This window comes from Faecalibacterium sp. OF03-6AC, from assembly GCF_003478175.1.
Taxonomy (GTDB): domain Bacteria; phylum Bacillota; class Clostridia; order Oscillospirales; family Ruminococcaceae; genus Faecalibacterium; species Faecalibacterium taiwanense.
Map to the genome: position 1 here is coordinate 1 of NZ_QUEN01000002.1, position 53,791 is coordinate 53,791.

The window sequence follows — 53,791 nt, forward strand, 5'->3', positions numbered from 1 at the left end:
GCGTGAAAATAGGTAGTCGCCGACTTGAACAAAAAACGCTTCAGAAGAAATTCTGAAGCGTTTTTCTTTTGCCGGAAAGCTTTGTCAAATCTTTTTCTCTGGGTTTATATAGAGATGTTGGTATCAAAAAATATCAGAGCATCGGCGGCGTGATATCACCACCGCTCTCCCCATAATGTCTCTTTGCAAAAATCACCATACGGTCTGCCGCTTCACCTTGTCCATCTGCGGCCTCCTGCTTCACAATTTCAACGCAGAACTCAACATTGTTGCCATTGTATCGATAATAACACAGAAAATTTGCCACCAATGCATTCGCAGCGTTTTTCCATGCCTGCGGATCAACAGCATTCTCCGGCATGGAAAAGACAGCCGTTCCGAAATTGTAATACATCCCCTTCCCCCGGGTCAATCTGCATTCACGCAGGTTTCAACCCCTTTCGCGCGCATTGTGAAAAATAATTCTCCGTTTTTTAGGCAGGATGTATAGGAATCAAAAAAATGCGGGGCAGCTGCATGATGTGCGCAATCGCGCACCCCAGTTCAGCAGAAAATTTACAATAAAAAAGCAGCTCTGCCAAGGCAGAGCTGCAAAGTTTGCGATACGGGATAAATCAGCGCTTGCTGAACTGAGGTGCACGACGGGCAGCCTTCAGACCATACTTCTTACGTTCCTTCATACGAGGATCGCGGGTCAGGAAGCCTTCCTTCTTCAGAGCAGCACGGTTCTCCTCGTTCTGCTGCAGCAGAGCGCGGCTCAGGCCGTGGCGGATAGCGCCAGCCTGACCGGAAACACCGCCGCCGGAAACGCGGACGACGACATCGTACTTGCCCTCCAGGCCCAGCAGGACCAGCGGAGAACGGACGATCAGCTTCAGGGTCTCCAGACCAAAGTAGTTGTCGATATCACGATCGTTGATGGTGATCTTGCCAGTGCCGGTGTAAACACGAACGCGGGCAACGGAATCCTTACGACGACCAGTGCCGTAGAAATAAGGTTTGGTTTCGTACATGTTCGATTGCCTCCTTCTTAGAACTCGATCTTCTCGGGCTTCTGAGCTGCGTGAGCGTGCTCGGCACCCTGGTAGCAGTGCAGGCGGGTCAGAGCCTTAGCACCGATGGTGTTGGAAGGGATCATGCCCTTGACAGCGTAGGTCATGGCCAGATCGCTGTGCTCAGCCATCAGCTTGCTGTACTGGACCTTCTTCAGGCCGCCAATGTACTTGCTGTGGGTGATGTGGAACTTCTGCTCAGCCTTCTTGCCGGTCAGAACAGCCTGATCGCAATTGATGACAACAACGAAATCGCCGCAGTCCACGTTGGGGGTATAATCGACCTTCTGCTTGCCGCGCAGCAGAACAGCGGCCTCAGCAGCGACGTGGCCCAGGCTCTTGCCGGCAGCGTCGAGCAGGTACCACTTGCGCTCGACTTCAGCGGGCTTCACGAGAGTAGTGCTCATATCTATTTCCTCCTGATAAGCTTTTTGTACGTTTCAGGCGCCTTTCTGGGGCGCGAGTGTCAGTATACATCATAAAAAGGTGCCTGTCAACAGCATTTTTTGATTTTTTCATTGTAATTTTTTCAATCTTTCAAAATCTCTTGTTTTCTCTTGAATTCTCATGATTTCTAAAAACGCATTTTCTGCAAAATTTTCTGCCCACGGCCGCACATTTTCTGCCGCTGCCCGCTACAATTTTGTCTGCCGGTGTGGTATACTATAAAGGATATGGCAGCTTTTGCTGCGCACTGATACAAGGAGAATTTTTTACATGCCAAACGACATCGAACGCAACGCCTCTGCCCAGCGCCGCACCTCCAAGCTTCTGGCCGCTATGGGCATCTTTGTTGCTCTGGGCATCATTGCTTACATTATTTTAACGCTGCTGGTCAACCGCAGCGTGCCCGCAAACCCGGACACCCACTACACCGGCACAAACGGCGTTTCCGTCTACTATGACAGTTCCATCTGGAAGGTATGCCAGATGACCGAGGACAGCACCCTTGGCACCGTGCTGGAACTCGCCACGGCAGACTCTGCCGACGGTGAGGACTACCAAGCCGTGCTGCTGCAGCGCGGCACTGCCGACAGCTACGCGGACTTTATCGATGCGTCCGAGAAGGATCTCAAGCAGGCCTATGGTGTCATCAAGCCCCGCAAGGTGAACCTGACCGTGGACGGTGCCGAGGTGGAGGCCGTGCGCTGCGACATTCAGGCGTATTATGCGGTGCTGGCCACCATTACCTACCCCAGCGGTGACGTGGTATATGTTTCCGGCCTGACAAAGCTTGCCTCCATCAACGACATCGTGAACCTTGTGGAAAGTGTGACCCTGTTATGAGCAGTTCCCGTGCAATGCAGCGTCTGTGCGGCCTGATGCGCAAGGCTGTGCAGGACTATGAAATGATCGCTCCCGGCGATAAAGTGATGGTGGGCGTTTCCGGCGGCAAGGACAGCGTGGCCCTTACCATCGGCCTTGCCGAGCTGCGCAAGTACATCGGCTTTGATTTTACGGTGCAGGCCGTCACGCTGGACCCGCAGTTCGGCGGCAGGCCCATGGATTATACCGTATTGCAGGAGCTGTTTGCCCAGTACGATATCCCCTATGAGATCCGCCGCACCGAGATCGGCCCTGTGGTGTTCGACTACCGCAAGGAGAAGAACCCCTGCGCCCTGTGCGCCAAGCTGCGGCGCGGTGCACTGCACACGGCGGCGCAGGAACTGGGCTGCAACAAGGTGGCGCTGGGCCACCATCTGGACGATGCCGTGGAGACCTTTTACATGAATCTCTGGCGGGAGGGCCGCATCGGCTGCTTCTCACCGGTCACTTATCTTTCGCGCCGGGACCTCACCCTCATCCGGCCCATGCTGCTGGCCACCGAGCAGGAGGTCATTTCCGCAGTGCACGCCGAGGGGCTGCCCATCGTCAAGAGCGCCTGCCCTGCCGACGGCGTGACCGTGCGCGAACAAACCAAGGAGTTCGTCAAGGAGCGCTGCCGCACCGACCACGCTTTCCGCCAGAAAACCCTGCACGCCCTGCAGGAGAGCGGCATCGATGGCTGGCGGCCCGTCCACACCGGGCGCGGCAGCTTTGCAATTACAAACGAGGAAGAATGAATCATGAAGACTCAACCTTTTGAAAAACACGTCTGGGCCGAGATCGACCTTGATGCCCTGCGGCATAACTTCCGGGCCGTCAAAGCCCGGGCCGGTGACCTGCCGCTGTGCGCGGTGGTCAAGGCCGACAGCTATGGCCACGGCGCTGTGCAGTGTGCCCGCGTTTTTGCGCAGGAGGGTGCAGCATGGCTGGCAGTGAGCTGCCTGACCGAGGCCGTGCAGCTGCGTCAGGACGGGCAGACTCTGCCTATCCTTATTTTGGGCCATGTTCAGCCGGAGTACGCCCAGACCCTCATCCACGAGGATATCACCGTAGCGTGCTACTCCACCGAACAGGCGCAGAACCTTTCCGCTGCTGCCGTAAAGGCAGGCGGCAGAGTAAAAATCCACCTCAAGGCAGATACCGGCATGGGCCGCATCGGCTTTGCCCTGCGCACCGATTTTGATGCTGCCATCCGCGAAATGCTGGCTGTGTGTGAGCTGCCGGGCCTTGAGATGACCGGCCTGTTCCAGCACTTCTCGGTGGCCGACGACACCGCCGAAGAGAACGTTGCCTACACCGCGGAGCAGCACGCACTGTTCGTCAGAGCGTTCCATGCGCTCAAGGCAGCAGGCCGCGAGCCACAGACCGTCCACTGTGACAACTCTGCGGGCGTGATGCTGCACCCGGACTGGCCCGAGGGATTGGCCCGGGAGCGCTGCATGGCGCGGCCCGGCATCATCCTCTACGGCTACGACCCCAGCGACGAGGTGCGCTTCGGGCAGTTCCGGCCGGTGATGACCCTCAAGACCGTGGTGAGCATGGTCAAGGAAATGCAGCCCGGCCAGAGCGCCAGCTATGGCCGCCGCTTCACCGCCGAAAAGCCCACGCTGGTGGCCACCCTGTGCACCGGTTATGCGGACGGTTATCCCCGCCAGCTGAGCAGTGGCAAGGGCATCGTGGAGATCCACGGAAAAGCCTGCCCGGTGCTGGGCCGCGTGTGCATGGACCAGATGATGGTGGACGTGACCGGCACCCCGGACATCCACGAGGGCGACGAAGCCATCCTGTGGGGCGGCAGCGTCAGTGATACTGCCGAGACCATCGCCCGCAAGACCGACACCATTTCCTACGAGGTGCTGTGCGGCGTGTCCCGCCGCGTGCCCCGCGTCTACCTCGAGCACGGAAAGATCGTGGATGTCGAGGATTGGATACTGGAAGCTTAAATTTCTCCCGGAGGAACTACATGGCAAGAGACAATATCCGCAATTTCTGCATCATTGCACACATCGACCACGGCAAATCCACCCTGTCGGACCGTATTCTGGAGCTGACCAAGAGTGTGGACGAGCGCACCATGGAAGACCAGATTTTGGACAACATGGACATTGAGCGCGAGCGCGGCATCACCATCAAGGCCCGCGCTGTCACCATGAACTATACCGCCAAGGACGGCAAGACCTACGAGTTCAACCTCATCGATACCCCGGGCCACGTGGACTTTGCCTACGAGGTCAGCCGCAGTCTGGCCGCCTGCGAGGGTGCCATCCTTGTGGTGGATGCCACCCAGGGCGTGGAAGCTCAGACGCTGGCCAACACCTACATGGCGCTGGAGCATGATCTGGAATTGGTGCCCATCCTGAACAAGATCGACCTGCCCAGCGCCCACCCGGACGAGGTGGCACAGGAGGTGGAGGACGTGATCGGCCTGCCCTGTCTGGATGCGCCCCGCGTCTCTGCCAAGACCGGCCTGAATGTGGATCAGGTGCTGGAGCGTGTCGTCACCGACATTCCTGCTCCCACCGGCGACCCGGATGCCCCGTTGAAGGCGCTGATCTTCGACAGCATCTACGACAGCTACAAGGGCGTCATCGTCTATATCCGTGTGTTTGAGGGCACCGTGAAGCCCGGTGATACCATCCGCATGATGGCCACCGGCGCGGAGTTCACGCTGGTAGAAGTGGGCCACATGGGTGCTACCAACCTTTCTCCCTGTGCCCAGCTGCAGGCTGGTGAGGTCGGCTATCTGACCGCCAGCATCAAGACCGTGCAGGACACCCGCGTGGGCGACACTGTCACGCTGGCCAATAATCCCACCGCCGAAGCACTGCCCGGCTACCGTCAGGTCAAGCCCATGGTGTTCTGCGGCATCTACCCCGCCGACGGTGCCAAGTACCCCGACCTGAAGGATGCACTGGAAAAGCTGCAGCTGAACGATGCCTCCCTCACCTTTGAGCTGGAGACCAGCGCCGCGCTGGGCTTCGGTTTCCGCTGCGGCTTCCTTGGCCTGCTGCACATGGAGATCATCACCGAGCGGTTGGAACGCGAGTTCGATCTGGATATCATCACCACCACGCCCAGCGTGCGCTACCGCCTTACCCTGACCGACGGCACTGTGGAGATGATCGACAATCCTTCCAGCTACCCCGACCCCTCCAATATCGTCAAGCAGGAAGAGCCTTTTGTGGATGTTCACCTGTACACCCCCAACGACTATGTGGGCGGCCTGATGGATCTGTGCCAGAACAAGCGCGGCGTGCTGATCGACATGAAGTATCTGGACGATGTGCGGGTGGATCTGCACTATGCTCTGCCGCTGGGCGAGATCGTGTACGACTTCTTTGATGCCATCAAGAGCCGCAGCCGGGGCTACGCCAGCTACGATTATGAGTTTAAGGAGTACCGCGAGAGCGACCTTGTCAAGCTGGACTTCCTGCTCAATGGCGACCCTGTGGACGCGCTGTCCATGATCGTGTTCCGCGATAACGCCTATGCCAAGGGCCGCCGCATCTGCGAAAAGCTGCGGGATAACATCCCCCGCAACCTGTTCGAGATCCCGGTACAGGCTGCCATCGGCGGCAAGATCATTGCCCGTGAGACGGTCAAAGCCATGCGCAAGGACGTGCTTGCCAAATGCTACGGCGGCGACATCTCCCGCAAAAAGAAGCTGCTGGAAAAGCAGAAGGAAGGCAAAAAGAAGATGCGTCAGCTGGGCAGCGTTTCCCTGCCCAGTGAAGCCTTTACCGCTGTGCTCAAGCTGGACAGCGACGACGATTAAACTTTATAGATCAAAGAGAACCCGCGCTCTGGTATGCTGCAATGCACCCAGCGCGCGGGTTCTATCTGTTTTTTTTTACAATCTCAGTTTACAACAAAAAATGAGATAGGCACCCCCTTTCGAGAAAACCTATCTCATTTTTTTGTTGGGACTATTTTGCAACAGTCCCTTTACGTTGGAGCGTTAGGGGGCCGCTTACAGTCTCTTGACTGCTCTTTTCCGATTTGCTTCTGCCCGGATTATACATGATTTCAGTGCAAAAGGCATCGAAACCTGCGCGAAACGTTCTTGAATCTGCGTGAACGAATCATCTGGGCAGCAAAAAAAGCCCCGGAAAGGCTGTCTGGGTGCCTTCCGGGGCTGCTGTGAAAGATGACTGCATCAGTAATACTTTTCAGTCAAAAAGTACGACTGATACACTGCTTCGAGGGCTTTCTCACTCACTTTTCTGCTTCAGGCGGGCGTATTCGGCATCGGCCTGAATGGCTGCAGAGGTGAAGCTGTTGTTGTTCCACCAGCTGATCAGCGCAGCCACGGTGGTGATGCCGGCGGTCACCAGCTGTTCCACAGTCTGGCTCTCAATGGGCAGAATAGGTTTGCCCAGAGCGCTCAGCACCTGATTGGTCAGGGCAAGCAGCAGCACAGCGGTGCGGGCGATGGTGGCGGCAGAAATTTTACCAAAGTTCATATCAGTTCCTCACTTTCTCATTTTGTTCAAGGTCAGCGATGCGGTGGTTGGCCACCTTCATCTGTTCTTCTAAAATCGGTACGCGGCGGGCAAAATTGTTATGCTCGCGCACCTCGCGGGTCAGCTCTTCGAGCTTGGTGTCGGTCACGGCCTGACTGCGGCTGTTGGCGATCAGCACGCCGATCAGGGTCACGGCTCCGGCAATGACAGCGGATAAGATCGTTTCCATTCCGTTCACCGCCTTTACCCGGTCCACCGGCTTTTTGCTTTGCGCACATCCACATGGACAAAGCCTTTTGCGGGGTAACGGCCGATGCCGCCGGTGCCGGGCAGCAGGGTCTCGGCGTAGGCGGCAAGCTGCTCTACCGGCACGCCGGGCACCCGGATATCCGCGGCACGGCCATACTGATGCTGGCTGTAAACCGCCCCGCCCACAGCCCTGTTGTGTGCAGCGGTGCGGTAGCCGCTGGTAATGACCACCGGAGCACCAAAGTGGTCACGGATGGCCTGCAGCACCTGCACTAGTTCGCTGTCCACAAACAAAGGGTCGGTGCCGTCTTTGCAGGCAAATTCCTTTGCGCGGAAGCTGCGGCTTAGCAGCGTTTCGCCATCCCTTGTGCGGGAGTAAACGTTAAGCATGGCCGTCCTCCTGCAGCAGCGCTGCCACGGCGCCCCGCAGCCGGGCGGGCACATCCTCCAGCGTTTTGATGCCCTTGCGGATCAGGGCCGCATAGATCCTTGCCATTACACACCACCTCCTTCGTACAGTTCACACAGGGCCAGCTGCAGGTCGGTCAGCTGGCGGGTCAGGCTGGCGATCGTTTCGGGCAGACGGGCTGCTTCCTCGGCCTGCTGGCGCTCTTTTTCCCGCGCGGCCAATTCTTCTTCCGTATAGCGGATGTACCGCTGCACCGGCACCTGTTCGGTCCATGCGGCCTGCGCAGTCACGCCCGGCACATCGATGACCTTCCGCACATCCCTGCCGCCGCCGGGATACTCCGTTACGGTCTCGTAGTGGCTCACTTCCTCCACGCCTTCCACGGCGGGGTGCTCCACCGGCTCGGTGCCGCCCACCAGATGCCCAAGCGTCAGGTCAGGGGTCTCAATGGCTGCACCGTTCTCGTCAATGATCTTCATGGTTCAAAACCTCCTTTCTCATGCCACGCGGTGCCAGATGTAAACATAGTAGGCGGCGGGCTGCACGGTATCGCTTGCACCGTAGATCGGGTTCGAGCGGGAAGCGTCAAAAGTGCGGTTATATGTAGATAAGCGACGCACGTCGCCACTTAAATACGACAAACTGCTATCGTAATGCGTGGCTCCAAAAGCTCCATTACTTTGGGGGGTTGACACGGACAATACACCGCCATTGGCTGTACCCGTGATGTTCGGCAGTCCGGCCTTCACGGTGGTGCCCGCTTTGTGGCTGCTGCTGGCACCCATCAGCACGCGCTCCGATGCGATCTGCTCCCATGTGCCGCCAAACAGGGCGGCAGGGCTGGTGGGGTCGGTGCTCTGGTAGATGCTGCCCACCGGGTAGGCAGCGGAGCTGGGTGCGGCCAGCAGAGCATCGACATCTTCCTTTGTATAATAGGAAGAAAAATCGGCACCGAGGGTGCGCAGGGCGTTTGCCTTTTCGGCAGCGGTCCATTTCCCGGCGGCTGCGGCGGTGGTCAGAGCCTTCTTCACGCCATAAGGCAGCAGGGCTGCGGTCAGCGGCAGAAGCGAATCCGTCATGCTGTCCAGCTGTTTGCGGGCAGCTGGTGCGGTGGTCAGGGTTCCGTCGCTGCGCACGTTGATGCCGCAGGCAGGGTCCACCCGCACTGCGCCGGGGGCCGAAGCCGTGGGCACCGTGCTGCTGCGCAGGTAGGGCGACAGATCCGGCATGGCGGCAGTATCGGTCAACACGGCCCCGGTGTTGGGGTCCACGCTCAGCACCCGAAGCAGCCGGCCGGAGACCGGAACTGCCGGGCAGGGAAGCGCCCCCACATCCTGCGCCGTCAGTTTTACGATGCCGCTTTTGCCGTTCACGCTCACTACCTGACCGCCGGTAGGCACCAGCTCCTCTGCCCGTGCGGCAGCAGCCTCGGCACGGGCTGCACAGCGGGATGCAGCGGCACTGTCGGCGCTGGTGCGCTGTGCCGCGGTCTGGGCCTGTGCCGCATTGGATGCCGTGCTTGCAGCACTGGCTGCGGCACGCTGCGCGGCGGTGGAAGCGGTACTGGCACTTTCCAGCACACGCGCCACGAACTGCTCATACTGCGAGGGCGGCAGCTCTTCCGCGCCGCCGTCGATGGGCAGGATGGCGTAGGTGTCGTAGCTGCCGGGCCGGGTGTAGGCGGCGTAGCCGCTGGCATCGATGGCTGCCAGCATCCACTGTCCGCCGGTGCTTCCGGTCAGGCGGCGGTCCACGGTGACGCAGTGCTGCGTGTCCAGTGAGACCGGTGCCAGCAGGGTGCCGTCACTGCGGCGCAGGTAGAGCGCAACGGTGCACCCGGCCCATGCTTCCGGCAGTGTGAAGCACAGCTCGTCCACACCGGCAGCGTTCTGTGCACCGAGGTGCAGGCGGTGCGGCTGGGACAGAAATTCGGTGCCGCCGCACTGCCTTTGAATGATCTTGATGTTCACTTGAAAACCTTCCTTTCTGTTTTTTGTTTGATTGTACAGCCGCTGCCCGGCAGCTGCCAGTGTGGTCTTTTGCTGCACAAATTTCTGCGCTTCGGCATTTTGCCGGAAGGCGCTTTTCATGGGTAATTCGCACAGTTCTTTGTGGGTGAAAAATGGGATGAAAAAGAGGTGGTTTTGTACGGAAAACCAGCGATTTTTGGCCGCATGCCGCATGGGAAAACGAAACCCAAAAGTGCAGTTTCCGGTGCAAAAAATCCAAAATAAATGTTAAAAATTCGTGAACAAAACACCCCAGAAAACAGGTCAAAAATCGGAAGGAAATAACCGAAAAAACAATATTTTGGAGAAAACAATGTTAAAATTGCACAAAAAATAACGTCAAAAAACTAACAAAGTGTGAGGAGGTGATTTGACAAATGGCCATTGGGCTGGTAAAATAAGACCCGCTCAACGGAACCAACAGACGTTGCAGCGTTTAAAATTTATCTGGATGAAGTAAAAAGCCGTCTTATATACGGCGCGGCGCGGGCAGATGGGGTCTGGGCCGGGAGGGTAACTGCACCCTCCGCAGCGGAGTCCAAATTGTATACGATGCTCGATTTTACCAAAAAGAGGGCATCGTATTTGATTGTGGGGCCAGATGGCTTCTGCCCGCCCCGCAGTCCGGGCGGCCGGGGCATGAAAAACATGTCCGCAGCCGCAGCCAATTTTGAAAAGAGAGGAGTTGTCTCGTATCGCTTCCGTAAAATTGAAGAAAGCATTGTCGGACTGCAAGCATGCAGTCTCTCCCCGTGTGCTGGCGTTTTGTGTCATGGTCGTGTGCCTCGTGGCTACACTCAGTGTGACCGCTGCGAATCTGCGGCTGACCTACGTCACAGACTCCAATGGTGCCCGGCAGGTGATCCTCACCTCCGAGACCGACCCTGCACAGGTCATGAACCTTTCCGGCATCCAGTCCGAAGAGGGCGATCAGGTCTATTACACGGCCTACAGCGGCAATCTTGCCGCCCTGAACATTGAGCGCGCATTCTCCGTCAGTATTACTGCCGACGGTCAGGAGTACCCCGTCAAAATGGTGTTCGGCACCGTGGCGGATGCCCTGAAGCGTGCCGGCATCACCCTGGAGGGTGACGACTACACCGAGCCTGCTCTGGACCAGCTGGTGAGCGCAGGTTCCACCATCACGGTGCACCGCGTGGACTACACCGACCGTGTGGAGACGCAGGCCATCCCCTACGATACCGAGTACGTCTACACCAGCCTGTATTTCCGCAATACCGGCCGTACCACCACCGTGCGCCATGGCGCTGAGGGCCAGCAGACCATCACCACCCGCGACCGCTATGTGGACGGCGAGCTGGAAAACAGCATCGTGGTGGATTCCACCACTACCGTGGAGCCCACCAACCATGTTATCAAGACCTATGGCGCAGGCGCGCCGGTCTCCCCGCTGACCGGCCCGGACGGCACCACCAATGCACCCGCCTCTTACAGCAAGGTGCTCACCGGCAAGGCCACCGGCTACTATTCCAAGACCGGCAAGGGTTCTTCCGGTCTGGGTCTGGGCTACGGCACTGTGGCTGTGGACCCGGATGTGATCCCCTACGGTACCAAGCTGTATATCACTTCCACCGACGGCAAGTTCGTGTACGGCTATGCGGTGGCTACCGATACCGGCATTGCCGTGCAGAAGGGCCAGATCCTTGTGGACCTGTTCTATGAGACCTACGCCGAGAGCGTAATCAATGGAGCTATTCAGGTGAACGTCTACGTGGTGGAGTGAGCAGGCCGAAAAGAACCGGGGAAACCGGAACTGAAAATTTTCAACAGAAACAGAGAGCTTCTGTACACCTTCCCTTTGGGAGGGTGCGCAGAGGCTCTTTTTTATTGTTGGATTGGCAGGATTCACCATAAAATTTGTAAAAATTTGGCGGGTATGTATATAAGGGAAAAATATCAACGAAAAGATTATGGTAAATTTTACAGTAAAATGCGGCGAAACTCTTGAAAAAAAGACCGAAATTCTTTAATATAAAAGGGTAAAAAGCTACAGGTGCGCTTTGTGCATCTGTACGGGGAGGAGCAGTCTATGAAACCGACCGAGGAGAAGATCCAAAGCAATGCATCGGACCTGCCGGTGTATCTGTTCAAACAGGGCAATAACTGTGAAGCATACCGCTACTTTGGCGCACACATGGAAACGCGCGCCGGTGAATCGGGCGTGGTGTTCCGCGTGTGGGCACCCCATGCTGTAGCCATCAGCGTGGTGGGCGACTTTAACAGCTGGAAGCCGGGCAGCCATCCGATGCGCAAGGTGGATGGCGATTCCGTATGGGAATTGTTCATCCCGGGCATGAAGGAATATGATGTTTATAAATACTGCGTGACCACCCGTGCAGGTGATCTGGTCTATAAGGCAGATCCCTATGCGTTCCACGCCGAGACCCGCCCGTCCAACGGCAGCAAGGTCTACGATATCAGTGGTTTTGCGTGGCACGATGATGCATGGCAGGCAGCACAGAAAAAGGCTGATGTGATCAACAGCCCGATGAATATTTACGAGATGCACGCCGGCAGCTGGAAGATGAAGGAGGGCGGCAAGCCCTACAATTATTCCGAGCTGGCAGATGAGCTGATCCCGTATATCACAGAGATGGGCTATACCCATGTGGAACTGCTGCCGGTCATGGAATATCCGTTTGACGGCAGCTGGGGCTATCAGGTCACCGGCTATTTTGCACCCACCAGCCGCTACGGCACCCCCAAGGACCTGATGGCTTTTGTGGATAAGCTCCATGCCGCCGGCATTGGTGTGATCATGGACTGGGTGCCTGCTCACTTCCCGAAGGATCAGTTCGGCCTGTACAACTTTGATGGCGAAGCCTGCTACGAGGACCCGAATCCGAAGCGCGGCGAACATAAGGAGTGGGGCACCATGGTGTTCGACTTCGGCCGCAGCGAGGTGCAGAGCTTCCTGATCTCCAGCGCACTGTATTGGCTGGAGCAGTACCATATCGACGGTCTGCGCGTGGACGCGGTGGCATCCATGCTGTATCTGGACTATAACCGCAAGCAGGGCGAGTGGGAGCCGAACAAGGACGGCGGCAAGGAAAATCTGGAGGCTGTTGCTTTCCTGCGCAAGCTGAACGACACCGTGCTGGGCCGTCACCCCCACAAGTACATGATCGCGGAAGAATCCACTGCATGGCCCATGGTCACAAAGCCTGCTTCGGACGGCGGCCTTGGTTTCAACTTCAAGTGGAACATGGGCTGGATGAACGACATGCTCAGCTACATGAAGACCGACCCGCTCTTCCGTGCCGGCAACCACAACAAGGTCACCTTCAGCTTCTTCTACGCGTTCAGCGAGAACTTTGTGCTGCCCATCAGCCACGATGAGGTGGTGCACGGCAAGGGCAGCCTGATCAACAAGATGCCCGGCGAGTACGAAGCCAAGTTTGCAAACCTGCGTACCTTCTTTGGCTACATGATGGCCCACCCGGGCAAGAAGCTGCTGTTCATGGGTCAGGAGTTCGGCCAGTTCTCCGAGTGGAACGAGGCAAAGCCGCTGGACTGGATGCTGCTGGGCTACGATATGCACACCGAGCTGCAGACCTACGTCAAGACCCTGAACGCCTTCTACAAGGAGCACCCCGCCTTCTGGCAGGTGGATTACAGCTGGGAGGGCTTCCAGTGGATCGTGCCGGATGACTCGCAGCAGAGCGTCATCGCCTTCCTGCGCAAGGACACTTCCGGCAAGCAGATCCTGGTGGTGTGCAACTTCAACCCCGTCCTGCGCGAGGGCTACACGCTGGGCGCACCGGTGGCAGGCTCCTACAAGGAGATCCTGAACAGCGACGATGCAGAGTTCGGCGGTTCCGGCGCAGTCCACAACAAGGCCGTGCGCACCCACAAAAAGCCGATGCACGGGTTTGAGCAGAGCATCACCATCACCCTGCCGCCCATGAGCACCCTGTATTTTGAAGTGCCCGCCAAGCGCACCCGCAAGGCCGCAGCGGACAAGACCGATAAGGCGGGGAAAAAGACCGCGGCCAAAAAGGCAAAGACCGCTGCGGAGGGAGCTGCATCAAAGGTGGTAAAGAAGCCGGGCCGCAAGCCTAAGGCAGAGACCGCCGCTGCAGAGGAAAAGCCGGCCAAAAAGACCGCCCGCAAGGCTAAAACCGAGCCGGAGGCTGCCGCAGAAGCACCCAAGAAGCGCGGCCGCAAGCCCAAGACAGAGGCAGAACCCAAGGCGGAAAAAGCACCCGCAAAACGCACCCGCAAACCGAAGGAGCCAAAGGAATGACCCGACTCTTCGGCCGACCCATACCGCACATGTTGACGCTCATTTCCGAACAACGGAAATGTTAATGTTAAAGGGGAGAATAAAGCTATGGCAAAAGAAATTGTGGCAATGATCCTTGCCGGTGGACGTGGCTCGCGCTTGTACGCGCTGACACAGAAAACGGCAAAACCCGCAGTGTCCTTCGGCGGTAAGTACCGCATCGTGGACTTCCCGCTGTCCAACTGCGTGAACTCCAACATCGACACCGTTGGCATCGCGACCCAGTATCAGCCCCAGAAGCTGAACGAGTACATCGGCAACGGCCAGCCCTGGGATCTGGACCGTCTGCACGGCGGCGTGCACACCCTGCCGCCCTACGAGCAGGCAAAGGGCACCGACTGGTACAAGGGCACTGCAAACGCCATCTACCAGAACATCGGCTTCATCGACAGCTACGATCCCGAGTATGTGATCATCCTGTCCGGCGACCAGATCTGCAAGCAGGACTATGCCGACTTCCTGCGCTTCCACAAGGAAAAGGGCGCAGAGTTCTCTGTGGCTGTTATGGAAGTGGACTGGAAGGAAGCCTCCCGCTTCGGCCTGATGGTGGCTGACGAGAACGACCGCATCACCGAGTTCCAGGAGAAGCCCCCGGTACCCAAGTCCAATCTGGCTTCCATGGGCATCTACATCTTCAACTGGGATGTGCTGAAGAAGTATCTGGAAGAGGACGAAGCAGACCCCAACTCCAAGAACGACTTTGGTATGAACATCATCCCCGCCCTGCTGCGCGACGGCCGCAAGATGTACGCCTACCGCTTTGCCGGTTACTGGCGTGACGTGGGCACCATCGACAGCCTGTGGGAAGCCAACATGGAAGTGCTGGATCCCGAAAACTCCGGCATCGATATCTTCGACGAGAAGTGGAAGATCTACAGCCGCAACCCGGTCCTGCCTCCGCAGAAGATCGGCCCCCGCGCTGTGGTGCAGGATTCCCTCATCACCGAGGGCTGCAAGATCTACGGCAATGTGCATCACTCTGTGCTGAGCGCAGGCGTTGTTGTGGAAGAGGGCGCTACCGTTGAGGACGCAGTCCTGATGGATGGCGTTGTGGTCAAGGCTGGTGCTGTTGTCAAGCGCTGCATCCTGGCGGAGGATGTTGTGGTCGGTGCAGGTGCACGAGTGGGCGGCGATGGCCCCATTGCCCATGTGGGCACCGGCCTGACCGTCGGCGCAGGCGCAACCGTCAAGGAAGGTGCCAAAGTCTTTGAATCCGTCAAGGAGGGTATGGAAGTATGCTGAGCCAGAACACCAATGCGTTGGGTATTATTTTCCCCAACAGTTATGATAATACCGTCCCCGAGCTGGTGACCGAGCGCGCAATGGCTTCGATCCCCTTCGCGGGCCGCTACCGTATGGTGGACTTTGTTCTGTCCAGCATGGCAAACTGCGGTATCTCCAATGTCTCCATCGTGGTGCGCAAGAACTACCACTCCCTGATGGATCATCTGGGCACCGGCCGTGAGTGGGATATGGCCCGCCGTCACGGCGGCCTGAACATCGTGCCGCCTTTCGCTGAGAAGGGCGTGCGCATCTATTCCGGCCGTGTGGAAGCTCTGGGCTCCATCATGAACTTCCTGGAGAACCAGAAGGAAAAGTACGTGGTCATGAGCGATGCCAACGTTGCCCTGAACTACGACTTCAACGCTCTGCTGGCTGCTCATCAGGCAAGCGGTGCCGATGTGACCATCGCTTACCAGAAGACCGAGATCCCCGAGGGCCGCAAGAATGACAACTACACCCTGACCGTTGATGCCGACGGCCGTGTGACCGAGCTGCTGTTCAACGATTACCGCCCCGGCGTGCAGAACCTTGACCTGAACATCTATGTTCTGGAGCGCGAGACCCTGCTCAAGCTGGTCCGGGATGCGACCTCCCGCGGCCTGATCTACTTCGAGCGCGATATTCTGGCCCACAATGTCAACATCCTGAACATCCACGCTCTGGAGTACACCGGCTATGTGGCACATGTCTGTGACATGAAGAGCTACTTCGACGAGAACCTCAAGCTGACCGATGACGAGAATCTGGAAAAGCTGTTCCCCAAGAAGAGCCCGGTCTACACCAAGATCCGCGACGACAACCCCACCCGCTATGTGCCGGGCTGCAAGGTGACCGACTCCATTCTGGCCGACGGCTGCGTGATCGAGGGCACGGTGGAGAACTGTGTGCTGTTCCGCGGCGTCAAGGTCAAGAAGGGTGCCGTCGTCAAGAACTGCGTGCTCATGCAGGACACCGTTGTGGAAGCCAATGCCGAGCTGGACTGCGTTGTTACCGATAAGAACGTGAAGATCACCGCCGGCAAGAAGCTGTCCGGCACCGAGAGCTTCCCGGTGTACGTGCAGAAGAACCACACCGTCTGATTTTACTGAGTTATCCATAGGGGCGGCTTCCTCCCCGGTAGCCCCTCTTGAGAGGGGCGGGGGCATCTGTGTGCCCCCGCCTGCTCTTTTGTAAAAATGGTTCGTGCTGCCTGCAAGGGCGGTGGGGGAGAACGAAAATATCCCACTATATGGAAGGAGCGATCCTATGAGAATCCTGTATGCTGCTTCGGAAGCTGCCCCTTTTGCAAAGTCCGGCGGTCTGGCCGACGTTGCGGGTGCCCTGCCCAAGGCTCTGGTCAAGGACGGCGTGGATGCCCGCGTCATTATGCCCCTGTACGGCGATTTGAAGTTCCGTGATACGCTGGAGTACGTGACCAATTATTCCGTCCCCGTGGGTTGGCGCAGCCAGTACTGCGGCCTGTTCAAGACCGAGTGGAACGGCGTGACCTACTACTTCCTGGACAACGAGTATTACTTCAAGCGCCGCGGCCTGTACGGCTTCTACGATGACGGCGAGCGTTTCGCCTTCTTCTCCCGCGCCGTTTTAGAGACCCTGTTCTACATCGATTTCACCCCCGATATCATCAACTGCAACGACTGGCAGACCGCTCTGGTGCCGGTGTACCTGAACCTGTACTATCGCCATCTGGATAAGTTCAACCGCATCAAGACCATCTTCACCATCCATAATATCGCTTATCAGGGCAAGTACGGCACCGACATTCTGGAGGACACCTGCGGCATCGGCCGCCGCGACCAGCACATCGTGGAGTACGATGGCTGCGCAAACTTCATGAAGGGTGCTTTCGAGACTGCCGATAAGATCACCACTGTCAGCCCCACCTATGCCATGGAGATCCTCGACCCGTGGTTCAGCTATGGTCTGGACGCCCTGCTGCGGGAGAAGCAGTACAAGCTGTGCGGCATCCTGAACGGCATCGATGTGGATTCCAACGATCCCGCTACGGATAAGAACATCCCCTTCAACTACGACATCACCAACTTTGAAGAGGGCAAGGCAAAGTGCAAGGAAGCCCTGCAGGATAAGTTCGGCCTGAACAAGGATGGCAGCCCCGTCTTTGCCATGGTCAGCCGCATGGTCGGCATGAAGGGCTTTGATCTGGTGCAGAGCATCGCCGATGGTCTGGTGGACCGCGGCATCGAGCTGGTCATTCTGGGCAGCGGCGAGAGCCAGTATGAGAACTTCTTCTCCGACCTGTGCGCACGCCATCCGGGCCGTGTTGGCACCTACATCGGCTTCGAGCCGGCCCTGTCGCAGGAGATCTACGCAGGCGCAGATGCCTTCATCATGCCTTCCAAGAGCGAGCCCTGCGGTCTGGCACAGATGGTGGCCTGCCGCTACGGCACGCCTCCCATCGTCCGCGAGACCGGCGGTCTGCGCGACTCCATCCACGACAGCACCATGGGCGAGGGCAACGGCTTTACCTTTGCGGGCTACAATGCCCATGAGCTGTATGTGGCCTGCTGCAACGCACAGAATGCTTACTATGACAAGGAGAACTGGAAGAACCTCGTGCACCACTGCATGGAGTGCGATTTCAGCTGGGATGTCTCCGCCAAGAGCTACGAGGGCCTGTACAACGAGACGGCAAACCTCTGGTAATGTCCTGAAAACTGCATAACGGCTGCCGCCCGGTTCCCAAAGAGCCGGGCGGCTTTTTTGCATTCTGCACAACAGATCCATCAAACTTTTGGTATTGATGTGCCCGCAGACGCACAAACTCCATACAGGGCGTACAGTTACGACATTGGTGTGAACAAACTATGAAATTTTACTAGAAAACAGTGGAAAATTGATTGAAAAAACGACCGGTTTGAATTATACTATCGTTATAAGATTTTTTGCTGACTGCAAATCCTTGGCAAAGAATCCAGAATCTGGCTTTTGCAAAGGCACATCACACAGGGAGGAAACGCAGGTTGAAGGGCTGGTATAAGGCACTGGAGGATCTTGTCTGGCTGACCCAGCTGGGCCTGAATATGCTGCTGCCGCTGGTCATGTGTCTGGGCGGTGCATGGTGGGCGGTGAACAACTGGAGCTGGCCGGAATGGGTGTTCCTGCCGGCCATCCTGTTGGGGCTTGCTGCCGGGGCACAGAACTTCTGGTATTTTGCAAAGGAACACATGGACCGCACCAAAAAGGAAAAACCAAAGCGGGTGGGGTTCAACTCGCATCAGTAAACTTAACAGGAGGTTTCCCTTTATGAAACTGCAGCCGGAATCCAAAAAGGAGCTGACCCGCATCGCCTGCGGCACGGCCATCTGTACCGCCGTCATGTGGGTGATCTTTGCAGCTCTGCACCTGGTTGGCTGGGTGAAATTTGACTATACCGTTGTTCTGGGCAGTCTCATCGGCGCGGCCGTGGCCATAGGCAACTTTGCGGGCATCTGCCTCGTATGCCAGAAGGTCATCGACGAGCAGGATGAGAAACGGCGCAAAGCGACATTGCAGGCTTCCTACAATGTCCGGATGCTTTTGCAGGCGGTGTGGATCATCGTTGCCATCGGGGCACCGGTGTTCCAGCCGTTTGCCGGTGTTCTGCCGCTGCTTTTCCCGCGTGTTACAATTTACTATCTGCAAATAACCGGCAAGTACAAGCCTCTTGCACCGGCCGGGCCTTCGGTGGATGTCTCTGTGGAGGACGACCCCGAACCCGCACCGGAGCCGGAAGCTGAACCCCGTGACGAAGGGGGTGAAACGTAACAAATGGAACTGAACGGCGCAAAGATCCTGTATACCATCCATACCGACATTCCCGTTCTGGGCGATTTCAAGATCACCCAGACCCTGGTCAGTACCTGGATCGTCATGGCGCTGCTTTCGGGTTTTGCCATCTGGCTGGGCAGCAACCTCAAGCTGGAAAATGTCTCAAAGCGGCAGGCCGCAGCTGAGTTCATCGTAGAACGGCTGGATCAGTTCGTGCACGACAACATGGGCCATCACTTTGATCAGTATATCCCGCTCATCGGCGCGATTTTCGCTCTGAGCATCGGCTGCAACCTCATCAGTGTCATCGGCCTGTGGAGCCCCACAGCCGACCTGAACACCGAGGCGGCGTGGGCCATCGTGGTGTTCGTGCTGATCATGTACTACAAGATCAAGACCAACGGCATCCTTTCCTACCTGAAAGGTCTTTTGGACCCCATCTTCATCATGGCACCCATCAATGTGCTGTCGGAGGTTTCCACCCCCGTCAGTATGGCGTTCCGTCACTTTGGCAATATCTTGTCCGGTACGGTCATCTCCACACTGCTGTACTGGGCGCTGGCAAGCCTGAGCCACGTCATTTTCGGCTGGCTGCCGGGTGCCTTGAGCCAGATCCAGCTGTTCCAGATCGGCATCCCGGCCTTTACGGGCCTGTATTTCGACTGGTTCGGCGGCTGTATTCAGGCGTTCATCTTCTGTACCCTGACCGCAATTTTCATCAAACGTGCTGCCGGTGAGGACTAAGCCCTCACAACGGCATCTCCCAAAACAAAAAACTTTTTTGGAGGACAAATCTTATGACTGACTTTCAGTACCTCGCTCGTGGTATCGCTCTGGCAGGCTGCGGCATCGGCGCAGGCTGCGCACTGATCGCAGGTATCGGCCCCGGTATCGGCGAAGGCAACGCAGCAGCTGCTGCCTGTGAAGCTGTGGGCCGTCAGCCCGAGTGCAAGAGCGACGTTACCAGCACCCTGATCCTGGGCGTTGCACTTTCCGAGACCACCGGTATTTACGGCTTCGTCACCGGCCTGCTGCTGATCTTCCTGGCACCCGGTATGTTCATGAAGTTCCTGGCATAAGCGGAACCTTTTACAAAATAACGAAAGGAGACGCTTATGGAACTGTACCAGGCGTTGATCACGCTGGACGGCTGGACCTTTCTGGCCCAGATCTGCAACCTGATGATCCAGCTGTTCATCTTCAAAAAGTTCCTGCTGAATCCGGTCAAAAACGTGATCGCAGAGCGCAAGGCGAAGGCAGACAGCCAGATCGCCGATGCCACCAAGCTGCGCACTGAAGCCGAAGCCATGAAGGCAGAGTACGAGCAAAACCTGCAGAATGCCCGCACCGAGGCCAACGAGATCGTTGCCAATGCGCAGAAGACGGCTACCGCCCGCGGCGAAGAGATCGTGGGCGAGGCCCGCGCGCAGGCTGCTGCCCTCAAGCAGAAGGCCGAAGCCGACATTGCGCAGGAGCGCAAGAAGGCCGTGAACGAGGTCAAGGACGAGATCGGCGGCATCGCCATGGAGATCGCCTCCAAGGTGGTGGAGCGTGAGATCAGCGAGAAGGACCACAAGGATCTGATCGACGAATTTATCAAAAATGTGGGTGAAGCATCATGACCGAGACTGCAAGGATGTACGGCGGAAGCCTGTACGATCTGGCGGCGGAGGAAGGGCTGGAGGCCCGCATTCTGGGTGAGCTGGACGAAGCCGTGGCGCTTTTTAAGGCAAACCCGGACTACCTGCATCTGCTCAGCACCCCCAGCATCCCGAAAAGAGAGCGCTGCGGCCTGCTGGATGAAGCACTGCGGGATCAGGTCCACCTCTATGTGCTGAACTTTTTGAAGATCCTGTGCGAGAAGGGCACCCTGCGGGAGCTGTCCGGCTGTGCACGGGCTTACCGTGTGCGCTACAATCAGGCACACGGCATTCTGGAAGCAACGGCGACCACTGCAGTGGCAATGACGGAACAGCAGGCAAAGAGCCTGCACGAAAAGCTGGAAAAGCTCACCGGCAAGACCATCGACCTGAAAACAAAGGTCGATCCGGCAGTGCTGGGCGGCATCCGGCTGGATATCGAAGGCACCGAGCTGGACGGCACGGTGCAGAACCGTCTGTCCGCCCTGCGCAGGGATATTGCTTCCGTGACACTGTGATCGAATTTCCACCCGAAAGATTTTTAAGAATTGAGTGGTGAACAAACAAAGATGCAACTGAAACCTGAAGAAATCTCCAAGATCATCCGTGCGCAGATCAAGCATTACGAAAATGCTATCGAGCAGAGCGAGACCGGCACGGTCATTATGGTGGGCGACGGCATCGCCCGCGCCAGTGGTCTGGAAAAGTGCATGGCAGGTGAGCTGCTTCAGTTTGATAACGGCGAATACGGCATGGCCCAGAATCTGGAGGAGAACACCGTCTCCATCGTTCTGCTGGGCTCCGACGTCGGTATCAAGGAAGGCAGCACTGTCAAGCGCACCGGCAAGGTGGTGTCCGTGCCGGTGGGCGAAGCAATGATCGGCCGCGTGGTCAACGCGCTGGGCCAGCCCATCGACGGCGCAGGCCCCATCGAGACCACCGAGTTCCGCGCCATTGAAAGCCGCGCTCCCGGCATCATCGACCGTCAGCCGGTCAAGGAGCCGCTGCAGACCGGCATCAAGGCCATCGACTCCATGATCCCCATTGGCCGCGGCCAGCGCGAGCTGATCATCGGCGACCGCCAGACCGGCAAGACCACCATCGCCTCCGATACCATCATCAACCAGAAGGGCAAGGACGTCATCTGCATTTACGTTGCCATCGGCCAGAAGCGCTCTACCGTGGCAAACCTTGTGCAGAGCCTGACCGAAGCCGGTGCCATGGGCTACACCATCGTGGTGTCCGCAACGGCATCCGAGCTTTCGCCCCTGCAGTATATCGCACCCTACTCCGGCTGTGCCATGGGCGAATATTTCATGCATCAGGGCAAGCACGTCCTCATCATCTACGACGATCTGTCCAAGCACGCCGTGGCCTACCGTGCACTGTCGCTGCTGATCCGCCGTCCCCCGGGACGTGAGGCTTACCCCGGCGACGTGTTCTATCTGCACTCCCGTCTGCTGGAACGCGCGGCCAAGCTCTCCAATGAGCTGGGCGGCGGCAGCCTGACGGCTCTGCCCATCATCGAGACGCAGGCGGGCGATGTTTCCGCCTACATCCCCACGAATGTCATTTCCATCACCGATGGTCAGATCTTCCTGGAGACGGAGCTGTTCCACTCCGGTGTCATGCCGGCAGTCAACCCCGGCATCTCGGTTTCCCGCGTGGGCGGCAATGCCCAGATCAAGGCCATGAAGAAGGTCGCCGGCACCCTGAAGCTGATCTACTCCCAGTACCGCGAGCTGCAGAGCTTTGCACAGTTCGGTTCCGATCTGGATGCCGACACCAAGGCCCGCCTTGCACAAGGTGAGCGCATCGTGGAAGTGCTCAAGCAGAACCGTTCCGCTCCCGTGCCTGTGGAAAAGCAGGTGGCCATCCTGTATGCGACCATTCACGATCACCTTGTGAAGGTCAAGGTGCCGGACGTGGCCGAGTATGAGAAGGGCCTGTACGAATATCTGGACAACAATGCTGCGGGTGCCGCCGTCATGGAGACCATCCGCACCACCGGCAATCTGGATAAGGATACCGAGGAGCAGCTTAAGAGCGTGCTCACAGCCTATACCGACAGCTTCGTCAAGGCGCACTAAGGAAGGAGGCGTAACGCAATGGCTGGTTCCATGAAGGACATCAAGCTGCGCATCAAAAGCGTAGAGAGCACCATGCAGATCACCAAGGCAATGGAACTGGTGGCTTCCTCCAAAATGCGCCGCGCCAAGGAACGGGTGGAGCACAGCCGCCCCTACTTTGAAACGCTGCATGAGACTTTGACCAAGATCGCCGCGGCCGACCCCCGCGCCCGCAACCCCTACCTGCGCCGTGACGAAGTGAAGCGCACCCTGCTCATCGTCATTGCAGGCGACCGCGGCCTTGCCGGTGGATACAATTCCAACGTGCTCAAGCAGGCCGGGGCCGAAGAAGGCGAAGTGCTGGTGCTGCCCATCGGCAAGCGCTCGGCAGAGTATTTCGTCCATCACGAGGTGCCCCTGTTCACGCAGGAAGTGCTGATGGCGGCAGATGTCTCGGTGGGCGAGTGCTTCCAGCTGTCCCGCCAGATCACGGAAGGATATCTCAAGGGCGAGTACGATGCGGTAAAGATCTGCTACACCCGGTTCGATTCCATGATGACCCAGACCGCAGCCACCATGGAGGTGCTGCCGCTGTCCATCGAACCCACCGAGCAGCAGAAGGCGGATGCCCGCCGCAGCCAGATCCTGTACAAGCCCAGCAGCGAGGAAGTATTCAGCGCGATCATCCCGGAGTATGTGGCAGGCATCGTCTACGGTGCCGTGTGCGAGAGCGTAGCCAGTGAGTTGGCAGCCCGCCGCACTGCCATGGATGCCGCCACCAAGAACGCCGGTGAGATGATCGACCATTTGAACCTGTATTATAACCGTGCCCGTCAGGCTGCCATCACGCAGGAGATTACCGAGATCGTGGCCGGCGCGGAGATTTAAAACCTATCAAAAAGGAGTTGTAGCCTATGTCCGAAAAACATATCGGCAAGGTGCTCCAGGTCATCGGCCCGGTGCTGGACATCCAGTTTGAGGATGGCCAGCTGCCGGAGCTGCTCAACGCCATCGAGATCGACAACCACGGCGAAAAGCTGGTGGTCGAGGTGGCACAGCACACCGGCGATAACGTGGTGCGCTGCATTGCAATGAACAGTACCGATGGTCTGGTGCGCGGCACCGAAGCCGTGGATACCGGCGAACCCATCAAAGTGCCCGTGGGCGACCAGTGTCTGGGCCGCGTGTTCAACCTGCTGGGTGAGCCCGTGGATAACAAGCCCGCCCCGGCCCCGGAGGCCTACTGGCCCATCCACCGCCCTGCTCCCAGCTACGAGGAGCAGCAGTCCACCACCGAGATCCTCGAGACCGGCATCAAGGTCGTGGACCTGATCTGCCCCTACGCAAAGGGCGGCAAGATCGGTCTGTTCGGCGGTGCAGGTGTCGGCAAGACGGTCCTGATCCAGGAGCTGATCTATAACATCGCCACCGAGCACAACGGCTACTCGGTGTTCACCGGCGTTGGCGAGCGCACCCGTGAGGGCAACGACCTGTACGGCGAAATGACCGAGAGCGGCGTTATCAACAAGACTGCGCTGGTCTATGGCCAGATGAACGAACCCCCGGGAGCCCGTATGCGCGTGGCACTGTCCGGCCTGACCATGGCGGAGTATTTCCGCGATGTGAAGAATCAGGATGTGCTGCTCTTCATCGATAACATCTTCCGCTTCACGCAGGCAGGCTCTGAGGTGTCCGCACTGCTGGGCCGTATGCCCTCCGCCGTTGGCTACCAGCCCACGCTGGCCACCGAGATGGGTGCTCTGCAGGAGCGCATCACCTCCACTCGCAAGGGCTCCATCACCTCGGTGCAGGCCGTCTATGTGCCCGCCGATGACCTGACCGACCCGGCCCCTGCCACCACCTTTACCCATCTGGATGCCACCACGGTCCTGAGCCGTGATATCGCTTCGCAGGGCATCTACCCCGCTGTGGACCCGCTGGATTCCACCAGCCGCATCCTCAGCCCGGAGGTCGTGGGTCAGGAGCACTACGAGATCGCCCGCGCCGTCCAGAAGGTGCTGCAGCGCTACAAGGAGCTGCAGGACATCATTGCCATCATGGGCATGGACGAGCTGAGCGAGGAAGACAAGCGCACGGTCAGCCGCGCCCGCAAGGTGCAGCGCTTCCTGAGCCAGAGCTTCCACGTGGCAGAGCAGTTCACCGGTATGCCCGGCCAGTATGTGCCGCTCAAGGAGACCCTGCGCGGCTTCAAGATGATCCTGAACGGCGAGTGCGACGAGCTGCCCGAGAGCGCATTCCTGTTCGCGGGCACCATCGATGACGTGTTCGCAAAAGCGAAGAAAGGGTAAACCATGACGACCTTTCATCTGACGGTGGTCACGCCGGACGGCTGCGCCTTTGACGGGCAGGCCGAGCGCATCGTCTGCCGCGCCATTGACGGCGATCTGGCCATCCTTGCCAAACACGGGGATTACTGCACCGCGCTGGGCATGGGCGAAGCCCATATCGTGGATGCCGAGGGCCAGCGCCGCCGCGCCGCCTGCATGGGCGGGCTGCTGAGCGTGCTGGATGGCGAAGTGCGTCTGGTCGCCACCACATGGGAGTGGGCCGAGGAGATCGATCAGGCCCGCGCTGAGGCTTCCAAGAAGCGCGCGGAGGAGATCCTTGCGAAGAAGAACCTCGACCAGAAGGACTACGAGCTGGCTCAGGCGCGTCTCAAGCGCGCACTGGTGCGTACCTCTATCCACTGAGACAAGAAAAAAGGAGCCATTGCACCAACTGTGCAGTGGCTCCTTTTGCGTGCAAAAAATGAAGTAGAAATTTACACCATGTTTGCCTTTTCGATCAGGCTGCGGATGTGGTGAGCCAGCATTTCAATGGCGGTGGTGTTCTCGCCGCCGTTGGGCACGATGATATCCGCATTGCGCTTGCTGGGCTCCACAAAGGCCTCGTGCATAGGCTTGACGGTGGTCAGGTACTGCTCGATCACGCTGTCCAGACTGCGTCCGCGCTCCTTCACGTCGCGTACCAGACGGCGCAGGATGCGCTCGTCGGCATCGGTATCCACAAAGATCTTGTAGTCGAACAGGGCGCACAGCTCCGGCTCCACAAAGGGCAGGATGCCTTCCACGATCAGCACCGGTGCGGGCTCGATGTGCTGTACCTTGTCGCTGCGGTTGTGGTTGGAGTAGTCGTACACCGGGCAGTCGATGGCGCGGCCTGCCTTCAGCTCCTGCAGATGGTAGATCAGTAAAGCGTTGTCAAAAGCATCCGGGTGGTCGTAGTTCAGCTTGCAGCGCTCCTCAAAGGGCAGCTCGTCGTGGCGCTTGTAATAGCTGTCGTGGGAGATCAGGCGCACTTCATCCTCGCCAAAACGCTCCTTCAGCCGCAGAGCAAGGGTGGTCTTGCCGCTGCCGGAGCCGCATGCAATGCCAATGATCAGATTATTCATAGGGGTCCCTCCTGCATCATCCTGCCGTTTTGGGTGGAAAAAAGGGCAGGAATGGATTATAATAGGTGCAAAGCTGCCTGTCCGGGACACAGCGCCGGGCGGGCTTGTTCCTGTACATCATAACACAAACCGGCACATTTTTACAGTCCCGGGGGCTGCAAATGTGGGAGAAAAGGAAAAATGCCATGCAGAAAAAACAGTTTCAGCAAAATATGAAGGACAAGGTCCGGGTGTTTGAGGATGGCGGCATCCGCCTGCTCAAACGGGGACAGAAGGGCGTGGTACACGCTATTTTCAGCCGTTTTGGCCTAGTGCTGGTTCTGCTGCTTTTACAGGCGTTCGCGCTGTTCAGCCTGCTGCAGTGGTTCGGCGGGCTGCTGCCGCATTATTTTGGCGGCACCCTGCTGGTAACAGCGGCAATGATGGTCTATCTGCTCAATCAGGACATGGACAACAGCGTGCGCATTACATGGCTGGTGGTCACAGCGCTGATGCCGGTGCTGGGCGTGCCGCTGTTCTGGTACACCAAAAGTGATGTGGGCCACAATGCCCTGAAGCGCCGCCTGCTGGATCTGGAGGGCCAGACCCGCGCCCAGCTGCCGCAGAATGAGCAGACCGTGGAGCTTTTGCAGGCGCAGGCACCCGAAGCGATGCCGCTGGCACGGTATCTGCGGGGCAAGGGAGGCGGCTTTCCGGTCTATGCCGACACGGTGGCCACCTACTTCAACGGCGGCGAAGCTATGTTCGATGAAATGCTGCGCCAGCTGGAAACGGCAAAAAAATACATCTTTCTGGAATATTTCATCGTGGATGAAGGCCTGATGTGGGGCCGCATTCTGGAAGTGCTGGCCCGCAAGGCGGCGCAGGGGGTGGATGTGCGGGTGATGTATGACGGCACCTGCGAGTTCTCCACCCTGCCGCGGGATTACCCCAGCCGGCTGGAAGCGCTGGGCATCCAGTGCAAGGTGTTCTCGCCGGTCACGCCCTTCGTTTCCACTCACTACAACTACCGCGACCACCGCAAAATTCTGGTCATTGATGGCCAGGTGGGCTTTACCGGCGGCGTGAATCTGGCAGATGAGTACATCAACCACATCGAAAAGTATGGCCGCTGGAAGGACTCGGCCCTGATGCTGGAAGGCGAAGGTGTGCGCTCCATGACGGCGCTGTTCCTGCAGATGTGGTGCATCCTGCGTCAGCCGGAGTTTGAGCAGTTCCTGTCCGATCCCATCCCGGCGGCAGCAAACGCCAAGGGCTTTGTGGTGCCCTACGGAGACTGCCCGCTGGACGGTGAGCGGGTGGGCGAAATGGTGTACATGGATATGCTCAACCGCGCCCGGAAGTATGTGCACATCATCACGCCGTATCTGATTTTAGACGGCGAGCTGGAAACGGCCCTGCGCTTTGCGGCAGAGCGCGGTGTGGATGTGCACCTGATCCTGCCCGGCAAGCCGGATAAGTGGTTCGTTTATGCACTGGCCAAGACCCACTACAAGGCGCTGATTTCTTCGGGTGTGAAGATCAGCGAGTGGCAGCCCGGCTTTACCCATGCGAAGATCGTGATCGCCGACGGCGTGGAAGCTGTGGCGGGCACCATCAATCTGGACTACCGCAGCCTGTACCATCACTTTGAAAACGCGGTCTGGATGCGCGGCACCGACTGCATTGCCAACATGGAAGCGGATTTTCAGGATACGCTCACCCGGTGCCGCAGGGTGGAGCAGACGAAAGAAAGCATCTGGCAGGGCAAAAAGCTGCTGCATCTGGCGGGCATCCTGCTCAAGTTTATTGCGCCGCTGGTGTGAAAGACTCCTTCCGCCATGGCTGCGTAAGCAGACAGGAGAAGCTCTGAATACAAAAAGGCCCGCTGCCTTTCGACAGCGGGCCTTTTGTTACCGATTTAAATAAAAATCAGCGCTTAGTTCTGCTTCATGCGAGCGAAGCAGTCAGAGCAGTAGACCGGACGGTCCTCACGGGGCTGGAAGGGGACCTTGCAAGCCTTGCCGCAAGCTGCGCAGACAGCATCGAACATCTGACGCTCACCGCTGTTGCTGCGTGCGCCGCCGTTCTTGCGGGCGTCACGGCAGGGCTTGCAGCGCTGGGGCTGATTCTCGAAGCCGCGAGATGCGTAGAACTCCTGCTCACCAGCAGTCCAAACAAATTCCTTACCGCAGTCCTTGCAGACCAGAGTCTTGTCTTCAAACATAGTAGTATCTCCTCTTTAGTTAGTTCTTGCCCACGGAAGGATTGTAACCATACCTTTGGTTTTGGGACCATCGCGCTGATCAGTAAGCTTACCAGGGGCTTGAATGAATGGACGTCCTCCAATTGAGGACTTTTCTATTGTACCGTTCTTTTTGAAATTTGTCAACCAAAAAACAACCATTCGCCTTGCTATTTGTATAGATAGCACAATCCGACAGGGCTGATTTGGGTAAAATAACTGCCGGAAGATGAAAAAGGGGCTGCCGCACATTCCGTGCAGCAGCCCCTGCAAAGCCCTTTGGAAAACGGTTACTTCTCGACGACTTCCTTGGTGTCGCGGGCGATCATCAGCTCCTCGTCGGTAGCAATGACCAGAGTGCGCACCTTTGCGCCCCAGGCAGTGATCTCGCACACATCGCCCACGGGGTGCTTGTTCTTCTCGGTATCGATGCGGATGCCCAGCCAATCCATGTGGTGGCAGACCTTTGCACGGGCAATTGCGTCGTGCTCGCCGATGCCGCCGGTGAAGACGATGGCATCCACGCCGCCCATTGCAGCGATGTAAGCGCCAACGGTCTTCTTGATCTGGTAGTTCAGCATGTCGGAAGCCAGCTGTGCGCGCTTGTTGCCGGCAGCAGCTGCCTCTTCCACGTCACGCTTGTCGCTGGAAACACCGGAGATGCCCAGCAGGCCGGACTTCTTGTTCAGGATCTCGTCCAGCTCGTGGCCGGTGATGTTCAGGGTGTACTTCAGGTAGTTGACCACAGAGGGGTCCAGGTCGCCGCAGCGGGTGCCCATCATCAGGCCGGCCAGCGGGGTCATGCCCATGGAGGTGTCCACGACCTTGCCCTGATCCACAGCGGCAATGGAGGAACCGTTGCCCAGATGGCAGGTGATCAGCTTCAGGCGCTCAATGGGCTCTTCCAGATACTCGGCAGCCTTGTGCGCAACGTACTTGTGGCTGGTGCCGTGGAAGCCGTAGCGGCGCACGCCGTACTTCTCATAGTACTCATACGGAATGGCGTACATATAAGCCTTCGGAGGCATGGTGCTGTGGAAAGCGGTATCGAACACAGCCACCATGGGGATGTTGCCGAACACCTTGCGTGCGGCCTCGATGCCCAGAATGCCGGCGGGGTTGTGCAGGGGAGCCAGAGGGCTCAGCTCGCGGATGGTCTCGATGACCTCGTCGGTGATCAGGCAGCTCTCCTTGAACTTCTCGCCGCCGTGCACGACACGGTGACCGATGGCATCGATCTCGCTCACGTCGTTGATGCACTTGCCTTCGCCGGTGGTCATCTTCTTCACGACCTCGGCAAATGCCTCGGTGTGGGTGGGGAAGATGGCGGGCGTGGTGGCCTTGTGGCCGTTTGCCTCATGGGTGATCATGCTGCTTTCCATGCCAATGCGCTCGCACAGGCCCTTGCACAGCACCTTCTCGCCGTCCATATCGATCAGCTGATACTTCAGAGAAGAAGAGCCGCAGTTAATAACCAGAACTTTCATCTGTGTTGCCTCCTGTATGTTTTTGGTCTGCCCTCTTTTTAAACCTGAGGACAGAATTTTACAGATTCCTGTGTTTATTATATAATAGGGTGGGCGGCTTTTCAAGCCGCAACCCGGGCAAAGCGGTAAAGCTTGTGTACAAGGTTTTTGTACATCCTGCCCACAAATGCGCAAAACCACTGCAGTTTTCTGTATATACGATATAAATTTAACAATCTTTCCGAGGGCGCAGCAGCCCTGCAGAGGAGCTCATCTATGAAATTTGCCGGTATCATTGCAGAGTACGACCCCTTTCACAACGGCCATGCATGGCAGCTGGCGCAGGCAAAAGCGCTGGGAGCACAGCATGTGGCGGTGGCCATGAGCTGCGGGCTGACCCAGCGCGGCGCACTGCCGCTGCTGCCGGAAACGGTGCGGGTGCAGGCCGCCCTGCAGTGCGGGGCAGATCTGATATTTGCGCTGCCTGCGCCCTGTGCCTGTGCGGGGGCAGAGGCTTTTGCCCGGGCGGGGGTGCGCATCCTTGCCGCCGCCGGGTGCGATGCGCTGGTGTTCGGGGCAGAGATGCCGGACGCAGCCCTGCTGATGGAAGCTGCCCGGGTGCTGTGCAGCGCAGCCTACCGCACCGAGCTGAAACGCCAGCTTGCAGCCGGTGCCCGCAGCTTTGCGGCTGCGCGGCAGGCGGCGGTGGAAACGCTCTGCCCGGGCACGGCACTGGCCGCGCTGCTGGATAAGCCCAACAACAATCTGGCAGTGGAATACTGCAAGGCCATTCTGGAACAGGAGGCACCCATGACCCCGGTGCCGCTGCCCCGCGTGGGGGCGGGCCACGGGCAGGCCCTTGCCGAAAGCGGCCACGCACAGTTTGCCAGCGCCAGCGCGCTGCGTGCCCTCTGGGCAGAGCAGGGCGCGGATGCGCTGACTCCTTATGTGCCGGAAAAAGCACTGGAGCTGTATAAAAAAGCGGAAATTGACGGAATGTATACCGACTATGCCGCTGCGGGCCGGTGCGAGCTGGCTCTGCTGCGGGCGGCCTGTGCCCGGCCGGAAGCTTTTGCCGCAGTGCGGGGTGTTTCCGAGGGGCTTGACCACCGGCTGGAAAACGCCGTGCGCAGCTGCACCGGCCTGCCCCAGCTGCTGGACGCGCTGACCACTGTGCGCTACCCCCGGGCGCGGATGCGCCGCCTTGCCATGGATGCCGCACTGGGCTATACGGCAGATACCGTGCCCGCTCTGCCGCCCTATCTGCACCTGCTGGGGGCAAGGCGGGAAGCACTTGTGCTGCTGAAGCATGCAGCCCTGCCGGTGAGCCACTCGCTGGCAAAGCTGGAAAAAGAAAACGATGCCTGCGCCCGCATGGCGGCGGCACAGGCAGGAGCCAGCGATTTTGGCGCACTGTGCCGCCGGGTGCCCGGGCCGATGGGCAGAGCATATCGTCAAAAAATTATCTTTTTGACGAATTGACAAAAAATAATCGAAAAAAATTTATGCAGAAACACTTGTGCCCGGACGGTTTGTGGTGTATGATTAAAGCAATGCAATGTTGGATACAACAAATGAGAATGAAATCGGAAAACCGCACGCAATAAGGAGGAAACTTCATGGCACTTCATGTTCTGGACGAAGCCAACCGCTGTCTGGGCTGCAAAAAGCCGCTGTGCCAGCAGGGCTGCCCCATCCACACCAACATCCCGGAGGTCATTCGGCTGCTCAAGGCAAACCAGATGGACGAAGCTGGCAGGATGCTGTTTGAGAATAACCCGCTGACCACCGTTTGTGCGTTGGTGTGCAACCACGAGAACCAATGCGAGGGCCACTGCGTGCGCAACCGGATGCCCAGCCACGACCCGGTGCACTTCTCCATTATTGAGGACTACATTTCCACGACCTACGCCAACAAAATGACCGCCGGCCCTGCCCCCAAAAACGGCATGAAGGCGGCAGTCGTTGGCTCCGGCCCGGCGGGCCTGACCATTGCGGTGCTGCTGGCACGCTGGGGCTACGATGTGACCATCTTTGATGCCCGCGATAAAATTGGCGGCGTCATGCGCTACGGTATCCCCAACTATCGCCTGCCGGACAGCGTGCTGGACGATTTCCAGTACCGCCATCTGGAGCTGAAGGGCATCAAGGTGCGGCCCAACACCACCATCGGCAAGACCATCACCATCGATGATCTGTTCCGCGACGGCTACAAGAGCGTGTTCATCGGTGCCGGTCTGTGGAAGGCCAACGCCATGCATATCAAGGGCGAAACTTTGGGAAATGTAGCTTTTGGCATCGACTATCTGGCAAACTCCAAGGCGTTCCGTCTGGGCAGCGATATTGCCGTGATCGGCGTGGGCAACTCTGCCATGGACTGCGCCCGCACCGCCATCCGCAACGGTGCCCGCCACGTCACCTGCTATGCCCGCCGCGACGAGAGCTGCATCAGCGCCTCCGAGTACGAGGTGAGCTATGCAAAGCTGGAGGGCGTGGGCTTCCGCTTCTGCAAAGCACCGGTGGAGATCCGGGAGAACGGCCTGATCTGCCGCGATACCGTCAAGGGCGAAGATGGCAGGTTCACTCAGGTGGAGGGCAGTGAGATTTTCTACCCCCACACCGGCGTGATCGTGTCGGTCAGTCAGGGCTCGGAGAGCAACCTCGTCAAGACCACCACCGGCATCGAGACCAACCAGAAGGGTCTGCTCACCGTCAGCGAGGACGGCAGCACCACCCGCGAGGGCGTATTTGCCGGCGGCGATGCCGTGATGGGCGCACGCACCGTGGTGGAGGCGGTGGCTGTGGCCAAGAAGGTGGCCGAATCCATGGATGCCTACATGAAGAGCCTGCCTGCAGAAGAAGTGGCTGACCCCTATGCCAATATCCCGGTGTTCCAGACCCCCACTTCGGACGTGCTGGCAAAGCAGGAGATCTGACGAAATAAAGACAAACTTGGAAGAAACTGTAAAGCTTCTGCGTCTTTGCCGATCTTTGCCGCTCCGTTTGTTGACGGGGCGGCTTTTGCCTTGTATACTATTCATATACTTACTCCTGATTTGTACAAACTGGATATAAAACGGTGAAAGGCGGTGGACGCTATCCTGAAAGCATCCCTCCCGAAACTGCGGGAAAAATTATTGGAAGCGCTGCAGGCAGTGCTGCCCATTGCAGCCATCGTGCTGGTGCTCTGTTTTACCATTGCGCCGGTGTCGCCCAGCATCCTGCTGTGCTTTTTGCTGGGTGCCGCCATGATCGTGGTGGGCATCATGTTCTTCACACTGGGCGCGGAGATGAGCATGACCCCCATGGGCGAGCGCGTGGGTGCGGTGATCACCAAAAGCCGGAAGCTGCCGGTGATCTTGGGCATCGGCTTTCTGCTGGGCTTCCTCATCACCATTTCGGAGCCGGACCTGCAGGTGCTGGCAAATCAGGTGCCCTCCATCCCGAACCGCACCCTTATTTTATCGGTGGCGGCGGGCGTGGGCCTGTTTCTGGTGTTTGCCTTCCTGCGTATGCTCATTGGCATCTCGCTGCCAAAGCTGCTGGTGCTGTTCTACGGCATGATCTTTCTTCTGGCGGCGTTTGTGCCCAAGGAATTTCTTGCTGTGGCCTTTGACTCCGGTGGTGTGACCACCGGCCCCATGACTGTGCCCTTTATCATGGCGCTGGGCGTGGGTGTTTCGTCCATCCGCGGCGACCGCCACGCGGCGGACGACAGCTTTGGTCTGGTGGCCATGTGTTCCATCGGCCCCATTCTGGCAGTGCTCATTCTGGGCATCGTGTTCCGCGCCTCGGACAGCACCTATATCCCGCCGGTGCTGCCGGAGGTGAGCGACTCGGTGGAGCTGTGGCAGCTGTTCCATGTCAGCCTGCCTACGTATCTGGAAGAGATCGCTGTCTCGCTGCTGCCCATCATTGTGATGTTCGGCATTTTTCAATTTGCGGCTCTGCACATGGACCGCCGGTCGCTGGGCCGCATTGCGGTGGGTCTTGCGTATACCTACGTGGGCCTTGTGCTGTTCCTCACCGGCGCAAATGTGGGCTTTATGCCCGCCGGTAATTATCTGGGTCAGGTGCTGGCCGGGCAGAGCTTCCGCTGGATCATCATTCCCATTGGAATGCTCATCGGTTACTTCATCGTCAAGGCCGAGCCGGCCGTCTATGTGCTGAACAAGCAAGTGGAAGAGGTGACCGACGGTGCCATTTCGGCCAAGGCCATGGGCATGGCACTCTCGGCAGGTGTTTCCATCTCGGTGGGCCTTGCCATGGTGCGGGTGCTCACCGGTATTTCCATTTTGTGGTTCCTCGTGCCGGGCTATGTGTTTGCCATCGGCATCTCCTTTGTGGTGCCAAAGCTCTTCACAGCCATCGCGTTTGACGCGGGCGGTGTGGCTTCCGGCCCCATGACGGCTACCTTCCTGTTGCCGCTGGCACAGGGCGCATGCGTAGCGGTGGGAGGCAACATCGTCACCGACGCTTTCGGCGTGGTGGCGATGGTCGCCATGACGCCGCTCATCACGGTGCAGCTGATGGGCCTTGTGGCACAGCTGCGCACCCGCAAGGCCCGGCGGCTGCAGCCTGCGGCCGTGGGTGAGGCCTTTGCCGGACTGCCGGACGATGATATCATTGAACTGTAAGGAGGGTGCGGTATGAGTACATTGTTTTTGCTGGTCACCATCACCGACCGCCGCTCCACCGATGCCTTTCTGCAGCTGTATGAGAGCCACGGCGTGAATGTGAGCCTGCGCACTGTGGGCAGCGGCACCGCCGTGCGGGAAACGCTGGCCACGCTGGGTCTGGAAAAGACCGAGAAGGCGGTGCTGCTGGCGGTGGTGACAGAGGATACATGGAAGGCCGTCCGGACAGACCTGCGCCGCAAAATGCGCATCGACGTGCCGGGCACCGGCATTGCATTCACGGTGCCGCTGAGCAGCATCGGCGGCAGAAGGGCGCTGATGTTCCTCACCCAGCACCAGCCGCTGACATTGAAGGAGGAGAGCACCTTGAAGGATACCCGTTACGAACTGCTGCTGGTGATCGCCAATCAGGGCCACACCGGCACCATTATGGATGCCGCCCGCGCCGCAGGTGCCGGCGGTGGCACGGTGATCCACGCCAAGGGTACCGGCATGGAAGGCGCAGCCCAGTTCCTTGGCGTGGAGCTGGTGAACGAAAAGGAGCTGGTGCTCATCGTGGCCCGCACGCCGGAAAAGAACCGCATCATGAAAGCCATCATGGACGGTGCCGGGCCAAAGGCGGGTGCGATCGTGTTCTCGCTGCCGGTGACGGATACCGCCGGTCTGCGTCTGCTGGAGGACGAGGAACCGGTGCAGGAGACCTCTGCGCAGTAAACAACAAAATGTAATTTATTCCGGGATTATTCCGCATTTATGGGCGAAACGCTTGATAAATGCGGATTTTTTCGTTATCATAAAAGAAAGAAATTCAAGAACGAGGGACAAAAGATGATAAAGCTTTCATATGAGCAGCAGATCGCATTCAATTCGCTGTCCATCATCGTGGGCAATGCACTGTATGCGCTCACGGTGGTGCTGTTTCTTGTGCCGTCAGGCCTGATCACCGGCGGTGCCACCGGCATCGCACTGGGCATCAACCGTGCATTGGGACTGCCGGTGTCCGGTGTGTTGTTCGTCATCAACATGACCATGCTTACGGTGGGCTGGGTGCTGCTGGGGCGGCGCTTTGCCATCACCACCATTGCCAGCACCGTGCTCAGCCCCCTGTTTCTGGCTCTGTGGGAGCGGGTGTTCACAGGCTTTGTGCTCACCGATGATCTGGTGCTCAACACCATTTTTGCAGGCCTCGGCGTAGGCGTTTCGCTGGGCATCACCATCCGGGCAGGCGCATCCACCGGCGGCATGGACATCCCTCCGCTGGTGCTGAACAAATATTTCCACATCCCGGTGTCGGCCAGTATGCTGGTGTTCGATATGCTCATCCTCTGCCTGCAGGCGGCGTTCAGCCCGCTGCAGCAGTGTCTGTACGGTATCGTGATGGTGATCGTGTATACGGTGGTGCTGGACAAGGTGCTCATCTTCGGCACTACCCGCACCGAGGTAAAGATCATCAGCCAGCACGCCGATGATATCCGCGAAGCCATCTTCATCCAGCTGGACCGCGGCGTGACTGTGCTGCATGGCGAGGGAGGCTACAGCCACGAGCCGGAGCAGGTGCTGCTGAGCATCGTGAGCAACCGCCAGCTGCCGAAGCTGGAAAAGCTGGCCCATGCCATCGACCCCACCTGCTTTATGATCGTGAGCCATGTGACCGAGGTGAGCGGGCGCGGCTTCTCGCTGGAAAAGAACTATCAGGCGTGACGGGGAGGGCTTTAAGGAAAGCGGATTTTCCGCAAGGCTCTTGCAAAACAGGCATGGTTTGGGGTATAGTATAGAAAGACGGTAGGTTTTACCGCAAAAGACCCCCCATACAGAAAGGAAAACCATCATGTTTGATATTTTCAATATGCTCAAGAAGGAAGAACACAAGGACGCAAAGCAGGTGACCCGCGAGACCATCATCGGCGATATCCTGGATATGGACCAGACCACCGCTCCCTACTTCATGGAGATCGGCATGCACTGTCTGGGCTGCCCTGCATCCCGCGGCGAGAGCATCGAGGAGGCCTGTGCTGTCCACGGCGTGGACTGCGATGAGCTGATCGAAAAGCTGAACGAGCATCTGGCCGCAAAGAAGGCATAAATTGCTGCCCACACTGGATGCGCGTCTGGCTGCCGCCGCAGAGCTTGTGCGGCCGGGAGAGCCGGTGGCGGACATCGGCTGCGACCACGGCAAGCTGACGGCGGTGCTGGCGGCTTCGGGAAAATACCCGAAGGTGATCGGTGCCGACCTGCGGCCCGGCCCGCTGGCAAAGGCAGAGCAGACGCTGGAACATGCAGGCTGTAAAGACCGCGCTGAGCTTCGGCTTGGCGACGGTCTTTCTGTGCTTACGGAGAACGAAGTAGGCAGCATCGTGCTGGCGGGCGTTTCCGCCCAGACCACTTGGGAAATTTTAGAGAAAGCCCCGTGGGTGTTCACCGTGGGAGGGCCGCGGATCATCATGATCCCGGCCACCCGCCACGACGCGCTGCGCCGCTGGTTGTGGGAGCATGGCTTCTCCTTTGCAGCCGACCGCCCGGTGCAGGCGGCGGGCCGCTGGTACGCGGTGATGGCGGCGGAGTACACCGGCAGGGTGTATGCGCCCACCTTTGCCGAGTGCCTGTTTGGCAGTACGGGAGAGTGGCCCGAGGGAAAAGGCTACGCCGACTGGCAGAAGGCAAAGCTGCCCCGGATGCGCCTTGGCGTGCCGGATGGCAGTCCGCTTGCGCAGGAAATCGATAGTTTATTAGCTGGCTTGCCCTTTCAGGCCGCTTCGCGTCCAGCTCTCCCAAAGGGAGAGCCTTTGGCAAAATGATGAACGTTGCATGGAATGCCAAGGCCTCTCACCATGGGAGAGGTGGCATTGCGTAAGCAATGACGGAGAGGGCGAGGATGGTGAAGATATGATAACAGTTAATCAGATATACGAAGCAATGCAGGCCATCGCGCCGCTGGAACTGGCCGAAAGCTGGGACAATCCCGGCCTGCTGGTGGACTGCGGCGGCGCGGTGCACCGTGTGCTGACGGCGCTGGACATCACCCCTGAGGTGGTGGAGGAAGCCGCCGCAAAGCAGTGTGAGATGATCGTGTCCCACCACCCGGTCATTTTTGACCCGCTCAAAAGGCTTGGCCCGCAGGATGTGCCGTTCCAGCTGGTGCAGGCGGGCATTTCTGCCATCTGTATGCACACCAATCTGGATGCTGCCGAGGGCGGCGTGAACGAAGTGCTGGCAGGCATCTTTGACATGAAGAATATGGAAACCTTTGCCGAGGGCTGCGGCCGTGTGGGAGCCATTGAAGAAATCGCGGTTCCGGAGCTTGCCCGCAAGGCACAGCAGGAGCTTGCTGCGCGCTGCAACCAGCCGAAGAACGGCCCGGCGGTGCAGGTGAAGTTTGTGGATGCGGGTAAGCCGGTCAAGCGCTTGGCGGTCATCAGCGGTGCGGGCGGAAGCCTGTTTGCAGATGCCATTGCTATGGGCGCGGACTGCCTGCTGACCGGTGAAGCCAACCACCACCACGCCATCGATGCCAAGCGGCTGGGCCTTTCGCTCATTGCGGCGGGCCACTATGCCACCGAATTTCCGGTGACTGCCGCCGTGGCTGCAAAGCTGCGCGCCGCCCTGCCGGAGCTGGAAGTGCTGGTGAGCACTGAAAACCGGGATCCGTATACGTATTTATAAGAAAAGCTGCAATAAGGTGAACGGCCTCGCCCTCTCAGTCTCGCATCTGCTCGACAGCTCTCCCAAGGGGAGAGCCCTTGGCAAAACCATGAACCTTGCGTAGACTGCCAAAGCCTCTCACTTTGGGAGAGGTGGCACGGCGTTAGCCGTGACGGAGAGGGCGAGGCCGCTTAAAATAAAAGAATTTCCATTCCAAATCATAAACGAGGTAAACACTATGGCACTGGATGCCGCGACACTGGCCCTTACGGCAGCAGAGCTCAAAGCAACGCTGACCGACGCCAAGATCGCAAAACTATTTGAACCCACCCGCGATGAGCTGGTGCTCACCCTGCGCACCCGCACCGATACCTATGCGCTGCTGCTTTCGGCCCGCAGCGGTTCTGCCCGGGTGTGCCTGACCGAAGAAAGCTTTGAAAACCCGGAGACGCCGCCCTCCTTCTGCATGCTGATGCGCAAGCACCTGACCGGCGGCAGGCTGCTGGATGTGCACATGGAGCCGGGAGACCGCATCGTCTACTTTGATTTCCAGTGCACCAACGAGATGGGCGACCTTGTGCGCAACACCCTGTGTGCCGAGCTGATGGGCCGCTACTCCAATCTGGTTCTGGTGCAGAACGGCAAGATCATTGACGCACTCAAGCGCGTGGATTTTGAGGACAGCGATGTGCGCCAGCTGCTGCCGGGCCTGCCCTACACCACGCCGCCCAAGCCTGCAAGACCGGACTTCCTGCTGGTGAGCAGTGCGTCCATCGTGGCAGCAGCCTGCCAGAGAGATCTGCCGGTGGCAGATGCCCTCAACAAGACCGTGGCCGGTGTTGGCCCGGTGGTCTGCCGCGAAGCTGCATGGCGTGCCTTTGACGGCGAACATCTGCCCGCCAATGAGCTGACCGAGGAACAGAAGCGCAAGCTTATGGCCGCCATCGACGAGCTGAAGGAAGAGCACGCAACCGGCGGTACGCCCTGCAGCGTCACCGACCCCAGCGGAAAGCCCATCGAGTATACCTTTTTCCGCCCGCAGCAGTACGGCGAAAAGTATATAATAAAGGAATGGCCCTCCTTCAACGCCATGCTGGAGGGCTACTACGCTGAGAAGGACCGCGCGGAACGCCTGCGCACCAAAAGCAAGGAGCTGCACAAGGCCGTGCACAATATGTACGAGCGCGCCGTGCGCAAGCAGGCCGCCCGTCAGGAAGAGCTTGCTGCCAGCGGCAAGAGCGAAAAGCTGCGTCTGTACGGTGAGCTGCTCTCGGCAAACCTCTATCTGGCCCAGAAGGGCATGAAGAGCATCACCGTGCCCAACTGGTACGACGAGGGCAAGGAAGTGACCATCCCGCTGGACCTGCGGTTCACACCCAGCCAGAACGCTCAGAACTTCTTCAAGAACTACAAAAAGAAGCAGACCGCCGCCCGGATGCTGGTGGACCTGCTGGCAGAGGGTGAAAAGGAGATCGCCTATCTGGAAACGGTGCTCTACGAGGTGGAGTCCGCTTCCGGTGAAGCGGCCCTCAACGAGATCCGGGCAGAGCTGAAGAGTCAGGGCTACCTGAAATACTACAAGCAGCGGGATAAGCGCCAGAAGCCTGCAGACTTCCTGCGGTTCACTTCCACCGATGGCTTTGAGATCCTGGTGGGCCGCAACAACGCCCAGAACGACAAGCTCACCCTCCACACCGCCCGGGGCAAAGACCTGTGGTTCCATGTGCAGAAGGCCCCCGGCAGCCACGTTGTGGTCATGAGCCGGGGCGAGGAGATCCCGGACACCACCAAGCAGGAGGCCGCCGAGCTGGCAGTCATCTATTCCAGCACCTACAAGGCGGGCACCGGTGCCAAGGTGGCGGTGGACACCACTGAGGTGAAGAACATCTGGAAAGCCAGCGGTGCCAAACCCGGCATGGTGCTGTACGAGGTGTACACCACCGTCTACATCACGCCCCGGGATGGGCTGGAGGAGCAGCTGAAGAAAAAGTAAAAACGAACTCCTTCAGGCGCTTACGCGCCAGCTCCCTCACGGAGGGAGCCCTTGGCAGTACGGAAAAGTTTCCCTCTTTGCCAAGGGCTCTCCCTTTGGGAGAGCTGGCAAAGCCGACAGGCTTTGACTGAGAGGGCGAGGACGGTAGTGCTCCGGCCCTGCTTTTTATTATATATGTATAAAAGCGGCAGAACAGCCCATACTAAGCACTGCGCAGCGGGCGCGGCAGAGTTTTCCACCGGCAGAAAAGTCTGCGGATTGTGCATCTTGCACAGAAAATGCGCTCTTTGACAAAACGGAGAAAATAAAAAAGAAAATTCGTTCTTTTTTCTAAAAAACACTTGCCAAATGCACGAAGGTGTGATAGAATAACTCTCGGCTGCAAAGGGCTTGTGCGATACAAGTCGTGCAGGCCAGCGATATGCGTAGATGCGGGAGGTTGTCATCCGGCGATAGCTGCGATGGGTTATTTCCGCGGAGTATGTCCGATCTTAGAACCGGGCGAAAGAATTACTGACAGCGATGGAATACGTTCCCTCGGCAGAGAAGTTACTCCTCTGCGAAACGGGCGGAACCAATGTTCGGATTTGATTTGCTAATATGTTTCCGGGAGAACTGCCATGCGGTTCACCGGTTTTTATAGTGCCAAATCGAGGAACACCCGGAACTGTGTAGAGCAATTTATCGGCTCGCCTAGGGCAAAATCAATTTTTTCAGGAGGCGTAAGCAATGGCAGTCAAAGAGAAAATCAGAATCCGTCTGCAGAGCTATGATGCTCAGCTGATCGATGCCGCAGCAGAGAAGATCGTGGAGACCGCAAAGCACACCGGTGCACGCGTGTCCGGCCCCATCCCCCTGCCCACCGATCGTGAGATCGTTACCGTTCTGCGCGCTACCCACAAGTACAAGGATAGCCGCGAGCAGTTCGAGAGCCGCACTCATAAGCGTCTGATCGACATTCTGAAGCCGTCCAACAAGACGGTCGAGGCTCTGATGAGCCTCCAGCTCCCCGCTGGCGTGGACATCGAGATCAAGCTGTAAAAGACACTCGATCAAATTCGATGCCCTCGTTTCCCGAGGGGTCATGTTGGCAGTGACGTGCGCTGCCAACCAATAACCTTTACAGGAGGAAAAGAAAATGGTTAAAGGCATTATCGGCAAGAAAGTCGGTATGACCCAGCTGTTCGACGCGAACGGCAAGGTCGTCCCCGTCACCGTCATCGAGGCTGGTCCCTGCACCGTCGTGCAGAAGAAGACCGTCGAGAGCGATGGCTACCAGGCTGTTCAGCTGGGCTTCGGCGAGGTTTCCGCCAAGAAGGTCAACAAGGCAGCTGCAGGCCACTTCAAGAAGGCAAACGTTGCCCCCAAGAAGACCCTGCGCGAGTTCCGTCTGGAAGATGTTTCCGCAATGAACGTTGGCGACGTGCTGAAGGCTGATGTCTTCGCAGAGGGCGACAAGGTGGACGTTGTGGGCGTTTCCAAGGGCAAGGGCTACCAGGGCGTTATCAAGCGCTACGGTCAGCACCGTCTGCGTGAGAGCCACGGCACCGGTCCTGTTGCTCGTCATGCAGGTTCTAACGGTTCCACTTCTACCCCTGCTCGCGTGTTCCCCGGCAAGCGCCTGCCCGGCCACATGGGCTTTGTGCGCGTCACCGTGCAGAACCTGACTGTTGTCAAGGTTGACACCGAGAACAATCTGATCGCTGTCAAGGGTGCGGTCCCCGGTTCCAAGGGCACCATCATCACTCTGGCCAACAGCGTGAAGGCGTAAGGAGGAAAGCTACAATGGCAAAGTTTAACGTAGTCGATATGAACGGTCAGCATGTTAGCGAGATCGAGCTTTCCGACGCCGTGTTCGGTATCACCCCGAACGAGAAGGCTGTCCACATTGCTGTGGTGAACTTCCTGGCCAACCAGCGTCAGGGCACCCAGAACACCAAGATCCGCATGGAAGTTTCCGGCGGCGGCAAGAAGCCCTGGCGTCAGAAGGGCACCGGCCACGCTCGTCAGGGTTCCATCCGTGCACCGCAGTGGACTCACGGCGGCGTCGCTCTGGGCCCCAAGCCCCGCAGCTACAACTACCACATCAACAACAAGGTCAAGCGTCTGGCTCTGCTGAGCGTGTTGTCCGACAAGGCTGCCAATGGCAACATGGTCGTTGTTGACAAGTTCGCTTGCGATGAGTACAAGACCAAGACCGTGGTTGCAATGCTGAACGCTGTTGGTGCCGGCAAGAAGAACCTGCTGGTCAACGAGACTGTCGATGCAAAGTTCGTCAAGAGCGCTGGCAACATTGCCGGTGTGAAGACCACCTTCGCAGGCAGCGTGAACACCTACGATGTGCTGAACGCCGACAAGCTGATCATCAGCGTCGACGCAGCTAAGAAGCTCGAGGAGGTGCTTGGCTAATGAAAACCGCACATGATATCATCCTGAAGCCGGTCATTACCGAGAACTCCATGGCTGGCATCGCTGACAAGAAGTACACCTTCAAGGTCGCTACCGATGCTACCAAGGTCGAGATCGCTCAGGCCGTTGAGGTCCTGTTCCCGGGCGCTAAGGTCGCAAAGGTCAACACCATCTCTGTGCGCGGCCGTTTCCGCCGCCAGGGTATGCACGCCGGTTACACCGCTGCATCCAAGAAGGCTATCGTGACCCTGACCAAGGACTCCAAGGAGATCGAGTTCTTCAACAGCATGGTCTAAGCCGAACCCGCCGAGGGTTCCTCTATGGGGATATGACCCCGATAATAATTCATAAGATAAACAAAGGAGAATAGCATTATGGCTATCAAGAAGTATGGCCCCACTACTCCGGGCCGCCGCGGCATGACCGTCACGGATTACAGCGTCCTGTCCAAGGTCGCTCCCGAGCGCAGCCTGCTGGAGCCCATGAAGAAGCACAGCGGCCGCAACAACACCGGTCGCATCACCGTCCGTCATCAGGGCGGCGGCAACCGCACCAAGTATCGTGTCATCGACTTCAAGCGTCAGAAGACCGATATGCCCGCTACCGTCAAGACTCTCGAGTACGATCCGAACCGCAGCGCATTCATCGCTCTGGTCGAGTACACCGATGGCGTCAAGAGCTACATCATTGCTCCCGATGGCCTGAAGGTGGGCGATGTGGTCGTCAGCAGCAAGTCTGCCGATATCAAGCCCGGCAACTGCCTGCCCTTCGAGAACATCCCCGTCGGTACCATCATCCATAACATCGAGCTGTATCCCGGCCGCGGCGCTCAGCTGGTTCGTTCCGCTGGCAACATGGCTCAGCTGATGGCTAAGGAGAATGGCTACGCTCTGGTTCGTCTGCCCTCTGGTGAGATGCGCAACGTGCCCGTGAACTGCACCGCAGTCATCGGTCAGGTTTCCAACATCGACCACGAGAACGTCAACCTGGGCAAGGCTGGCCGCAAGCGCCACATGGGCGTTCGTCCCGGCAGCCGTGGTACCGTCATGAACCCCTGCGACCATCCCCACGGTGGTGGCGAGGGCCGCGCACCTGTTGGTCACTCCGGTCCTATGACTCCCTGGGGCAAGCCCGCTCTGGGTCTCAAGACTCGCAAGCATCATAAGCGCTCCGATAAGCTGATCGTGAAGCGTGCAGGTAAGTAAGAGAGGAGTTTAAGACAATGGGTAGAAGCATTAAAAAAGGACCTTTCGTCCAGGCTGCTCTTATGAAGCACGTTGAAGCGATGAACGCTTCCGGCAAGAAGCAGGTCATCAAGACCTGGAGCCGCGCCTCCACGATCTTCCCCGAATTCGTTGGTCACACCTTTGCCGTCCACGACGGCCGCAAGCATGTGCCTGTGTATGTGACTGAGGACATGGTTGGCCACAAGCTGGGTGAGTTCGTTCCCACCCGTACCTTCAAGGGCCACACTGGTAATTCTAAGTAATAGAGGGAGGAACACAACATGGAAGCTCGGGCAATTCTTCGTTATGCCCGCATTAGTCCTCGTAAGGTGTCTATCGTTATGGACCTGATCCGTAACAAGCCCCTGGACGAAGCGCTGGCAATCCTGCAGTACACCCCGAAGGCAGCTTGTGAGCCCCTTCTGAAGCTGGTGAAGTCTGCAGCCGCTAATGCGGAAAACAACTTCAATATGGACAAGAACAACCTCTACGTCGCCGAGTGCTACGTCTGCCCCGGCCCGACGCTGAAGCGCATGATGCCTCGTGCACAGGGCCGCGGCTACCGCATCCTGAAGCGCACCAGCCACATGACCGTTGTTCTGAAAGAGAAAGAGTAAGGAGGGAAAACAATGGGCCAGAAAGTAAATCCGCACGGCATTCGTGTCGGCGTTATTAAAGACTGGGACAGCCGCTGGTTTGCCTCCAAGAAGGATTTCAGCGATAACCTCGTCGAGGACCACAAGATCCGCACTGAGCTGAAGGCTCAGCTGAAGGATGCTGGTGTGCCCAAGATCGAGATCGAGCGTACTGTGGACCCGTCCACTTCCGCTCCTCGCGTAACTGTCAACATCTACTGCGCTAAGCCCGGCATGGTCATCGGCAAGGGCGGCGAAGAGCGCGTTGCTCTGCAGAACAAGCTGACCAAAGAGTATGGCAAGACTGTCATCGTCAACGTCATCGAGGTCAAGAGCGCTGCTACCAACGCTCAGCTGGTCGCTGAGGATATCGCTCGTCAGCTGGAGAACCGCGTGACCTTCCGCCGTGCCATGAAGCAGTGCATGCGCAATGCCATGAGCCCCCGCGATCGCGCAACCGTTCCCGCAAAGGGCATCAAGGCAATGTGCTCCGGCCGTCTGGGCGGCGCTGATATCGCTCGTACCGAGAGCTATCACGAGGGCACCATCCCCCTGCAGACCCTGCGTGCTGACATTGACTACGGCTTTGCAGAGGCTGCTACCACCTACGGCCGCATCGGTGTCAAGGTGTGGGTCTACAAGGGCGAAGTCCTGAAGAGCGCTAAGACCGCTCAGAAGAAGGAAGGAGGCAACAAGTAATGTTACTGCCTAAGCGTGTTAAGTATCGCCGCGTCCAGCGCGGCCGCATGACCGGTAAGGCTACCCGCGGCAACGTGGTGTGCCAGGGCCAGTACGGCCTTGTTGCTCTGGAGCCGGCATGGATCTCTTCCACCCAGATCGAGGCTGCTCGTGTTGCCATGACTCGTTACATCAAGCGTGGCGGCAAGGTGTGGATCAAGATCTTCCCCGATAAGCCCGTAACTGAAAAGCCCGCTGAGACCCGCATGGGTTCCGGTAAAGGCTCTCCCGAATACTGGGTCGCTGTTGTGAAGCCCGGCCGCGTTCTGTTCGAGCTGGCAGATGTCGATGAGACCACTGCCCGTGAGGCTCTGCGTCTGGCTATGCACAAGCTGCCCATCAAGTGCAAATTTGTTGTCCGTGAGGACTCCGTGAAGGAGGATGGCACCAATGAAGGCTAATGAACTCCGCGAAATGCAGACCGCAGAGCTGACCAGCAAGCTGGCAGACCTGAAGGCCGAGCTGTTTAACCTGCGCTTCCAGCATGCCATCAACCAGCTGGAGAACCCCGGCCGCATCGAAGCAGTCAAGAAGGACATCGCCCGCGTGATGACCGTTCTGGCTGAGAAGCAGTAAGGAGGTTAAACGATGGAAGAACGTAATCTGAGAAAGACCCGCGTCGGCGTCGTCGTGTCCGACAAGATGGATAAGACCATCGTGGTTGCCGTTAAGGATAGCGTGCAGCACCCCCTGTACAAGAAGATCCTGAAGCGTACCGCCAAGTTCAAGGCTCGTGATGAGCAGAACGAGTGCGGCATCGGTGACCGTGTTGAGATCATGGAGTGCCGCCCCCTGTCCAAGGATGTGCGCTGGCGCCTGGTCCGTATCGTTGAGAAGGCAAAGTAATTTGCCCGCTGCTTTGAACAGTTTGAAAGGAGATATCTGATATGGTTCAGATGCAAACTTATCTCAAAGTTGCCGACAACACCGGTGCCAAGGAGCTGATGTGCTTCCGCGTGCTGGGCGGCACCCGCAAGAGATACGCAAACATTGGTGACGTCGTGGTCTGCTCTGTCAAGAAGGCAGCCCCCGGCGGCTCCGTTAAGAAGGGCGACGTCGTCAAGGCTGTCATCGTGCGCAGCAAGCATGGCGTGCGCCGCGACGACGGCTCCTACATCCGTTTCGATGAGAACGCCGCCGTTATCGTCATGGCCGACAAGAGCCCCAAGGGTACCCGTATCTTTGGACCCGTTGCTCGCGAGCTGCGTGATGCCGGCTACACCAAGATCCTGAGCCTGGCTCCGGAATCGCTGTAAGGAGGTTTTAAAAATGAATAATCTTCATGTTAAAACCGGCGACAACGTTATGATCATCAGCGGCAAGGACAAGGGCCACACTGGTAAGGTCCTGCAGGTCAGCCCCTCTGAGAACAAGGTCATCGTTGAGGGCCAGAACATGGTTACCAAGCACGTCAAGCCTCGTCGTCAGGGCGAGCAGGGCGGCATCGTCAAGGCTGAGGGTGCTATGTACGCATCCAAGGTCATGCCCATTTGCCCCAAGTGCGGCAAGGCCGTGCGTGTGGGCCACGTCGAGAAGGACGGCAAGATGGTTCGCGTCTGCAAGAAGTGCGGCGCTGAGCTGTAAGAAAGGAGTAAGGAACAATGGCTCGTTTGAAAGAACAGTATGTCAATGAAATTGCTCCTGCTCTGAACTCCAAGTTCGGTTACAAGAGCGTCATGCAGATCCCCAAGCTGGACAAGGTCGTCATCAACGTTGCCTGCGGCGAAGCCAAGGACAACGAGAAGATCCTGGAAGCTGTCATGAAGGATCTGGGCCAGATCACTGGCCAGAAGGCAGTCGTCTGCCGTGCCAAGAAGAGCGTTGCTAACTTCAAGCTGCGCCAGGGCACTCCCATCGGCTGCAAGGTCACCCTGCGCGGTGAGCGTATGTATGAGTTCGTCGATCGCTTCTTCAACATCGCACTGCCCCGTGTCCGCGACTTCCGCGGCATCAACGGCAACGGTTTTGATGGCCGCGGCAACTTTGCATGCGGCATCAAGGAGCAGATCATCTTCCCCGAGATCGACTTCGAGAAGGTCGATGCAGTCCGCGGCATGGATGTCTGCTTTGTCACCACTGCCAAGACTGACGAAGAGGGCAAGGAGCTGCTGAAGGCTCTGGGCGCTCCGTTCGCAGAGAACAACTAAGGGAGGAGATTTCTACAATGGCTAAACTGTCTATGAAGCTGAAGCAGTCTCGTCCTGCTAAGTTCTCTACCCGTGCATACACCCGCTGCCGCATCTGCGGCCGTCCCCACTCCGTGCTGCGCAAGTACGGCGTGTGCCGTGTGTGCTTCCGTGAGCTGGCCTACAAGGGCGAGATCCCGGGCGTGAAGAAGGCTTCCTGGTAATCAAGCCAGAGGGCCGGATAATTTGTCGGATATCCGCCCCGGGGCAACGATGTTTCGGGGCGGTATCATTATAAAACAAACGAGAGCTAATCTAAGGAGGTTAGTGGCAAATGCAGATTACTGATCCTATCGCGGACCTGCTGACTCGCATCCGCAACGCTAGCACTGCCAAACACCCTTCTGTGGAGATCCCCGCTTCCAACATGAAGAAGGCTATCTGCCAGATTCTGGTTGACGAGGGCTACATCAAGGGCATGCAGGTCAAGAACGACACCGTTCAGGGCACCATCGTTGTCACCCTGAAGTATCAGGCTAACGGCGAGCCCGTTATCGCTGGTCTGCGCCGCGTGTCCAAGCCCGGCCTGCGCATCTACACCAACTGCGAGGATATGCCCAAGGTCATGAAGGGCCTGGGCACCGCAATCATTTCCACCTCTAAGGGCATCATGACTGATAAGGCTGCACGTGCTGCACACGTCGGCGGCGAAGTCCTGGCCTACGTGTGGTAAGAAAGGGGTAAAAGACAATGTCGAGAATTGGAAGAAAACCCATCGTCATTCCTGCCGGCGTTACTGTCACTGTCGATGAGGCAGCACATCACGTCGCCGTCAAGGGCCCCAAGGGCAGCCTGAATTCCAACTATCATCCCCTGATGACCGTCAAGGTCGAGGGCAATGAAGTTCTGGTTACTCGCCCCAATGACGAACCCCAGGCCCGCAGCCTGCACGGCCTGACCCGTACCAACATCGCCAACATGGTGAACGGTGTTGTGAACGGCTACGAGAAGAAGCTGGAGATCGTGGGCGTTGGTCTGCGCTGCCAGAAGCAGGGCTCCAACCTGGTCATGAACCTGGGCTTCTCTCATCAGGTGAACATTCCTGATACTGAGGACTGCACCATCGTGTGGCAGGATCCCAACCACTTCACCGTTACCGGTATTGACAAGCAGAAGGTCGGCCAGTATGCTGCCGAGATCCGCGCCAAGAAGCCGCCCGAGCCTTACAAGGGCAAGGGCATCCGCTACGAGGGCGAGGTTGTCAAGCACAAAGAAGGCAAGGCCGGCAAGGGCAAGAAATAAGGTAAGGAGTGAAAGACAATGGTTAAGCAGATCGACAAGAACGAAGCTCGTCTTCGTCGTCATCGCCGCGTTCGTAACAAGATTAGCGGCACCGCAGCACGTCCTCGCCTGGATGTTTTCCGCTCCGCCAAGCACATTTACGCTCAGATCATCGATGATGAGCAGGGCGTGACTCTGGTGTCGGCTTCTACTATGGACAAGGACTTCAACGGCAACGGCGGCAACGTCGAGGCCGCTGCTGAGATCGGCAAGAAGATCGCAGCAAAGGCTCTGGAAAAGGGCATCACCGAGGTCGTGTTCGACCGTGGTGGCTACGTTTATCATGGCCGTGTTAAGGCCCTGGCTGATGGCGCCCGTGAGGGCGGCCTGAAGCTGTAATGAGAGGAGGAAACACATTATGGCTATGAGAAACCGTGAAGACGACGGCATGATCACCAAGGTTGTCTCCATCAACCGCGTTTCCAAGACTGTCAAGGGCGGCCGCATCATGAAGTTTGCCGCTCTGGTTGTCGTGGGCGACGGCAAGGGCACCATCGGTTACGGCATCGGCAAGTCCGGCGAAGTGCCTGAGGCAATCCGCAAGGGCGAAGCTGCTGCTAAGAAGAACATGCACAAGGTTGCCCTGAAGGGCACCACCATCCCCCACGAGATCGTCGGCAAGTACGGCGCAGGCGCCGTTCTGCTCAAGCCGGCTGCACCTGGTACCGGTATGATCGCCGGCGGCCCTGTGCGTGCCGTCATTGAGGCTGCTGGCATCAAGGACATCCGTGCGAAGTCTATGCGTTCCAACAACCCCATCAACGTTGTTTCTGCTACCTTCGCAGGTCTGTGCGGCCTGGTCAGCGCTGAGTCTGTCGCTGAGAAGCGCGGCAAGACCGTGAAAGAAATTCTGGGTTAAGGAGGTAACAAACCATGGCAGATAAGATGCTCAAGATCGAGCTGAAGAAGAGCCTGATTGGCCGCGGCGCTAAGCAGATCGCTACCGCTGAGGCTCTGGGCCTGAAGAAGCCGGGCGACGTTACCGTTCAGCCTGACAATGCCGCTACGCAGGGCAAGATCGCAAAGATCGGCTTTATGCTCAGCGTCACCGAAGCCTAATAGCAGGGGGTATACGCATAATGAAACTTCATGAATTGCACGCGATTCCCGGCGCAAACAAGGCTGTGACCCGTAAGGGCCGCGGCATTGGCTCCGGCAATGGCAAGACTGCCGGCTTCGGCAGCAAGGGCCAGAAGGCCCGTTCCGGCGTGAAGCACGCTGGTTTCGAGGGCGGCCAGATGCCTCTGGCACGCCGCCTGCCCAAGGTTGGCTTTAACAACATCTTTGCTACCCAGTACGCCATCGTCAACGTGGCTGATCTGGAAGCTGCTTTCAATGCCGGCGATGTCGTCGATACCGAGGCTCTGAAGGCAAAGGGTCTGGTCAAGAAGACCCTGGACGGCGTTAAGGTTCTGGGCAACGGCGAGCTGACCAAGGCTCTGACCGTGAAGGCCGCAGCCTATTCCGCTTCTGCCAAAGAGAAAATCGAGAAGGCAGGCGGAAAGGCTGAGGTGATGTAAGGTGTTCCAGACATTCCGTAACGCATGGAAGATCCCCGAGCTTAAAAATCGTCTCCTGTTCACGCTGGCGATCCTCGTGGTGTACCGTCTGGGCTGTGCCATCCCCGTTCCGTTCGTTTCCGGCTCTGCGCTGACGCAGATGTTCGCAAACGGCGACATGCTCTCCTATCTGAACATGATGAGCGGTGGTGCTCTGGCCCGTTGCACGCTCTTCGCGTTAGGTGTGACACCCTATATCAACGCCTCCATTATTGTGCAGCTGCTCACCGTGGCAATTCCCGCGCTGGAAAATCTGGCAAAGGAAGCCGACGGCCAGCAGAAGCTGCAGCAGATCAACCGGTACGCAGGTGCTGTGGTCGCTCTGATCATGAGCATCGGCTACTACTTCGTGATCCGCAATATGGGCGCACTGAAGTATGTTTCCGGCGGTGCCGGCATCTTTGCCGCCATCGTCATCATCGCAACCTTTGTGGCCGGCGCACAGCTGATCACATGGTGCGGTGAGCAGATCGATGACAAGGGCATCGGCAACGGTGTCTCGCTCATCATCTTTGCTTCGATCGTCTCCAACTGGTCTTCGCTGTACACCTCTGTCAAGGGTCTGCTGACTCAGGCAGCGTCCGGCAAGCCTCAGTACTACTTCTTCCTGCCGCTGCTGATCGTGCTGGCACTGGTGGCTGTGGTCTTCGTGGTCGTCATGACCAACGCAGAGCGCCGCATCACCATTCAGTACGCAAAGCGCGTGGTAGGCCGCAAGCAGATGGGCGGTCAGAACAGCTATCTGCCCCTGAAGCTGAACATGAGCGGCGTTATGCCCATCATCTTCGCTTCGGCTCTGGTGTCCATCCCGGGCACCATCGGCAGCTTCCTGCAGATCGACCAGCAGGCACACCCGGTGTGGTATGCATTCTTCCACACCTTCAACTACACCTCCTGGCTGTACGTTGTGATCTACCTGCTGCTGATTCTGGCATTCAACTACTTCTATGTGGCCATCCAGTACAACCCTGTTGAGATCGCCAACAATCTGCGCCGCAACAACGGCTCGATCCCCGGCTTCCGTCCCGGCAAGCCGACCAGCGATTTCATCACCCGCACCCTGAACAAGATCACCCTCATCGGTGCCATCTTCCTGGCTGCGGTGGCTGTGCTGCCGATCATTCTGGGCAACCTGACCGGCATGAGCATCCAGCTGGGCGGTACCAGCCTGCTGATCGTGGTTGGTGTGGCACTTGATACCACCCGCAGCCTCGACAGCTTCATGACGATGCGCAACCACAAGGGCTTCCTTGGTTGATCCACAATAATTAAGATGTGAGAAAGCACTGGAAAGGAGAGTACGCTCGAACTTTTCAGTGCTTTTTTACTTTTTTGGAGTTTACATCCTCTAACAAAGGAAAGGAATGATCCTATGAATTTGATCCTGTTGGGCGCACCTGGTGCTGGTAAGGGCACTCAGGCCGAGATCATCTGCGCCAAGCTGAACATCCCCTCCATCAGCACCGGCAACATTCTGCGCGCTGCTGTCAAGGAAGGCACCGAGATGGGCCTGAAGGCAAAGAGCTTTATGGACGCTGGCGCTCTGGTGCCCGATGAGGTCATCATCGGCATCCTGAAAGAGCGTCTGGCTCAGCCGGACTGCGCAAACGGCTTCATTCTGGACGGTGTGCCCCGCACCATCGCTCAGGCCGAGGCCATCGAGACCATGGGCATCCGCATCGACAAGGTGCTGGAGCTGCAGGTCGAGGACAATGTGATCGTTGACCGCATGAGCGGCCGCCGCGTCTGCGAGAAGTGCGGCGCAAGCTACCACATCGTCAACAAGAAGAGCAAGGTCGAGGGTGTGTGCGACCTGTGCGGCGGCAAGACCGTCATCCGCAAGGACGACCAGCCTGCCACCGTGCTGGATCGTCTGAAAGCATATCATGAGCAGACCGAGCCGCTGGTGGAGTTCTACCGTACCCGCGGCAAGCTGGCAGAGATCAAGTTCTGCCCCTCCATCGAGGAGACCACGGCTGAAGTCATGAAAGCTTTGGAGGCATAATCGTGATTCAGATCAAAAATGCGAAAGAGCTGGACGGCATGCGCAAGGCAAATGCCCTGAGCGCAGCTGCCCTGAAGTACGGCGGTGAGCATATCGAAGCAGGTATGACCACATGGGAATTGGATAAGCTGATCTACGACTTCATCGTGAAGCACGGCGGAACCCCCAATTTCAAGGGTCTGTATGGCTTTCCGGGCACGGCCTGCATCAGCCTGAACGATACCATCATCCATGGTATCCCTTCGCATGACATCGTCATTCGTCCCGGTGATATCGTCAGCATCGACACCGGCGCAAAGATCGACGGCTTCAATGGCGACAATGCCTGCACCTATGCGGTGGGTAAGGTCGATCTGGAAGCACAGCGTCTGCTGGACGTGACCAAGGCTGCTCTGTATAAGGGCATCGAGCAGGCTGTGGCCGGCAACCGCATCGGCGACATCGGCTATGCCGTGCAGAGCTACTGCGAGGATGCCGGTTTCTCGGTCGTCCGCGAGTTCGTGGGCCACGGCACCGGCCGTGAGCTGCACGAGGACCCGGAAGTGCCCAACTACGGTCATCAGGGCCGCGGCCCGCGCCTTGTGCCCGGCATGACCATTGCCATTGAGCCCATGATCTGCCAGTACGACTGCAAGATCACCCAGTCCAAGGACGGCTGGACCGTCAAGACCAAGGACGGTGGTCTGGCTGCGCACTTTGAGCACTCCAATGCGATCCTGAAGGATCACACTGAGATCATGACCCGCTTCTGGGATGACCCGGATTTTGACCCGGAAAAGTTCAGCCTGAAGTAAGCTAATCCCTGAAATATGAGAAGCGCCGCCTGTGAAGAGCAGAAATGCTCCGCCGCAGGCGGCGTTTTTGCAGGGACAGACCTGCTGTTTGTGCAATTATGACAACTTTTGGTGAAAAAGTTTCATCTTTGCGGTGGAGAAAAACCAAGACCGGGGAGAGAAAGGGCAGCTTTTGAATTTCGAGAATTTTTTATCGGAAATACGGAAAAAACCTCTTGCAAATTGACAACAAAAGGTGTATAATCTATAAATGGCTGTGGAAGCCAGATACTTCCTCGGCGGACAGGGATTTTCTGCCCGTTTTGCGGATTTTGTGCCGCGAAAGATGAAGTATGTGGCGATCATCGCCGCCTGTCCGTCTGTGGACCGGCACTGGAACTGGAGAACGCTGAAGCGGCAAGCTGCGGTCAAACGGGCGCAGGCACGTGAAAACCGCGGCGCTTTCAGGGTTCCAAGGCAAAGGCACCGGTTCAGGTTCAACGACAAACTGAGCAGATCCAATGAGGAGGCAAATAGCTTGTCTAAGGAAGACGTTATCGAGATCGAAGGCATTGTGCGTGAAGCCATGCCCAACGCCATCTTTAAGGTGGAAATGTTGAGCGAGGATAAGAACACCGGGAAGCTCACTCCCAGCGGTCACATCCTCTTAGCGCACATCTCCGGCAAGCTGCGGACCAATTTCATCCGTATCCTGCCCGGGGACAAGGTTACCGTGGAAATGTCGCCCTATGATCTTTCTAAGGGCCGCATCACCTGGCGCTCCAAATAAGCACCAGGGTATCAACCAAAAGGAGGTTCAACATCATGAAGGTCAAGCCTTCCGTGAAACCCATCTGCGAAAAGTGCAAGGTCATCCGCCGCAAAGGCCGCGTGATGGTCATCTGCCAGAACCCCAAGCATAAGCAGCGCCAGGGCTAATTCGGGCGCCTGGGGGTCAAGTGCGTAGAGTCCCGGCGCAGACCCCGACACTGACATGGGATGATTTTTGGAGGAAACTACTATGGCACGTATT

68 protein-coding genes (1 of these 68 cut by a window edge) are annotated in these 53,791 nt (G+C 58.0%); 56 read left to right on the plus strand and 12 right to left on the minus strand.

Features of this window, described 5'->3' with window-relative positions; genetic code table 11:
• Positions 1–133: 133 nt before the first annotated feature.
• The 3 genes from DXA66_RS02100 to rplM all read right to left on the minus strand — a co-directional run bounded on the left by DXA66_RS02100 (position 134) and on the right by rplM (position 1,459).
• Positions 134–394: a hypothetical protein gene (locus DXA66_RS02100; RefSeq protein WP_118526537.1), complete on the minus strand. Its 261-nt coding sequence runs from the start codon at positions 392–394 to the stop codon at positions 134–136.
• Positions 395–614: 220 nt separating this feature from the next.
• On the minus strand, positions 615–1,013 hold the full coding sequence (gene rpsI / locus DXA66_RS02105) for a 30S ribosomal protein S9 (RefSeq protein ID WP_005938160.1): 399 nt from the start codon (positions 1,011–1,013) through the stop codon (positions 615–617).
• A gap of 17 nt (positions 1,014–1,030) precedes the next feature.
• Entirely contained in the window at positions 1,031–1,459 is a 429-nt protein-coding gene (rplM, locus tag DXA66_RS02110; protein WP_005938158.1) for a 50S ribosomal protein L13, read from the minus strand.
• Between the two features lie 310 nt (positions 1,460–1,769).
• Between rplM and DXA66_RS02115 the strand changes: the two genes are divergently transcribed.
• The 4 genes from DXA66_RS02115 to lepA are packed head-to-tail and all read left to right on the plus strand — an operon-like array spanning position 1,770 to position 6,153.
• Complete coding sequence (locus DXA66_RS02115; protein WP_118526539.1) at positions 1,770–2,339, plus strand: hypothetical protein; 570 nt, start codon at positions 1,770–1,772, stop codon at positions 2,337–2,339.
• On the plus strand, positions 2,336–3,115 hold the full coding sequence (locus tag DXA66_RS02120; protein WP_118526541.1) for a tRNA 2-thiocytidine biosynthesis TtcA family protein: 780 nt from the start codon (positions 2,336–2,338) through the stop codon (positions 3,113–3,115). Before DXA66_RS02115 ends, DXA66_RS02120 begins: the two co-directional genes overlap by 4 nt.
• Positions 3,116–3,118: 3 nt before the next feature.
• Positions 3,119–4,321, plus strand: coding sequence for an alanine racemase (alr, locus tag DXA66_RS02125; protein ID WP_118526543.1), 1,203 nt, complete (start codon positions 3,119–3,121; stop codon positions 4,319–4,321).
• A gap of 20 nt (positions 4,322–4,341) precedes the next feature.
• Positions 4,342–6,153 (plus strand): translation elongation factor 4, encoded by a 1,812-nt coding sequence (gene lepA / locus DXA66_RS02130; RefSeq protein WP_097774375.1) that lies wholly within the window; start codon positions 4,342–4,344, stop codon positions 6,151–6,153.
• Positions 6,154–6,589: 436 nt separating this feature from the next.
• On the opposite strand, the gene DXA66_RS02135 is transcribed toward lepA, so the two are convergent.
• Genes DXA66_RS02135 through DXA66_RS02155 form a run of 6 tightly spaced genes read right to left on the minus strand, consistent with a single transcriptional unit; the run spans position 6,590 to position 9,469 of the window.
• Positions 6,590–6,841, minus strand: coding sequence for a phage holin (locus DXA66_RS02135; protein ID WP_118526545.1), 252 nt, complete (start codon positions 6,839–6,841; stop codon positions 6,590–6,592).
• A gap of 1 nt (position 6,842) precedes the next feature.
• Positions 6,843–7,070, minus strand: coding sequence for a hypothetical protein (locus DXA66_RS02140; protein WP_044953283.1), 228 nt, complete (start codon positions 7,068–7,070; stop codon positions 6,843–6,845).
• Positions 7,071–7,084: 14 nt separating this feature from the next.
• The gene (locus DXA66_RS02145; RefSeq protein ID WP_118526547.1) at positions 7,085–7,480 is read right to left on the minus strand and encodes a D-Ala-D-Ala carboxypeptidase family metallohydrolase; all 396 of its coding nucleotides are present in this window, start codon (positions 7,478–7,480) and stop codon (positions 7,085–7,087) included.
• A complete protein-coding gene (locus tag DXA66_RS14645; protein ID WP_256372181.1) occupies positions 7,473–7,586 on the minus strand; it encodes a CD1375 family protein in 114 nt (37 codons plus the stop codon). The genes DXA66_RS02145 and DXA66_RS14645 overlap by 8 nt, the downstream gene beginning before the upstream one ends.
• Positions 7,586–7,978 (minus strand): hypothetical protein, encoded by a 393-nt coding sequence (locus DXA66_RS02150; RefSeq protein ID WP_118526549.1) that lies wholly within the window; start codon positions 7,976–7,978, stop codon positions 7,586–7,588. Before DXA66_RS02150 ends, DXA66_RS14645 begins: the two co-directional genes overlap by 1 nt.
• Before the next feature lie 18 nt (positions 7,979–7,996).
• The gene (locus DXA66_RS02155; protein ID WP_143405489.1) at positions 7,997–9,469 is read right to left on the minus strand and encodes a hypothetical protein; all 1,473 of its coding nucleotides are present in this window, start codon (positions 9,467–9,469) and stop codon (positions 7,997–7,999) included.
• 811 nt (positions 9,470–10,280) lie between these two features.
• On the opposite strand from DXA66_RS02155, the gene DXA66_RS02160 reads away from it, so the two are divergent.
• From DXA66_RS02160 to atpC, 15 genes are all read left to right on the plus strand, one after another.
• Entirely contained in the window at positions 10,281–11,252 is a 972-nt protein-coding gene (locus DXA66_RS02160) for a 3D domain-containing protein (RefSeq protein WP_097777282.1), read from the plus strand.
• Positions 11,253–11,558: 306 nt separating this feature from the next.
• Complete coding sequence (gene glgB / locus DXA66_RS02165) at positions 11,559–13,775, plus strand: 1,4-alpha-glucan branching protein GlgB (protein ID WP_118526551.1); 2,217 nt, start codon at positions 11,559–11,561, stop codon at positions 13,773–13,775.
• Positions 13,776–13,862: 87 nt separating this feature from the next.
• On the plus strand, positions 13,863–15,056 hold the full coding sequence (locus DXA66_RS02170) for a glucose-1-phosphate adenylyltransferase (protein ID WP_097777127.1): 1,194 nt from the start codon (positions 13,863–13,865) through the stop codon (positions 15,054–15,056).
• Complete coding sequence (glgD, locus tag DXA66_RS02175; protein WP_118526553.1) at positions 15,050–16,177, plus strand: glucose-1-phosphate adenylyltransferase subunit GlgD; 1,128 nt, start codon at positions 15,050–15,052, stop codon at positions 16,175–16,177. Before DXA66_RS02170 ends, glgD begins: the two co-directional genes overlap by 7 nt.
• Before the next feature lie 166 nt (positions 16,178–16,343).
• Positions 16,344–17,762: a glycogen synthase gene (locus DXA66_RS02180; RefSeq protein WP_118526555.1), complete on the plus strand. Its 1,419-nt coding sequence runs from the start codon at positions 16,344–16,346 to the stop codon at positions 17,760–17,762.
• Between the two features lie 317 nt (positions 17,763–18,079).
• Positions 18,080–18,340 carry an AtpZ/AtpI family protein gene (locus DXA66_RS02185; RefSeq protein ID WP_044953278.1) on the plus strand — a complete coding sequence of 87 codons (261 nt, stop codon included), beginning with the start codon at positions 18,080–18,082 and terminating at the stop codon, positions 18,338–18,340.
• 22 nt (positions 18,341–18,362) lie between these two features.
• Complete coding sequence (locus DXA66_RS02190; RefSeq protein WP_005938105.1) at positions 18,363–18,863, plus strand: ATP synthase subunit I; 501 nt, start codon at positions 18,363–18,365, stop codon at positions 18,861–18,863.
• A gap of 3 nt (positions 18,864–18,866) precedes the next feature.
• Positions 18,867–19,610, plus strand: coding sequence for a F0F1 ATP synthase subunit A (locus tag DXA66_RS02195; protein ID WP_118526557.1), 744 nt, complete (start codon positions 18,867–18,869; stop codon positions 19,608–19,610).
• 53 nt (positions 19,611–19,663) lie between these two features.
• Positions 19,664–19,945, plus strand: coding sequence for an ATP synthase F0 subunit C (gene atpE / locus DXA66_RS02200; RefSeq protein ID WP_005930278.1), 282 nt, complete (start codon positions 19,664–19,666; stop codon positions 19,943–19,945).
• Positions 19,946–19,981: 36 nt separating this feature from the next.
• Positions 19,982–20,488, plus strand: coding sequence for a F0F1 ATP synthase subunit B (atpF, locus tag DXA66_RS02205; protein ID WP_005938099.1), 507 nt, complete (start codon positions 19,982–19,984; stop codon positions 20,486–20,488).
• Positions 20,485–21,024, plus strand: coding sequence for an ATP synthase F1 subunit delta (gene atpH, locus DXA66_RS02210; protein ID WP_097774384.1), 540 nt, complete (start codon positions 20,485–20,487; stop codon positions 21,022–21,024). Before atpF ends, atpH begins: the two co-directional genes overlap by 4 nt.
• 51 nt (positions 21,025–21,075) lie before the next feature.
• A complete protein-coding gene (gene atpA / locus DXA66_RS02215) occupies positions 21,076–22,596 on the plus strand; it encodes a F0F1 ATP synthase subunit alpha (RefSeq protein ID WP_097774385.1) in 1,521 nt (506 codons plus the stop codon).
• Between the two features lie 18 nt (positions 22,597–22,614).
• Positions 22,615–23,463, plus strand: coding sequence for an ATP synthase F1 subunit gamma (gene atpG / locus DXA66_RS02220; RefSeq protein ID WP_118526559.1), 849 nt, complete (start codon positions 22,615–22,617; stop codon positions 23,461–23,463).
• 26 nt (positions 23,464–23,489) lie between these two features.
• On the plus strand, positions 23,490–24,884 hold the full coding sequence (gene atpD, locus DXA66_RS02225) for a F0F1 ATP synthase subunit beta (RefSeq protein ID WP_005938088.1): 1,395 nt from the start codon (positions 23,490–23,492) through the stop codon (positions 24,882–24,884).
• 3 nt (positions 24,885–24,887) lie between these two features.
• Entirely contained in the window at positions 24,888–25,286 is a 399-nt protein-coding gene (gene atpC / locus DXA66_RS02230; protein ID WP_118526561.1) for an ATP synthase F1 subunit epsilon, read from the plus strand.
• Positions 25,287–25,357: 71 nt separating this feature from the next.
• Here atpC and udk read toward each other — a convergent pair whose 3' ends face one another.
• A complete protein-coding gene (udk, locus tag DXA66_RS02235) occupies positions 25,358–25,987 on the minus strand; it encodes a uridine kinase (protein WP_118526563.1) in 630 nt (209 codons plus the stop codon).
• Positions 25,988–26,172: 185 nt separating this feature from the next.
• Here udk and DXA66_RS02240 point away from each other — a divergent pair, with 185 nt between their 5' ends.
• Positions 26,173–27,792 (plus strand): phosphatidylserine/phosphatidylglycerophosphate/cardiolipin synthase family protein, encoded by a 1,620-nt coding sequence (locus DXA66_RS02240; protein WP_118526565.1) that lies wholly within the window; start codon positions 26,173–26,175, stop codon positions 27,790–27,792.
• Between the two features lie 113 nt (positions 27,793–27,905).
• Here DXA66_RS02240 and DXA66_RS02245 read toward each other — a convergent pair whose 3' ends face one another.
• Complete coding sequence (locus DXA66_RS02245) at positions 27,906–28,193, minus strand: zinc-ribbon domain containing protein (protein WP_005921120.1); 288 nt, start codon at positions 28,191–28,193, stop codon at positions 27,906–27,908.
• 308 nt (positions 28,194–28,501) lie between these two features.
• Entirely contained in the window at positions 28,502–29,698 is a 1,197-nt protein-coding gene (locus DXA66_RS02250; RefSeq protein WP_097777135.1) for an acetate/propionate family kinase, read from the minus strand.
• A gap of 255 nt (positions 29,699–29,953) precedes the next feature.
• On the opposite strand from DXA66_RS02250, the gene DXA66_RS02255 reads away from it, so the two are divergent.
• The 36 genes from DXA66_RS02255 to rpsM form a co-directional block, all read left to right on the plus strand.
• On the plus strand, positions 29,954–31,159 hold the full coding sequence (locus DXA66_RS02255) for a nucleotidyltransferase family protein (protein ID WP_118526567.1): 1,206 nt from the start codon (positions 29,954–29,956) through the stop codon (positions 31,157–31,159).
• Between the two features lie 137 nt (positions 31,160–31,296).
• Positions 31,297–32,613: an NAD(P)-dependent oxidoreductase gene (locus tag DXA66_RS02260; RefSeq protein ID WP_118526569.1), complete on the plus strand. Its 1,317-nt coding sequence runs from the start codon at positions 31,297–31,299 to the stop codon at positions 32,611–32,613.
• 153 nt (positions 32,614–32,766) lie between these two features.
• Positions 32,767–34,314, plus strand: coding sequence for a DUF1538 domain-containing protein (locus DXA66_RS02265; RefSeq protein ID WP_118526571.1), 1,548 nt, complete (start codon positions 32,767–32,769; stop codon positions 34,312–34,314).
• Positions 34,315–34,326: 12 nt separating this feature from the next.
• Positions 34,327–35,028, plus strand: a complete 702-nt coding sequence (locus DXA66_RS02270) for a P-II family nitrogen regulator (RefSeq protein WP_118526573.1) — start codon at positions 34,327–34,329, stop codon at positions 35,026–35,028.
• A 114-nt stretch (positions 35,029–35,142) separates the two neighbouring features.
• The gene (locus DXA66_RS02275) at positions 35,143–36,015 is read left to right on the plus strand and encodes a YitT family protein (RefSeq protein WP_165852911.1); all 873 of its coding nucleotides are present in this window, start codon (positions 35,143–35,145) and stop codon (positions 36,013–36,015) included.
• A gap of 127 nt (positions 36,016–36,142) precedes the next feature.
• Positions 36,143–36,397: a DUF1858 domain-containing protein gene (locus tag DXA66_RS02280; RefSeq protein WP_005938058.1), complete on the plus strand. Its 255-nt coding sequence runs from the start codon at positions 36,143–36,145 to the stop codon at positions 36,395–36,397.
• Position 36,398: 1 nt separating this feature from the next.
• Complete coding sequence (locus DXA66_RS02285; protein WP_118526577.1) at positions 36,399–37,109, plus strand: class I SAM-dependent methyltransferase; 711 nt, start codon at positions 36,399–36,401, stop codon at positions 37,107–37,109.
• 88 nt (positions 37,110–37,197) lie between these two features.
• Positions 37,198–37,974 (plus strand): Nif3-like dinuclear metal center hexameric protein, encoded by a 777-nt coding sequence (locus DXA66_RS02290; protein ID WP_118526579.1) that lies wholly within the window; start codon positions 37,198–37,200, stop codon positions 37,972–37,974.
• Between the two features lie 217 nt (positions 37,975–38,191).
• Complete coding sequence (locus DXA66_RS02295; RefSeq protein ID WP_118526581.1) at positions 38,192–39,946, plus strand: NFACT family protein; 1,755 nt, start codon at positions 38,192–38,194, stop codon at positions 39,944–39,946.
• Positions 39,947–40,675: 729 nt separating this feature from the next.
• On the plus strand, positions 40,676–40,987 hold the full coding sequence (rpsJ, locus tag DXA66_RS02300) for a 30S ribosomal protein S10 (protein WP_005934923.1): 312 nt from the start codon (positions 40,676–40,678) through the stop codon (positions 40,985–40,987).
• Positions 40,988–41,084: 97 nt separating this feature from the next.
• Entirely contained in the window at positions 41,085–41,717 is a 633-nt protein-coding gene (rplC, locus tag DXA66_RS02305) for a 50S ribosomal protein L3 (RefSeq protein WP_005938036.1), read from the plus strand.
• 14 nt (positions 41,718–41,731) lie between these two features.
• Positions 41,732–42,355, plus strand: coding sequence for a 50S ribosomal protein L4 (gene rplD, locus DXA66_RS02310; RefSeq protein WP_005938033.1), 624 nt, complete (start codon positions 41,732–41,734; stop codon positions 42,353–42,355).
• Positions 42,355–42,651 carry a 50S ribosomal protein L23 gene (rplW, locus tag DXA66_RS02315; protein ID WP_005938030.1) on the plus strand — a complete coding sequence of 99 codons (297 nt, stop codon included), beginning with the start codon at positions 42,355–42,357 and terminating at the stop codon, positions 42,649–42,651. Before rplD ends, rplW begins: the two co-directional genes overlap by 1 nt.
• A gap of 78 nt (positions 42,652–42,729) precedes the next feature.
• Positions 42,730–43,560, plus strand: a complete 831-nt coding sequence (gene rplB / locus DXA66_RS02320; protein ID WP_097777144.1) for a 50S ribosomal protein L2 — start codon at positions 42,730–42,732, stop codon at positions 43,558–43,560.
• Positions 43,561–43,577: 17 nt separating this feature from the next.
• Positions 43,578–43,844, plus strand: a complete 267-nt coding sequence (gene rpsS / locus DXA66_RS02325; protein ID WP_005921883.1) for a 30S ribosomal protein S19 — start codon at positions 43,578–43,580, stop codon at positions 43,842–43,844.
• Between the two features lie 18 nt (positions 43,845–43,862).
• Positions 43,863–44,198 (plus strand): 50S ribosomal protein L22, encoded by a 336-nt coding sequence (gene rplV, locus DXA66_RS02330; RefSeq protein WP_005921882.1) that lies wholly within the window; start codon positions 43,863–43,865, stop codon positions 44,196–44,198.
• A gap of 12 nt (positions 44,199–44,210) precedes the next feature.
• On the plus strand, positions 44,211–44,915 hold the full coding sequence (rpsC, locus tag DXA66_RS02335) for a 30S ribosomal protein S3 (protein WP_005938023.1): 705 nt from the start codon (positions 44,211–44,213) through the stop codon (positions 44,913–44,915).
• Positions 44,915–45,355, plus strand: coding sequence for a 50S ribosomal protein L16 (gene rplP, locus DXA66_RS02340; RefSeq protein WP_097774397.1), 441 nt, complete (start codon positions 44,915–44,917; stop codon positions 45,353–45,355). The genes rpsC and rplP overlap by 1 nt, the downstream gene beginning before the upstream one ends.
• Positions 45,345–45,530 carry a 50S ribosomal protein L29 gene (gene rpmC / locus DXA66_RS02345; RefSeq protein ID WP_005921879.1) on the plus strand — a complete coding sequence of 62 codons (186 nt, stop codon included), beginning with the start codon at positions 45,345–45,347 and terminating at the stop codon, positions 45,528–45,530. The genes rplP and rpmC overlap by 11 nt, the downstream gene beginning before the upstream one ends.
• Positions 45,531–45,542: 12 nt before the next feature.
• On the plus strand, positions 45,543–45,800 hold the full coding sequence (gene rpsQ / locus DXA66_RS02350) for a 30S ribosomal protein S17 (protein WP_005938017.1): 258 nt from the start codon (positions 45,543–45,545) through the stop codon (positions 45,798–45,800).
• A gap of 41 nt (positions 45,801–45,841) precedes the next feature.
• Positions 45,842–46,210 (plus strand): 50S ribosomal protein L14, encoded by a 369-nt coding sequence (gene rplN / locus DXA66_RS02355; RefSeq protein ID WP_005938014.1) that lies wholly within the window; start codon positions 45,842–45,844, stop codon positions 46,208–46,210.
• A gap of 13 nt (positions 46,211–46,223) precedes the next feature.
• Entirely contained in the window at positions 46,224–46,538 is a 315-nt protein-coding gene (gene rplX / locus DXA66_RS02360) for a 50S ribosomal protein L24 (protein ID WP_005934911.1), read from the plus strand.
• A gap of 17 nt (positions 46,539–46,555) precedes the next feature.
• A complete protein-coding gene (gene rplE / locus DXA66_RS02365) occupies positions 46,556–47,101 on the plus strand; it encodes a 50S ribosomal protein L5 (RefSeq protein WP_005938011.1) in 546 nt (181 codons plus the stop codon).
• 17 nt (positions 47,102–47,118) lie between these two features.
• Complete coding sequence (locus tag DXA66_RS02370; protein WP_005921866.1) at positions 47,119–47,304, plus strand: type Z 30S ribosomal protein S14; 186 nt, start codon at positions 47,119–47,121, stop codon at positions 47,302–47,304.
• A 110-nt stretch (positions 47,305–47,414) separates the two neighbouring features.
• Positions 47,415–47,813: a 30S ribosomal protein S8 gene (gene rpsH / locus DXA66_RS02375; RefSeq protein WP_005938007.1), complete on the plus strand. Its 399-nt coding sequence runs from the start codon at positions 47,415–47,417 to the stop codon at positions 47,811–47,813.
• A 17-nt stretch (positions 47,814–47,830) separates the two neighbouring features.
• Positions 47,831–48,382 (plus strand): 50S ribosomal protein L6, encoded by a 552-nt coding sequence (gene rplF, locus DXA66_RS02380; protein WP_005938003.1) that lies wholly within the window; start codon positions 47,831–47,833, stop codon positions 48,380–48,382.
• An 18-nt stretch (positions 48,383–48,400) separates the two neighbouring features.
• The gene (gene rplR, locus DXA66_RS02385) at positions 48,401–48,760 is read left to right on the plus strand and encodes a 50S ribosomal protein L18 (RefSeq protein ID WP_005938000.1); all 360 of its coding nucleotides are present in this window, start codon (positions 48,401–48,403) and stop codon (positions 48,758–48,760) included.
• A gap of 19 nt (positions 48,761–48,779) precedes the next feature.
• Positions 48,780–49,280, plus strand: a complete 501-nt coding sequence (rpsE, locus tag DXA66_RS02390; RefSeq protein ID WP_005937997.1) for a 30S ribosomal protein S5 — start codon at positions 48,780–48,782, stop codon at positions 49,278–49,280.
• Between the two features lie 14 nt (positions 49,281–49,294).
• Complete coding sequence (rpmD, locus tag DXA66_RS02395; protein WP_005934904.1) at positions 49,295–49,480, plus strand: 50S ribosomal protein L30; 186 nt, start codon at positions 49,295–49,297, stop codon at positions 49,478–49,480.
• A 20-nt stretch (positions 49,481–49,500) separates the two neighbouring features.
• Positions 49,501–49,941, plus strand: a complete 441-nt coding sequence (gene rplO, locus DXA66_RS02400) for a 50S ribosomal protein L15 (RefSeq protein ID WP_005934902.1) — start codon at positions 49,501–49,503, stop codon at positions 49,939–49,941.
• 1 nt (position 49,942) lies between these two features.
• Positions 49,943–51,238 (plus strand): preprotein translocase subunit SecY, encoded by a 1,296-nt coding sequence (secY, locus tag DXA66_RS02405; protein WP_005937994.1) that lies wholly within the window; start codon positions 49,943–49,945, stop codon positions 51,236–51,238.
• Between the two features lie 114 nt (positions 51,239–51,352).
• Positions 51,353–51,985: an adenylate kinase gene (locus tag DXA66_RS02410; protein ID WP_005937991.1), complete on the plus strand. Its 633-nt coding sequence runs from the start codon at positions 51,353–51,355 to the stop codon at positions 51,983–51,985.
• A 2-nt stretch (positions 51,986–51,987) separates the two neighbouring features.
• The gene (map, locus tag DXA66_RS02415) at positions 51,988–52,779 is read left to right on the plus strand and encodes a type I methionyl aminopeptidase (protein ID WP_097777145.1); all 792 of its coding nucleotides are present in this window, start codon (positions 51,988–51,990) and stop codon (positions 52,777–52,779) included.
• A gap of 517 nt (positions 52,780–53,296) precedes the next feature.
• Positions 53,297–53,548 (plus strand): translation initiation factor IF-1, encoded by a 252-nt coding sequence (gene infA, locus DXA66_RS02420; protein ID WP_005937979.1) that lies wholly within the window; start codon positions 53,297–53,299, stop codon positions 53,546–53,548.
• A gap of 35 nt (positions 53,549–53,583) precedes the next feature.
• On the plus strand, positions 53,584–53,697 hold the full coding sequence (rpmJ, locus tag DXA66_RS02425) for a 50S ribosomal protein L36 (RefSeq protein WP_005921832.1): 114 nt from the start codon (positions 53,584–53,586) through the stop codon (positions 53,695–53,697).
• Positions 53,698–53,779: 82 nt separating this feature from the next.
• Positions 53,780–53,791: the beginning of a 30S ribosomal protein S13 gene (rpsM, locus tag DXA66_RS02430; protein WP_005937976.1), read on the plus strand. 360 nt of this gene lie beyond the right edge of the window; 12 of the gene's 372 nt are visible here — the first part of the coding sequence; it begins with the start codon at positions 53,780–53,782; its stop codon lies off the right edge, out of view.

What these genes read in the sequence shown, in the direction of transcription:
- DXA66_RS02115 (WP_118526539.1), top strand. Translation starts at nt 1,770, where the DNA reads ATGCCAAACGACATCGAACGCAACGCCTCTGCCCAGCGCCGCACCTCC.
- DXA66_RS02140 (WP_044953283.1), bottom strand. Translation starts at nt 7,070, where the DNA reads ATGGAAACGATCTTATCCGCTGTCATTGCCGGAGCCGTGACCCTGATC.
- rplR (WP_005938000.1), top strand. Translation starts at nt 48,401, where the DNA reads ATGGTTAAGCAGATCGACAAGAACGAAGCTCGTCTTCGTCGTCATCGC.
- DXA66_RS02295 (WP_118526581.1), top strand. Translation starts at nt 38,192, where the DNA reads ATGGCACTGGATGCCGCGACACTGGCCCTTACGGCAGCAGAGCTCAAA.
- rplD (WP_005938033.1), top strand. Translation starts at nt 41,732, where the DNA reads ATGGCAAAGTTTAACGTAGTCGATATGAACGGTCAGCATGTTAGCGAG.
- DXA66_RS02145 (WP_118526547.1), bottom strand. Translation starts at nt 7,480, where the DNA reads ATGCTTAACGTTTACTCCCGCACAAGGGATGGCGAAACGCTGCTAAGC.
- DXA66_RS02270 (WP_118526573.1), top strand. Translation starts at nt 34,327, where the DNA reads ATGAGTACATTGTTTTTGCTGGTCACCATCACCGACCGCCGCTCCACC.
- DXA66_RS02280 (WP_005938058.1), top strand. Translation starts at nt 36,143, where the DNA reads ATGTTTGATATTTTCAATATGCTCAAGAAGGAAGAACACAAGGACGCA.
- rplO (WP_005934902.1), top strand. Translation starts at nt 49,501, where the DNA reads ATGAAACTTCATGAATTGCACGCGATTCCCGGCGCAAACAAGGCTGTG.
- rplN (WP_005938014.1), top strand. Translation starts at nt 45,842, where the DNA reads ATGGTTCAGATGCAAACTTATCTCAAAGTTGCCGACAACACCGGTGCC.
- udk (WP_118526563.1), bottom strand. Translation starts at nt 25,987, where the DNA reads ATGAATAATCTGATCATTGGCATTGCATGCGGCTCCGGCAGCGGCAAG.
- atpG (WP_118526559.1), top strand. Translation starts at nt 22,615, where the DNA reads ATGGCTGGTTCCATGAAGGACATCAAGCTGCGCATCAAAAGCGTAGAG.
- rpsE (WP_005937997.1), top strand. Translation starts at nt 48,780, where the DNA reads ATGGCTATGAGAAACCGTGAAGACGACGGCATGATCACCAAGGTTGTC.
- rpsH (WP_005938007.1), top strand. Translation starts at nt 47,415, where the DNA reads ATGCAGATTACTGATCCTATCGCGGACCTGCTGACTCGCATCCGCAAC.
- rpmJ (WP_005921832.1), top strand. Translation starts at nt 53,584, where the DNA reads ATGAAGGTCAAGCCTTCCGTGAAACCCATCTGCGAAAAGTGCAAGGTC.
- DXA66_RS02100 (WP_118526537.1), bottom strand. Translation starts at nt 394, where the DNA reads ATGTATTACAATTTCGGAACGGCTGTCTTTTCCATGCCGGAGAATGCT.
- DXA66_RS02180 (WP_118526555.1), top strand. Translation starts at nt 16,344, where the DNA reads ATGAGAATCCTGTATGCTGCTTCGGAAGCTGCCCCTTTTGCAAAGTCC.
- rpsS (WP_005921883.1), top strand. Translation starts at nt 43,578, where the DNA reads ATGGGTAGAAGCATTAAAAAAGGACCTTTCGTCCAGGCTGCTCTTATG.
- DXA66_RS02255 (WP_118526567.1), top strand. Translation starts at nt 29,954, where the DNA reads ATGAAATTTGCCGGTATCATTGCAGAGTACGACCCCTTTCACAACGGC.
- rpsC (WP_005938023.1), top strand. Translation starts at nt 44,211, where the DNA reads ATGGGCCAGAAAGTAAATCCGCACGGCATTCGTGTCGGCGTTATTAAA.
- DXA66_RS02135 (WP_118526545.1), bottom strand. Translation starts at nt 6,841, where the DNA reads ATGAACTTTGGTAAAATTTCTGCCGCCACCATCGCCCGCACCGCTGTG.
- atpD (WP_005938088.1), top strand. Translation starts at nt 23,490, where the DNA reads ATGTCCGAAAAACATATCGGCAAGGTGCTCCAGGTCATCGGCCCGGTG.
- DXA66_RS02240 (WP_118526565.1), top strand. Translation starts at nt 26,173, where the DNA reads ATGCAGAAAAAACAGTTTCAGCAAAATATGAAGGACAAGGTCCGGGTG.
- glgB (WP_118526551.1), top strand. Translation starts at nt 11,559, where the DNA reads ATGAAACCGACCGAGGAGAAGATCCAAAGCAATGCATCGGACCTGCCG.
- DXA66_RS02260 (WP_118526569.1), top strand. Translation starts at nt 31,297, where the DNA reads ATGGCACTTCATGTTCTGGACGAAGCCAACCGCTGTCTGGGCTGCAAA.
- DXA66_RS02245 (WP_005921120.1), bottom strand. Translation starts at nt 28,193, where the DNA reads ATGTTTGAAGACAAGACTCTGGTCTGCAAGGACTGCGGTAAGGAATTT.
- glgD (WP_118526553.1), top strand. Translation starts at nt 15,050, where the DNA reads ATGCTGAGCCAGAACACCAATGCGTTGGGTATTATTTTCCCCAACAGT.
- rplW (WP_005938030.1), top strand. Translation starts at nt 42,355, where the DNA reads ATGAAAACCGCACATGATATCATCCTGAAGCCGGTCATTACCGAGAAC.
- lepA (WP_097774375.1), top strand. Translation starts at nt 4,342, where the DNA reads ATGGCAAGAGACAATATCCGCAATTTCTGCATCATTGCACACATCGAC.
- DXA66_RS02195 (WP_118526557.1), top strand. Translation starts at nt 18,867, where the DNA reads ATGGAACTGAACGGCGCAAAGATCCTGTATACCATCCATACCGACATT.
- rplF (WP_005938003.1), top strand. Translation starts at nt 47,831, where the DNA reads ATGTCGAGAATTGGAAGAAAACCCATCGTCATTCCTGCCGGCGTTACT.
- rpsQ (WP_005938017.1), top strand. Translation starts at nt 45,543, where the DNA reads ATGGAAGAACGTAATCTGAGAAAGACCCGCGTCGGCGTCGTCGTGTCC.
- rplC (WP_005938036.1), top strand. Translation starts at nt 41,085, where the DNA reads ATGGTTAAAGGCATTATCGGCAAGAAAGTCGGTATGACCCAGCTGTTC.
- DXA66_RS02150 (WP_118526549.1), bottom strand. Translation starts at nt 7,978, where the DNA reads ATGAAGATCATTGACGAGAACGGTGCAGCCATTGAGACCCCTGACCTG.
- rplB (WP_097777144.1), top strand. Translation starts at nt 42,730, where the DNA reads ATGGCTATCAAGAAGTATGGCCCCACTACTCCGGGCCGCCGCGGCATG.
- rpsJ (WP_005934923.1), top strand. Translation starts at nt 40,676, where the DNA reads ATGGCAGTCAAAGAGAAAATCAGAATCCGTCTGCAGAGCTATGATGCT.
- atpF (WP_005938099.1), top strand. Translation starts at nt 19,982, where the DNA reads ATGGAACTGTACCAGGCGTTGATCACGCTGGACGGCTGGACCTTTCTG.
- DXA66_RS02170 (WP_097777127.1), top strand. Translation starts at nt 13,863, where the DNA reads ATGGCAAAAGAAATTGTGGCAATGATCCTTGCCGGTGGACGTGGCTCG.
- atpE (WP_005930278.1), top strand. Translation starts at nt 19,664, where the DNA reads ATGACTGACTTTCAGTACCTCGCTCGTGGTATCGCTCTGGCAGGCTGC.
- DXA66_RS02190 (WP_005938105.1), top strand. Translation starts at nt 18,363, where the DNA reads ATGAAACTGCAGCCGGAATCCAAAAAGGAGCTGACCCGCATCGCCTGC.
- rpmD (WP_005934904.1), top strand. Translation starts at nt 49,295, where the DNA reads ATGGCAGATAAGATGCTCAAGATCGAGCTGAAGAAGAGCCTGATTGGC.
- DXA66_RS02290 (WP_118526579.1), top strand. Translation starts at nt 37,198, where the DNA reads ATGATAACAGTTAATCAGATATACGAAGCAATGCAGGCCATCGCGCCG.
- DXA66_RS02120 (WP_118526541.1), top strand. Translation starts at nt 2,336, where the DNA reads ATGAGCAGTTCCCGTGCAATGCAGCGTCTGTGCGGCCTGATGCGCAAG.
- rpsI (WP_005938160.1), bottom strand. Translation starts at nt 1,013, where the DNA reads ATGTACGAAACCAAACCTTATTTCTACGGCACTGGTCGTCGTAAGGAT.
- rplX (WP_005934911.1), top strand. Translation starts at nt 46,224, where the DNA reads ATGAATAATCTTCATGTTAAAACCGGCGACAACGTTATGATCATCAGC.
- rplE (WP_005938011.1), top strand. Translation starts at nt 46,556, where the DNA reads ATGGCTCGTTTGAAAGAACAGTATGTCAATGAAATTGCTCCTGCTCTG.
- alr (WP_118526543.1), top strand. Translation starts at nt 3,119, where the DNA reads ATGAAGACTCAACCTTTTGAAAAACACGTCTGGGCCGAGATCGACCTT.
- DXA66_RS02410 (WP_005937991.1), top strand. Translation starts at nt 51,353, where the DNA reads ATGAATTTGATCCTGTTGGGCGCACCTGGTGCTGGTAAGGGCACTCAG.
- DXA66_RS14645 (WP_256372181.1), bottom strand. Translation starts at nt 7,586, where the DNA reads ATGGCAAGGATCTATGCGGCCCTGATCCGCAAGGGCATCAAAACGCTG.
- DXA66_RS02275 (WP_165852911.1), top strand. Translation starts at nt 35,143, where the DNA reads ATGATAAAGCTTTCATATGAGCAGCAGATCGCATTCAATTCGCTGTCC.
- atpA (WP_097774385.1), top strand. Translation starts at nt 21,076, where the DNA reads ATGCAACTGAAACCTGAAGAAATCTCCAAGATCATCCGTGCGCAGATC.
- DXA66_RS02250 (WP_097777135.1), bottom strand. Translation starts at nt 29,698, where the DNA reads ATGAAAGTTCTGGTTATTAACTGCGGCTCTTCTTCTCTGAAGTATCAG.
- DXA66_RS02160 (WP_097777282.1), top strand. Translation starts at nt 10,281, where the DNA reads ATGGTCGTGTGCCTCGTGGCTACACTCAGTGTGACCGCTGCGAATCTG.
- atpC (WP_118526561.1), top strand. Translation starts at nt 24,888, where the DNA reads ATGACGACCTTTCATCTGACGGTGGTCACGCCGGACGGCTGCGCCTTT.
- atpH (WP_097774384.1), top strand. Translation starts at nt 20,485, where the DNA reads ATGACCGAGACTGCAAGGATGTACGGCGGAAGCCTGTACGATCTGGCG.
- DXA66_RS02370 (WP_005921866.1), top strand. Translation starts at nt 47,119, where the DNA reads ATGGCTAAACTGTCTATGAAGCTGAAGCAGTCTCGTCCTGCTAAGTTC.
- rpmC (WP_005921879.1), top strand. Translation starts at nt 45,345, where the DNA reads ATGAAGGCTAATGAACTCCGCGAAATGCAGACCGCAGAGCTGACCAGC.
- rplM (WP_005938158.1), bottom strand. Translation starts at nt 1,459, where the DNA reads ATGAGCACTACTCTCGTGAAGCCCGCTGAAGTCGAGCGCAAGTGGTAC.
- rplP (WP_097774397.1), top strand. Translation starts at nt 44,915, where the DNA reads ATGTTACTGCCTAAGCGTGTTAAGTATCGCCGCGTCCAGCGCGGCCGC.
- rplV (WP_005921882.1), top strand. Translation starts at nt 43,863, where the DNA reads ATGGAAGCTCGGGCAATTCTTCGTTATGCCCGCATTAGTCCTCGTAAG.